The 57,671-nt window shown below is 48.5% G+C and carries 58 protein-coding genes, 1 rRNA gene and 2 riboswitches (1 of these 61 running past the window's edge); of the genes, 58 read left to right on the top strand and 1 reads right to left on the bottom strand.

Translation table 11 applies throughout. From position 1 onward, the window contains the following. From holB to rsmI, 5 genes are all read left to right on the top strand, one after another. A protein-coding gene (holB, locus tag BLS15_RS27595) for a DNA polymerase III subunit delta' (RefSeq protein WP_021255896.1) crosses the window boundary here: on the top strand, positions 1–533 show its 3' portion. It extends 448 nt beyond the left edge of the window; the window shows 533 of its 981 coding nt (coding positions 449–981); its start codon lies off the left edge, out of view; the stop codon is at positions 531–533. Next, on the top strand, positions 534–1,334 hold the full coding sequence (locus BLS15_RS27590; protein ID WP_021255897.1) for a PSP1 domain-containing protein: 801 nt from the start codon (positions 534–536) through the stop codon (positions 1,332–1,334). Positions 1,335–1,367: 33 nt separating this feature from the next. Next, positions 1,368–1,751: a DNA replication initiation control protein YabA gene (gene yabA / locus BLS15_RS27585; protein WP_021255898.1), complete on the top strand. Its 384-nt coding sequence runs from the start codon at positions 1,368–1,370 to the stop codon at positions 1,749–1,751. A gap of 164 nt (positions 1,752–1,915) precedes the next feature. Beyond that, the gene (locus BLS15_RS27580) at positions 1,916–2,689 is read left to right on the top strand and encodes a tRNA1(Val) (adenine(37)-N6)-methyltransferase (protein ID WP_028532550.1); all 774 of its coding nucleotides are present in this window, start codon (positions 1,916–1,918) and stop codon (positions 2,687–2,689) included. Between the two features lies 1 nt (position 2,690). Then, the gene (rsmI, locus tag BLS15_RS27575; protein ID WP_021255900.1) at positions 2,691–3,584 is read left to right on the top strand and encodes a 16S rRNA (cytidine(1402)-2'-O)-methyltransferase; all 894 of its coding nucleotides are present in this window, start codon (positions 2,691–2,693) and stop codon (positions 3,582–3,584) included. 175 nt (positions 3,585–3,759) lie between these two features. On the opposite strand, the gene BLS15_RS27570 is transcribed toward rsmI, so the two are convergent. Next, complete coding sequence (locus BLS15_RS27570) at positions 3,760–4,014, bottom strand: AbrB/MazE/SpoVT family DNA-binding domain-containing protein (RefSeq protein ID WP_005545514.1); 255 nt, start codon at positions 4,012–4,014, stop codon at positions 3,760–3,762. A gap of 307 nt (positions 4,015–4,321) precedes the next feature. On the opposite strand from BLS15_RS27570, the gene BLS15_RS27565 reads away from it, so the two are divergent. The 53 genes from BLS15_RS27565 to BLS15_RS27310 form a co-directional block, all read left to right on the top strand. Then, a complete protein-coding gene (locus tag BLS15_RS27565) occupies positions 4,322–5,605 on the top strand; it encodes an HD domain-containing protein (protein WP_021255901.1) in 1,284 nt (427 codons plus the stop codon). A 35-nt stretch (positions 5,606–5,640) separates the two neighbouring features. Beyond that, a complete protein-coding gene (locus tag BLS15_RS27560; protein ID WP_028532548.1) occupies positions 5,641–6,408 on the top strand; it encodes a TatD family hydrolase in 768 nt (255 codons plus the stop codon). A gap of 193 nt (positions 6,409–6,601) precedes the next feature. Next, positions 6,602–6,805: riboswitch (cyclic di-AMP (ydaO/yuaA leader) on the top strand. 318 nt (positions 6,806–7,123) lie between these two features. Then, the gene (locus BLS15_RS27555; protein ID WP_021255248.1) at positions 7,124–8,251 is read left to right on the top strand and encodes a 3D domain-containing protein; all 1,128 of its coding nucleotides are present in this window, start codon (positions 7,124–7,126) and stop codon (positions 8,249–8,251) included. Positions 8,252–8,417: 166 nt separating this feature from the next. Next, positions 8,418–8,984, top strand: coding sequence for a ribonuclease M5 (gene rnmV, locus BLS15_RS27550; protein ID WP_028532547.1), 567 nt, complete (start codon positions 8,418–8,420; stop codon positions 8,982–8,984). A gap of 5 nt (positions 8,985–8,989) precedes the next feature. Further along, positions 8,990–9,901 carry a 16S rRNA (adenine(1518)-N(6)/adenine(1519)-N(6))-dimethyltransferase RsmA gene (rsmA, locus tag BLS15_RS27545; protein WP_021255246.1) on the top strand — a complete coding sequence of 304 codons (912 nt, stop codon included), beginning with the start codon at positions 8,990–8,992 and terminating at the stop codon, positions 9,899–9,901. Positions 9,902–9,973: 72 nt separating this feature from the next. Beyond that, a complete protein-coding gene (yabG, locus tag BLS15_RS27540) occupies positions 9,974–10,879 on the top strand; it encodes a sporulation peptidase YabG (protein ID WP_021255245.1) in 906 nt (301 codons plus the stop codon). A gap of 158 nt (positions 10,880–11,037) precedes the next feature. Then, positions 11,038–11,313, top strand: coding sequence for a biofilm formation stimulator Veg (gene veg, locus BLS15_RS27535; protein ID WP_021255244.1), 276 nt, complete (start codon positions 11,038–11,040; stop codon positions 11,311–11,313). A 215-nt stretch (positions 11,314–11,528) separates the two neighbouring features. Beyond that, the gene (locus BLS15_RS27530; protein ID WP_021255243.1) at positions 11,529–11,705 is read left to right on the top strand and encodes a small acid-soluble spore protein (alpha/beta-type sasp); all 177 of its coding nucleotides are present in this window, start codon (positions 11,529–11,531) and stop codon (positions 11,703–11,705) included. A gap of 166 nt (positions 11,706–11,871) precedes the next feature. Next, the gene (ispE, locus tag BLS15_RS27525) at positions 11,872–12,726 is read left to right on the top strand and encodes a 4-(cytidine 5'-diphospho)-2-C-methyl-D-erythritol kinase (protein ID WP_021255242.1); all 855 of its coding nucleotides are present in this window, start codon (positions 11,872–11,874) and stop codon (positions 12,724–12,726) included. 149 nt (positions 12,727–12,875) lie between these two features. Further along, a complete protein-coding gene (gene purR / locus BLS15_RS27520; RefSeq protein WP_021255241.1) occupies positions 12,876–13,706 on the top strand; it encodes a pur operon repressor in 831 nt (276 codons plus the stop codon). A 37-nt stretch (positions 13,707–13,743) separates the two neighbouring features. After that, positions 13,744–14,127: a RidA family protein gene (locus BLS15_RS27515; protein WP_021255240.1), complete on the top strand. Its 384-nt coding sequence runs from the start codon at positions 13,744–13,746 to the stop codon at positions 14,125–14,127. A 137-nt stretch (positions 14,128–14,264) separates the two neighbouring features. After that, a complete protein-coding gene (spoVG, locus tag BLS15_RS27510) occupies positions 14,265–14,549 on the top strand; it encodes a septation regulator SpoVG (protein WP_005545528.1) in 285 nt (94 codons plus the stop codon). Positions 14,550–14,672: 123 nt separating this feature from the next. After that, entirely contained in the window at positions 14,673–16,067 is a 1,395-nt protein-coding gene (gene glmU / locus BLS15_RS27505) for a bifunctional UDP-N-acetylglucosamine diphosphorylase/glucosamine-1-phosphate N-acetyltransferase GlmU (protein ID WP_021255239.1), read from the top strand. Between the two features lie 151 nt (positions 16,068–16,218). Beyond that, complete coding sequence (locus tag BLS15_RS27500) at positions 16,219–17,172, top strand: ribose-phosphate diphosphokinase (protein WP_005545532.1); 954 nt, start codon at positions 16,219–16,221, stop codon at positions 17,170–17,172. 171 nt (positions 17,173–17,343) lie between these two features. Further along, on the top strand, positions 17,344–17,904 hold the full coding sequence (pth, locus tag BLS15_RS27495) for an aminoacyl-tRNA hydrolase (protein WP_021255238.1): 561 nt from the start codon (positions 17,344–17,346) through the stop codon (positions 17,902–17,904). Between the two features lie 87 nt (positions 17,905–17,991). Beyond that, positions 17,992–18,222 (top strand): anti-sigma-F factor Fin, encoded by a 231-nt coding sequence (locus tag BLS15_RS27490; protein ID WP_021255237.1) that lies wholly within the window; start codon positions 17,992–17,994, stop codon positions 18,220–18,222. Positions 18,223–18,357: 135 nt separating this feature from the next. Next, a complete protein-coding gene (mfd, locus tag BLS15_RS27485) occupies positions 18,358–21,888 on the top strand; it encodes a transcription-repair coupling factor (protein WP_028532545.1) in 3,531 nt (1,176 codons plus the stop codon). Beyond that, complete coding sequence (locus tag BLS15_RS27480; RefSeq protein WP_021255235.1) at positions 21,875–22,939, top strand: peptidylprolyl isomerase; 1,065 nt, start codon at positions 21,875–21,877, stop codon at positions 22,937–22,939. The genes mfd and BLS15_RS27480 overlap by 14 nt, the downstream gene beginning before the upstream one ends. 624 nt (positions 22,940–23,563) lie before the next feature. Beyond that, complete coding sequence (gene spoVT, locus BLS15_RS27475; protein ID WP_021255234.1) at positions 23,564–24,106, top strand: stage V sporulation protein T; 543 nt, start codon at positions 23,564–23,566, stop codon at positions 24,104–24,106. Between the two features lie 300 nt (positions 24,107–24,406). Beyond that, entirely contained in the window at positions 24,407–26,044 is a 1,638-nt protein-coding gene (locus BLS15_RS27470) for a putative polysaccharide biosynthesis protein (protein WP_028532544.1), read from the top strand. Positions 26,045–26,107: 63 nt separating this feature from the next. Next, positions 26,108–27,628 carry a bifunctional methyltransferase/pyrophosphohydrolase YabN gene (gene mazG / locus BLS15_RS27465; protein ID WP_028532543.1) on the top strand — a complete coding sequence of 507 codons (1,521 nt, stop codon included), beginning with the start codon at positions 26,108–26,110 and terminating at the stop codon, positions 27,626–27,628. A 187-nt stretch (positions 27,629–27,815) separates the two neighbouring features. Continuing rightward, positions 27,816–28,088 (top strand): HU family DNA-binding protein, encoded by a 273-nt coding sequence (locus BLS15_RS27460; protein ID WP_021255231.1) that lies wholly within the window; start codon positions 27,816–27,818, stop codon positions 28,086–28,088. Beyond that, positions 28,088–28,366 (top strand): RNA-binding S4 domain-containing protein, encoded by a 279-nt coding sequence (locus tag BLS15_RS27455; protein ID WP_005545548.1) that lies wholly within the window; start codon positions 28,088–28,090, stop codon positions 28,364–28,366. The genes BLS15_RS27460 and BLS15_RS27455 overlap by 1 nt, the downstream gene beginning before the upstream one ends. Positions 28,367–28,621: 255 nt before the next feature. Continuing rightward, positions 28,622–28,665: riboswitch (PreQ1 riboswitch) on the top strand. Between the two features lie 164 nt (positions 28,666–28,829). Beyond that, positions 28,830–29,597: a 7-cyano-7-deazaguanine synthase QueC gene (gene queC / locus BLS15_RS27450; RefSeq protein WP_036667098.1), complete on the top strand. Its 768-nt coding sequence runs from the start codon at positions 28,830–28,832 to the stop codon at positions 29,595–29,597. Beyond that, positions 29,594–30,082: a 6-carboxytetrahydropterin synthase QueD gene (queD, locus tag BLS15_RS27445; RefSeq protein WP_090514714.1), complete on the top strand. Its 489-nt coding sequence runs from the start codon at positions 29,594–29,596 to the stop codon at positions 30,080–30,082. The genes queC and queD overlap by 4 nt, the downstream gene beginning before the upstream one ends. Beyond that, entirely contained in the window at positions 30,079–30,804 is a 726-nt protein-coding gene (gene queE, locus BLS15_RS27440) for a 7-carboxy-7-deazaguanine synthase QueE (RefSeq protein ID WP_021255228.1), read from the top strand. Before queD ends, queE begins: the two co-directional genes overlap by 4 nt. Before the next feature lie 122 nt (positions 30,805–30,926). Next, entirely contained in the window at positions 30,927–31,418 is a 492-nt protein-coding gene (queF, locus tag BLS15_RS27435; protein WP_028532541.1) for a preQ(1) synthase, read from the top strand. 158 nt (positions 31,419–31,576) lie between these two features. Then, positions 31,577–31,864: a sporulation protein YabP gene (gene yabP, locus BLS15_RS27430; protein WP_021255187.1), complete on the top strand. Its 288-nt coding sequence runs from the start codon at positions 31,577–31,579 to the stop codon at positions 31,862–31,864. Continuing rightward, positions 31,861–32,505 carry a spore cortex biosynthesis protein YabQ gene (gene yabQ / locus BLS15_RS27425; RefSeq protein WP_028532540.1) on the top strand — a complete coding sequence of 215 codons (645 nt, stop codon included), beginning with the start codon at positions 31,861–31,863 and terminating at the stop codon, positions 32,503–32,505. Before yabP ends, yabQ begins: the two co-directional genes overlap by 4 nt. Before the next feature lie 44 nt (positions 32,506–32,549). After that, positions 32,550–32,882 (top strand): FtsB family cell division protein, encoded by a 333-nt coding sequence (locus BLS15_RS27420; RefSeq protein WP_021255189.1) that lies wholly within the window; start codon positions 32,550–32,552, stop codon positions 32,880–32,882. Between the two features lie 129 nt (positions 32,883–33,011). Continuing rightward, positions 33,012–33,485 carry a S1 domain-containing RNA-binding protein gene (locus tag BLS15_RS27415; RefSeq protein WP_021255190.1) on the top strand — a complete coding sequence of 158 codons (474 nt, stop codon included), beginning with the start codon at positions 33,012–33,014 and terminating at the stop codon, positions 33,483–33,485. A 447-nt stretch (positions 33,486–33,932) separates the two neighbouring features. Beyond that, entirely contained in the window at positions 33,933–36,452 is a 2,520-nt protein-coding gene (gene spoIIE, locus BLS15_RS27410; protein ID WP_028532539.1) for a stage II sporulation protein E, read from the top strand. 150 nt (positions 36,453–36,602) lie between these two features. After that, positions 36,603–37,370 (top strand): vWA domain-containing protein, encoded by a 768-nt coding sequence (locus tag BLS15_RS27405; protein ID WP_028532538.1) that lies wholly within the window; start codon positions 36,603–36,605, stop codon positions 37,368–37,370. Then, the gene (locus tag BLS15_RS27400) at positions 37,324–38,391 is read left to right on the top strand and encodes a protein kinase domain-containing protein (protein WP_081677014.1); all 1,068 of its coding nucleotides are present in this window, start codon (positions 37,324–37,326) and stop codon (positions 38,389–38,391) included. Before BLS15_RS27405 ends, BLS15_RS27400 begins: the two co-directional genes overlap by 47 nt. A 305-nt stretch (positions 38,392–38,696) precedes the next feature. After that, complete coding sequence (tilS, locus tag BLS15_RS27395; protein ID WP_254777417.1) at positions 38,697–40,289, top strand: tRNA lysidine(34) synthetase TilS; 1,593 nt, start codon at positions 38,697–38,699, stop codon at positions 40,287–40,289. Positions 40,290–40,379: 90 nt separating this feature from the next. Next, entirely contained in the window at positions 40,380–40,925 is a 546-nt protein-coding gene (hpt, locus tag BLS15_RS27390) for a hypoxanthine phosphoribosyltransferase (RefSeq protein WP_021255195.1), read from the top strand. Positions 40,926–41,016: 91 nt separating this feature from the next. Continuing rightward, positions 41,017–43,170 carry an ATP-dependent zinc metalloprotease FtsH gene (gene ftsH, locus BLS15_RS27385; protein WP_028532536.1) on the top strand — a complete coding sequence of 718 codons (2,154 nt, stop codon included), beginning with the start codon at positions 41,017–41,019 and terminating at the stop codon, positions 43,168–43,170. 508 nt (positions 43,171–43,678) lie between these two features. Then, the gene (locus BLS15_RS27380) at positions 43,679–44,449 is read left to right on the top strand and encodes a type III pantothenate kinase (RefSeq protein ID WP_021255197.1); all 771 of its coding nucleotides are present in this window, start codon (positions 43,679–43,681) and stop codon (positions 44,447–44,449) included. Positions 44,450–44,513: 64 nt separating this feature from the next. Next, the gene (hslO, locus tag BLS15_RS27375) at positions 44,514–45,446 is read left to right on the top strand and encodes an Hsp33 family molecular chaperone HslO (RefSeq protein WP_021255198.1); all 933 of its coding nucleotides are present in this window, start codon (positions 44,514–44,516) and stop codon (positions 45,444–45,446) included. 57 nt (positions 45,447–45,503) lie between these two features. After that, positions 45,504–46,445 (top strand): SurA N-terminal domain-containing protein, encoded by a 942-nt coding sequence (locus BLS15_RS27370; RefSeq protein WP_021255199.1) that lies wholly within the window; start codon positions 45,504–45,506, stop codon positions 46,443–46,445. A gap of 204 nt (positions 46,446–46,649) precedes the next feature. Continuing rightward, complete coding sequence (gene cysK, locus BLS15_RS27365) at positions 46,650–47,588, top strand: cysteine synthase A (RefSeq protein ID WP_021255200.1); 939 nt, start codon at positions 46,650–46,652, stop codon at positions 47,586–47,588. Positions 47,589–47,818: 230 nt separating this feature from the next. Further along, on the top strand, positions 47,819–49,462 hold the full coding sequence (locus BLS15_RS27360; RefSeq protein ID WP_021255201.1) for an anthranilate synthase component I family protein: 1,644 nt from the start codon (positions 47,819–47,821) through the stop codon (positions 49,460–49,462). A gap of 49 nt (positions 49,463–49,511) precedes the next feature. Next, positions 49,512–50,087, top strand: a complete 576-nt coding sequence (gene pabA, locus BLS15_RS27355; protein WP_021255202.1) for an aminodeoxychorismate/anthranilate synthase component II — start codon at positions 49,512–49,514, stop codon at positions 50,085–50,087. Then, positions 50,087–50,971, top strand: coding sequence for an aminotransferase class IV (locus tag BLS15_RS27350; RefSeq protein WP_021255203.1), 885 nt, complete (start codon positions 50,087–50,089; stop codon positions 50,969–50,971). The genes pabA and BLS15_RS27350 overlap by 1 nt, the downstream gene beginning before the upstream one ends. Before the next feature lie 124 nt (positions 50,972–51,095). Beyond that, complete coding sequence (gene folP / locus BLS15_RS27345; protein WP_021255204.1) at positions 51,096–51,962, top strand: dihydropteroate synthase; 867 nt, start codon at positions 51,096–51,098, stop codon at positions 51,960–51,962. Between the two features lie 44 nt (positions 51,963–52,006). Further along, positions 52,007–52,420 (top strand): dihydroneopterin aldolase, encoded by a 414-nt coding sequence (gene folB, locus BLS15_RS27340; RefSeq protein WP_021255205.1) that lies wholly within the window; start codon positions 52,007–52,009, stop codon positions 52,418–52,420. A 54-nt stretch (positions 52,421–52,474) separates the two neighbouring features. After that, positions 52,475–53,035: a 2-amino-4-hydroxy-6-hydroxymethyldihydropteridine diphosphokinase gene (gene folK, locus BLS15_RS27335; protein WP_090514722.1), complete on the top strand. Its 561-nt coding sequence runs from the start codon at positions 52,475–52,477 to the stop codon at positions 53,033–53,035. Continuing rightward, complete coding sequence (locus BLS15_RS27330) at positions 52,993–53,193, top strand: helix-turn-helix domain-containing protein (RefSeq protein ID WP_021255207.1); 201 nt, start codon at positions 52,993–52,995, stop codon at positions 53,191–53,193. Before folK ends, BLS15_RS27330 begins: the two co-directional genes overlap by 43 nt. Before the next feature lie 89 nt (positions 53,194–53,282). Then, positions 53,283–54,284: a tRNA dihydrouridine synthase DusB gene (gene dusB, locus BLS15_RS27325; protein WP_021255208.1), complete on the top strand. Its 1,002-nt coding sequence runs from the start codon at positions 53,283–53,285 to the stop codon at positions 54,282–54,284. A gap of 301 nt (positions 54,285–54,585) precedes the next feature. Further along, the gene (greA, locus tag BLS15_RS27320; RefSeq protein ID WP_021255209.1) at positions 54,586–55,062 is read left to right on the top strand and encodes a transcription elongation factor GreA; all 477 of its coding nucleotides are present in this window, start codon (positions 54,586–54,588) and stop codon (positions 55,060–55,062) included. 225 nt (positions 55,063–55,287) lie between these two features. Then, positions 55,288–56,793, top strand: a complete 1,506-nt coding sequence (lysS, locus tag BLS15_RS27315; protein WP_028532531.1) for a lysine--tRNA ligase — start codon at positions 55,288–55,290, stop codon at positions 56,791–56,793. A gap of 110 nt (positions 56,794–56,903) precedes the next feature. Then, complete coding sequence (locus tag BLS15_RS29900) at positions 56,904–57,026, top strand: hypothetical protein (protein ID WP_268632972.1); 123 nt, start codon at positions 56,904–56,906, stop codon at positions 57,024–57,026. A 455-nt stretch (positions 57,027–57,481) separates the two neighbouring features. Next, positions 57,482–57,671: ribosomal RNA gene (locus BLS15_RS27310) — 16S ribosomal RNA — on the top strand; the annotation flags it as partial.

Below are 57,671 nucleotides of genomic sequence, written 5' to 3'. Positions count from 1 at the left end.
TGCTGCCAACCATTCAATCCCGTTCACAGATGGTGCCATTTACACCGCAGGATCCGAACCTTATCTGTCAAACGTTAGTAGCAGAGGGTAGTCCTGCTATATTAGCTCGTGCAGCTGTCTATCTTGTAAACGGCCTAGAAGCTGGGCGTGAGCTATGTGGACAGAATTGGTTTGCAGAAGTGAGAAACGTAATGTTACAATTAGGAAAGGAGTGCGAAGCAAGACTTCCTTCCGCACTTCTAACCGCACAGCAGAAGTTGTTTAAGACCGAGCTTGCTGAACATACGGACATGTTGTTCCGTTTGTTCCATCTCTGGTTTCGAGATATGTTGAATTACCAATACAACCGGCAGGAGAGTCTCGTCTTTATCGATCAGCTTGATACAATCAGCAAGCTGGCCTGGACGAAGTCGGCTGAAGGATGGATTCGGTGCATGGATGCGGCGACGGAGGCGCAGAAGCGGGTGCGCGCCAATGTAAGCCCGCAACTTGCTTGCGAGCAGTTTCTGGTTGGAATCCAAGGAGGTACTTGATTGTATAATGTAGTCGGCGTCCGTTTTAAGAGAGCGGGCAAAATATACTATTTCGACCCGGTCGAATGGCCGGTCCAGAGGGACCAGCATGTGATCGTCGAAACGGCGCGCGGCATTGAGTACGGCAAAGTCGTGATTGGTCCGAAGACCGTCGGTGAGAACGATGTGGTGCTTCCCTTGAAGAAAGTCATTCGCATCGCTAATGAAGCTGACGCTACATTGGTGGATGCGAACCGGCAAGCTGCGAAGGATGCGTTCGCAACCTGTATGGACAAGATTAAGGCGCATCAATTGAAGATGAAGCTTGTAGATGTTGAATATACGTTTGATCGGAACAAAATCATCTTTTACTTTACGGCAGAAGGGCGCGTGGACTTCCGCGAGCTGGTGAAAGACTTGGCCAGCGTATTCCGGACACGGATTGAGCTCCGGCAGATTGGTGTACGGGACGAGGCGAAAATGCTTGGCGGCATTGGGCCTTGCGGGCGCGTGTTATGCTGTTCCTCATGGTTAGGTGATTTTGAACCGGTATCTATTAAAATGGCAAAAGACCAGAACTTATCGCTGAATCCTACGAAAATATCCGGTTTGTGCGGTCGCTTGATGTGCTGCCTGAAATACGAGCATGACAATTATGAAAGCGTGAAAGAAGAGCTTCCTACAGTCGGCAAGTGGGTTGTTACCTCGATAGGAGAGGGCAAGGTCGTCGGTATTAATGCCGGTGAACGTAAAGTGCACGTCCAATTAGCGGATATCGGCAAGGTGAAAGATTTTGCTTTCGACGACGTTGTCGTAAAATAAATAGCGGACATTTTCACGCTCTGGGGTGGGAACTTGGAGAAGAAAGACATTTTTGCGCAGATTCATGAATTGGAAACGCATATGGGAGACCTTCATCAAGAGCTTGGTGCGCTGAAACTCGTCGTCAAAGAGCTGCTGGAAGAGAATCAACGCTTGTGGATGGAGAATCAGCAGCTGCGCAAAGTACTGCACCACGAGCATCACGAGCACTTGGAAGTTGAACCTGAGGTGAAGGGAGACTCGGCACCCGCAGTAAATCCTGATCCAAATGGAGATTCCAAAGAGAACGTGGTTGGCGAAGGGTATGATAATTTGGCGCGGCTGTATCATGAAGGGTTTCACATTTGCAACGTGTATTATGGACATTTGCGGACGGAAGGTGACTGTTTGTTCTGTCTGTCCTTCCTCAATAAATAACCGCGGCCGTAGGTCAGTGGGAACCGATAAGAGGGTTCCCCACCTACGGCTTTTCATCATATTAGGGGCCATTTACAGCATAGCTGATGAGGAAGTCCCTTATGAAACGTTAAAGATATAGGTGTAAGTAGTACTTAAATGAAGATGATAAAGGCAGGGGCGTTATGGAGAATAGAAACGATGTGATCGGGCTGCATCCATCTGAGAGGCTCGACGATTTGCTCACTCATCAATTACGAATTATACAGAGCTCAGAGGTGTTCAGCTTCTCCATGGATGCTGTCCTGCTGGCTCGTTTCGCTTCCGTGCCAACGCGTGGCCGGATTATGGATCTGTGTACAGGCAATGGGGTAATCCCACTGCTGCTGTCCACACGGACTAATGCGCAAATCGATGGATTGGAAATACAGCCAAGACTTGCGGATATGGCCAGCCGCAGCGTTCGGCTAAATGGCTTGGAAGAGCGAATACGCATTATCGAAGGGGATTTGAAGGCATTTACACCAGATGCAGAGCGTCCCTTTTACGAAATGATTACAGTAAATCCTCCCTATATGCCGTTGACGGCGGGTGATGTGAAAGAGAACGAGCATTATGCACTAGCTCGCAGTGAGGTCGCCTGCACATTGGAGGATGTGATTCGCACGAGTGCTAAGCTGCTGCGAACGGGCGGGAAGCTTGCCATGGTTCACCGTCCTAGCCGATTGACGGATATCATAGCGCTTATGCGGACATATCGATTGGAGCCGAAGCGCATTCGCTTCGTTCATCCACGCGAGGAAGTAGAGGCCAATATGGTACTGATTGAGGCCGCGCGAGACGGCAAGCCGGATGTACGGCTATTGCCGCCGCTTATCGTATATAATGATGGAAATGAATATCGTGAGGAATTAATGGATATCTATTATGGGAAAGCCTCGCAGCTGAAGGATGGGTAATATGCAATTGACGGAACAATATAGCTACCAGCAACAAAACAAGGAAAATGTAGGGGCATTATATCTTGTAGGGACGCCGATTGGAAATCTGGAAGATATGACATTCCGGGCTGTACGCATACTGCGGGAAGCTGATATTATTGCGGCGGAAGATACACGTGAGACAAGGAAGCTGTTGAGTCATTTCGAAATTACAGGGAAGACGCTGTACAGCTATCATGAGCATAACAAGCAGGCAAGCGGACCTGAACTTGTGCGTATCATGGAAGAGGGCAAGCGTATCGCCCTTGTGAGCGACGCCGGGTTACCCGCGATATCAGATCCGGGTGCAGATCTTGTTCAACTGGCTGTAGAAGCGGGCATTCCTGTTATTCCGATTCCTGGACCAAATGCGGCTTTATCTGCCTTAATTGCGTCTGGGCTGCCAACGAATCGTTTCACATTCGTAGGTTTCCTTCCGCGGGAGAAGAAGCATGCAGATGCGGTGCTTACCTCACTCCGAATGGAAGCGGGAACGCTGTTATTCTATGAGTCACCACATCGTATTGCGAAGACGCTCGATCGGCTTGCTTCCGCATACGGAGACAGCCGCCGGATTACGATTGCCCGCGAACTGACGAAGCGTTACGAACACTTCATCCGGGGTACGGTTGGTGAATGCATTGCCTTTGTAAGCGAGCATCCTCCATTAGGAGAATGTTGTATCGTCGTCGAGGGCGCTGATGAGAATGGAACTTCTCAAGATGCGGGACAAGCATGGTGGCAGGAACTGACGGAAGAAGAGCATGTTGCGCATTATGAACGTGAACAGGGAGTATCACGCAAGGATGCAATGAAACTGGCAGCCAAGGATCGTGGTGTATCCAAACGGGATATCTATCAGGCATTGTTATAGAACAAGAATGGATACAATGGATCATAAGCGAAACATGCAGAATATAGAGGGAAAACCCTTGCTGTAAAACAAAAAAAGACCTCCATGGTTGGGTTCAAAACCATGGAGGCATCAAGGAAGATATAAAAAGGTTAGAATTAACATATGTGATTAGAGCTATTATAACCTATTTTTTTTATTTTGTCACAGGTTGTGGTATTTCTGATATACATTCGTGACAAACAATTTTTCCTTTAAAGTATGTAACGTTCTCTGCATTGCCGCAGAAGATGCATGCTGGCTCATATTTCTTAAGCATGATGCGCTCTCCGTCAACGTAAATTTCTAGCGCATCCTTTTCACCGATACCAAGGGTGCGGCGAAGCTCGATCGGAATGACGACACGACCTAGTTCATCTACTTTACGGACGATACCAGTGGACTTCATCATAGTTCAACGCTCTCCTCTTTGCTTTAGCATGAAATGTCATATTTCGACAAAATTCTTTTTGGCTGATTCTTATCGTACCAACCATTCCCAAATTAGTCAACCTAAAAAATGTATACTTGGCGTGCTAATTTATGGATTTTAGGTTTTTTTTAGCTTATATTAAGCAGTTTTTAACGACGTAGCGTACACTTTTACACTCGTATGGTATTTTTTATGCAAAAATAAACAGAAACAAGAATAAACCAAATCTTTTCGACAATAAGGCAGACTATGTCGAAAAGGTTCGAATCGAAAGGAGTGATTTTCAATGTTATTAGAGGAAAAAGTGTTCAAGGATCCGGTTCACAATTATGTGCATGTTCAAGATCGAACAATTTGGGATTTGATTAACACAAGGGAATTCCAGCGGCTCCGCCGCATTCGCCAATTAGGAACTTCCTATTTAACATTCCATGGGGCAGAGCATAGCCGCTTTTCTCATTCTCTGGGCGTATACGAGATTACTCGGCGGATTATTTCTCAATTTGAACGAAACCAATACGAGGACTGGCCGCAAGAAGAGAGGCTGGTTGCCTTATGTGCTGCACTGCTTCATGATGTGGGCCATGGACCATTCTCTCATTCCATTGAAGAGGCCTTCGATATGTTTCATGAAGATTGGACATACCGCATTATAATAGAAGATACCGATATCAATCGCGTGCTGAGACAAGTAGACCCCCAGCTCCCAACCAAGGTGGCATCAGTGATTCGCAGGACATATGAGCGGCCGATTGTCGTGAATTTGGTATCCGGCTCCCTTGATGCGGATCGTATGGACTATTTGCTGCGGGATGCATATTTTACCGGTGTTAATTACGGTACATTCGATATTGATCGTATTCTAAGGGTGCTGCGACCGCTTAAGGATCGGATAGTAGTCAAAGAGAGCGGCATGCACGCAGTAGAGCATTACTTGCTAGCTCGATATGAGATGTACTGGCAAGTTTACTTCCATCCGGTAACCCGAAGCTCGGAGATGTTGCTTCGCCTGATTTTCAAACGAGCCAAAGAATTATATTTGGGTGGGTACACTTTCCAATATTTCCTCTCTCCTCTAGATGCTTTATTTGAAGGAACGATTACGACGGAACAATATATCCAAATGGATGAGGCATTTGTACAGACCGCATTTATGCAGTGGACAAGGGAGAAGGATGAGCGTCTCGTTGACTTGTGCCAACGATTCATGGAGCGTAAACTATATAAATATATTGAAGTCGAACAGATGGATGAAGATTTACAGGAACGATTGCGGGCAGAGTGGTCGCAGATTGGGCTTGATCCGAACTATGAACTTATGTTCGATTCTCCCTTCGACAAGCCCTATGATGTATATCGAAAGGGGGATGCCCGTTCACAGCAACATATTATGCTATGGGGGCGGGATCAGCAAATTGTAGAGCTGTCCAAGAAATCGGATATTGTACGTTCCATTAGCGGCATTCGCCGTGGAAAACACTATATCTATTTCCCAATGGACAAGCTTCTGGAAGTCTCGAATCACCTTACGGAAGATACAAGGCGTATGTTTATACGCCGCAATCATTAGATCGATTTACAAGAAAGAAAAAGGGGCGCATAAACGTGTTATTTGATACACATACGCATTTAGACAGCAGCAATTTTGATGAGGATCGCGATCAGGTTATCGCACGGGCCGTTGAACAAGGGGTGACCCGTATGGTTAACATCGGGTTCAATCGAGAGACGATCCCGACGACGATGGCGTTGGCAGAGAAATATGATTTTATCTATGCAGCCGTGGGCTGGCATCCGGTAGATGCGATAACGATGAAGCCGGAGGATATAGACTGGATCGCCAAGCTAACGGAGCATGAAAAGGTTGTGGCGATTGGCGAGATCGGACTGGACTATCACTGGGATACGTCTCCGAAGGATGTTCAGCACCGTGTATTCCGCGAGCAAATTGGGTTGGCGCGAGAATTGAAGATGCCGATCATTATTCATAATCGTGAAGCGCACGAAGATGTAATCCGCATCTTGCGCGAGGAGAAGGCTCACGAAGTAGGGGGCATCATGCACTCCTTCTCAGGTAGCTGGGAAACAGCGAAGATGTGCCTGGATATGGGCTTCTACCTTTCATTTGGAGGACCTGTTACTTTCAAAAATGCAAAACAGCCGAAAGAAGTACTTGTTAAGGTTCCGAATGATCGACTGCTTGTGGAGACGGATTCTCCCTATTTGACTCCTCATCCGTTCCGAGGCAAGCGCAATGAGTCCGCATATGTTCGTCTTGTTGCAGAGGTTGCAGCAGAGCTGAAAGGTATGGAATTTGAAGAATTTTGCAGAATGACGACTCAAAATGCAATGACATGTTTTGACATCGCGTGAAAACGGGCCAAAAACAAGTGAAAAAAAGACATTGGCCATAAAATAAGTGGATTTCATTATGAAAAACGGATTAAGTTACATTTTTTTAACCATTTTTCGCGAAAAACGGAATTGCTACTGTCTTTACAAGAAGATTGCAAACACGATATGATTTCTCACAGATGTTATTACACAATTCAATATTGTTCCAACTAATTCAGTATCGCTTAATCTCCATGAAGTGGAGAGCGGGGGAACCAGAGTGTGAACGACATGACATGAGTACATGTTCAATCACACGGATTAATTCCTTGGGGTGAATTAGGGACGACCGAGCCATGAGCCGGTTGGTTCCGATAGGGCGACTCTCAAGCCCGAACCCGACAGCTAACCTCGTCAGCGTACCGAGAGAGGGTTCCTCGCGTCCTGCACTGTTGACGTTTGGGTTTCTATTACGGAAGCCGCGAAAGAGTCTCCTCTTACGAAGGGCTTCTTTTGTTTACTCTCAAACATTCTTTTTTTTGAATAATGAGAATAAAGACGTCATAGGGTGTAAGAAATAGGAGGTGGGAGCAGCCAATACTGAAACGTTGGTACGGAGATTTCGGCATTGTCTTGAACGATTACATGCTCGTTTATGGCAAGTGAAGTCTCTCGTAAACATTCTTGAAATAGTCGCGTCAGATGGAATCATGCAGAGCACTCGACGGCGGGACTATGTAAGGAGGACCGAGAAATGGGACAGATCGTGAACAACGAAACCCATGAACCCCGATCATCCAGCATGTCACTCGCATTGCGATGGAAGCATGAAAATGTGCGTGTTATCACCGTTATTGCAGCTGTAGCAATCGTGATCACATTAATAGCAGTCTTGACTTGGTATAATGTAACGAAGAAGACAGTGGCTGTGCTCGTTGATGGACAAGAGCGTTCAGTCGAAACTCGCCTAGATACGCTTCGCAATGTTTTGGATGAGCATGCGATAGCGCTTGGGGCATACGATGTAGTATCGAAGCCGCTTGATGCAGAAATTGCTGATGGAGATCGAGTTATTATTGAACGCGCTTTGCCTATCCAAATTACAGCGGATGGGAAGAAAGAAACACAATTTACGACGAAGAAGTCGGTGCATGATGCACTGAGTTCGCTGCAAATCCAAGTGAACCCTGAAGATAAGGTATTCCCTTCTAAGCGTGCCTCTATTTCGAAGAACATGGATATTCGTATCGTCCGTGTCAGCAAGAAGATGGAAGAGCGTAAAGTGAAGGTTCCTTATCAAGTGGTGAAGCAGGCAGATGCTACTCTCCTTAAGGGGAAGACCAAGACGGTTCAAGATGGAAAAGAAGGCTTGGTTGTCCAGAAAGTACAGAAAACGTACGAGGATGGTAAGCTCGTATATGCGCAGATGGTCGACAAATCCGTTCATACAAAACAAGTGAATCAAGTGATAGCCTATGGAACGAAGAAGGAACCGGAAGTTGCTGTTCTGTCAGTGAACGCGCAGGAAGACGATTCTGACAATGTTTCCAGTGGCGACAAAGATTTTAACTATAAAAAAGTGCTGAAGAACGTTCAACTGACGGCGTATACGGAATCTGAGGGATCGGCTGGTGCGAAGACGGCATCTGGCGCAATAGTATCAGAAGGTCGTACTATCGCGGTTGATCCGAAGGTCATTCCGCTCGGCTGGTGGGTATATATCGAAGGGATTGGATTCAGACGTGCTGAAGATACAGGTGGCGCGGTCAAGGGGAAAATTATCGATGTATACTTCGACAGCAAGAAGGCGGTCAGCAAATTCGGACGCAAGAAGGGGTACACCGTATACGTGGTTGGCCCAGTAAAGCCGGAATCGAACTAACGCACAAGGTATGCAGCCATGTGTAATTAGGATATAGTAATGAATAATGATTTATGTCATGCTAAGAAGAGGGGACACCCTCTTCTTTTGTTGTTTATTTATGAATGGAGAGCATGAGAAGGATGCGGAATTAGGAAGCAGCCTTGTGGTGAGAGGAGCAAGCATATTGATACGTGAAGTGATAGTTGTAGAAGGCAAAGATGATACCGTTGCCATTCACCGTGCCGTTGAGGCGGATACAATTGAGACAGGTGGATCGGCGATTAATGATACAACGATAAAACGCATCGCATTGGCCCAAGAGCGTCGAGGGGTTATTATTTTCACGGATCCAGATCATGCGGGAGAGAAAATTCGGAAGACGATAGCAGAACGTGTACCTGGGTGCAAGCACGCTTTCCTGCCTAGACATGAGGCGATAGCCAAAGGGGATCTTGGTGTGGAGAATGCAAAGCCAGAAGCGATTCGCCGTGCCTTAGAGCAGGTTCGCTCAGAGATGCCAAGCATGACGTCAGAGCTGACGTGGACGGATCTCGTCGAAGCGGGATTAACGACGCATGCAGGCTCTGCAGAACGCAGACGGCAGTTAGGTGAAATATTGGGCATTGGATACTGTAACGCGAAGCAGATGCTCAAGCGCTGCGGTGTGTTTCAGATCGGACGAGAGGAATTTGAGAACGCCTTGCGGAAGCTGAACCAATTCGAGCAGGAACAATGTGCAGAAGGAGAATAGATGGAATGACGCAGACGAGAATAGATATTGCAACACCGAACCGCACGAAAGACATTATACGCAAGCATGGGTTTTCATTTAAGAAAAGCTTAGGACAGAACTTCCTAATTGATATGAACATTTTGCGCCGTATTGTGGATGCTGCAGAGCTGGATGATGTGACAGGTGCCCTGGAAATTGGGCCTGGGATTGGTGCGCTTACGGAGCAGCTCGCTAAGCGCGCTCGTCGTGTAACAGCAGTCGAGATCGATCAGCGCTTGCTTCCGATATTAGGGGAAGTGCTGGAGCCCTATGAACATGTCCATGTTGTACATGGGGATGTATTGAAGGTGGATTTGCATGAATTGTTCCGCGAACAGTTCCAGGATGTCGATCGGGTAAGTGTTGTGGCTAACTTGCCGTATTATGTGACGACCCCGATTATGATGAAGCTTCTGGAGGAGCGTCTGCCGCTCAAGAACATCGTCGTCATGATTCAGAAGGAAGTTGCAGAGCGAATGGCAGCGAAGCCAGGAGGCAAGGATTACGGCAGCTTAAGTGTGGCTGTTCAATATTTTGCAGAGCCGGAGCTTGTATGCACCGTGCCGCATACGGTGTTCATCCCGCAGCCAAATGTAGAGTCTGCAGTAATCCGTCTACGTGTGAGACAGACTCCACCTGTGCAGGTGAAGGATGAGCCGCTGTTATTCGATGTTGTACAGGCTTCGTTCGCTCAGCGTCGCAAGACGATTTGGAATAACCTGAAGGCTCGCTATGCCAGCAAGTGTGGTACAGACAGGCTGACAGAAGCGCTTGCTTCAGCACATATTGAACCGAATCGCCGAGGGGAAACACTCTCGATTGAGGAGTTCGCTGCTCTGTCCGATGCGATCGGCCAAGCCATTGCACGTGCAGAAGAAGAGGATCAAGCGGAGTAACATAATTTTAAGGCTTAGGCATCACCAATTTATGCGTTTGCCCATAGGATAGTCGGAGAGGTGATTGATCCTATGAACGAACAAGTGAAGCAAGGAGATTTGGTCGTACGCAAGTCGTACGGTGGCGATATTACATTCCGTGTGGAGGAGATCTTCCGACAGACGGCGATTATTAAGGGGACGGATTACCGCTTACTGGCGGATTCCCATGTTGAAGATTTAGTTAGTGTACCGAAGGCAACGATTGCGCGCCGCACGGAACAGGCTCATATCAAGATGTTGGAGTCTGTCGAGGTGCTTGAGCAGCAGCGTAGGCAGCTGCATGAGCGCAGGCGGACGGAGCTTCCATTTGCAGAGATGCCGAATTCCATTTCAACCTTTGATATGCCGGGAACGGTACTCCATCTGGATGGGGATCCCGGGTATTTACAGAAGAGCATGGCGATATATAATCAGCTCAACGTGCCGGCAGAAGGCCATTATGTGAATGAACGCAATATGGCAGATACGTTGTATCGGCTGCTGCCGCGAGTGAAGCCGAATATAATCGTCATTACGGGACATGATGGTGTATTGAAGAACGGCAGGTACCGTGATCTGTTAAATTTGCAGAATTATAAGAACTCCCAGAACTTCGTTAATGCAGTACAGACGGCAAGGCAGTATGAGCGCCATCTTGATTTATTGACTGTAATTGCCGGGGCATGCCAATCTCACTTCGAGGCGCTTCTGCAAGCAGGAGCCAACTTTGCAAGTTCACCGGGCCGAATTATGATTCATGCCCTTGATCCAGCTTACGTAGCGGTTAAGGCCTCATATACCTCAATTCGTGATACCGTACAGATTGGGGATATTGCGCCTCATATGGTCAGTGGCATTGACGGGGTGGGAGGCATTGAGACAAAGGGAAGTTATCGCGTGGGCATGCCGAAGTTGAAGGATTTATCGACATTGAACGTTACACCAACCGTAATATAAGCGGCCTATGTATAAAATACAGAAAAAAGAACCATTTTAATAAATTTGGGCAAAAAAACACATTGACACGAAAACGGTGTTATTGTTATAATTATTCGTTTATTTGACAACACCTCTTGAATTGGTTATAATGGACAAGGAAAGAGGTGGTAGCTGTAATGGCGAAAAACGCGCTGTTTGAAATTCGTCGTTGTCTTGAAGCACATGTCGGTCAGAAGATTCTGCTCCGCGCCAATGGCGGTCGTCGGAAAACGATTGAGCGTACGGGCGTGTTGGAAGAAACCTACCCTTCTGTATTTATTGTTAAGTTGGACCAGGATCAGAACGCGTTTAAGCGGGTATCCTATAGCTATGCAGATATATTAACAGAATCGGTTCAAGTGACCGTATGCGCCGATAACGGCGAGTTGAAGATTGAATATGTTCGCGGTTAAGCGACATGACGGCAGCCTGTGAGGGCTGCCTTTTGTTTGGTTTGAAGGAATGACATGAGCACGCACGGTCATGGTTCTCCCAGATGCTCCCCCATAAATCGGAACAGGAGTGAACGTATAATGGAGGTGGCTTCTACTTACATTAACGGTAGGCCGATGATTATGTCGTGCTTGCTGATGATATGAACTTTAAGGTAAGCGTGGGAGGTGCAGTGATGAGCCGAAGAAAGCGCAGCTTCATGTCTGAAGATCTGAAGGTGGAATTGGCTAAAGATCTTGGCTTCTACGATACGGTGTCCAAATACGGATGGGGTGCTATCCGTGCGAAGGATGCTGGCGATATGGTCAAGCGGGCCATTCAACTTGCCGAAGAGGCAGCCTCGAAAAAATAACGAGTCAAGATCCTCCTATCCAGCGAGCATCGGATCTATTCCGCTCTGTTCGCTTTTTTTATTACGAAATCATGTTCATTGCCTGTATACGTACACATATGACTTGCACCATAGAGTCTGTTATAATAACGTAAGCGATCCGTAGGATAAAGAAGGGTGAACGCGAGTGAAAGTGTACGAGAAGGCGCCTGCCAAAATAAATTTGCTGTTGGATGTGCTGCGTAAGCGCGAGGATGGGTATCATGACGTCGAAATGGTCATGACGATGGTAGACTTAGCGGACCGTCTCGAGATGGAGGAACTTCCTCGAGATACGATTATCATCTCCAGCCAAGCAGGTTACATACCGTTAGATGAGAAGAACTTGGCGTTCCAAGCGGCAAAACTAATTAAAGAACGTTATGAAGTGAAGCAAGGCGTATATATTCATTTAGATAAAAAAATACCAGTAGCTGCCGGACTAGCCGGTGGAAGCAGCGATGCTGCTGCTACACTGCGAGGCTTGAATCGTTTATGGAAGTTAGGGATTCCTGATGAGGAGCTGCAGGTGCTTGGTGCGGAACTTGGTTCAGACGTCCCGTTCTGCGTGACGGGAGGGACTGCAATAGCTCGCGGCCGCGGAGAGGCACTTGAGATGATTGAGCAGCCACCTCAATGCTGGGTTGTGCTTGCCAAGCCGCCGATTAATGTATCGACGGCTGATGTCTATGGGCGCCTTAGAGCGAGTCAGATTACGGAGCATCCATCGCTGGATCAAATGCGCAGAGCGATACAGGCCCAAAGCTTCCAAGGGGTGTGTGAATCGCTTGGCAATGTGCTGGAGGATGTCACGCTGCCGCTCCATCCGGAGGTGCAGCAGTTGAAGGATGCTATGCTTCGGCTCGGTGCTGAAGGAGTGCTGATGTCGGGCAGCGGTCCGACGGTATTCGGCCTCGTGTCTAAAGAATCTAAGATCGCAAGGATCTATAATGGACTGCGCGGTTTTTGCAAGGAAGTGTACGCGGTACGCTTGTTGGGATAACAGGCTTAAATAGATTAACATGTATCAAGAAGGCGAAATGGTTACAATTCAAGGATTGTTTGACTTGACAAGTGGCCATCATCTTGCTAACTAGCGTACATTCATGTAATATCTACAATATAATATTCGGTTTTGAGCGAGGAGTAATCATGAAAAAATTGAAGCGAAGCGCCCGTCTGGTTGAGATGACCCAATATCTGATGTCTAAGCCGCATACGCTCATACCGCTCACGACATTTGCAGAACGTTACGGTGCAGCCAAGTCTTCCATTAGCGAGGATTTGGCTATTATTAAAGAGGTGTTCGAGAGCGAAGGGACGGGAGATTTACTGACGCTGGCTGGTGCTGCAGGCGGAGTGAAGTTTATTCCGAAATGCACGCCTGATATCGCACTTCCTGTCATTGAGTCTTTATGTGCATCAATGGGGCATCCAGACCGGGTGCTTCCTGGGGGATATTTCTATATTACTGATATTTTAGGCCAACCAGCCTTGATGAACGATGTAGGTCGAATGTTCGCATCTGCCTTTGCAGGCTGCAATATTGACGTCGTGATGACGGTAGAGACGAAGGGGATTCCAATTGCCTATGCGACTGCTGCTCATCTGAACCTGCCAGTGGTGCTAGTACGTCGCGACCATGTTGTGACAGAGGGATCGGCCGTTAGCATTAACTATGTATCAGGATCGCAGAAGAGCATCCATACGATGACACTCGCACGGCGTGCCTTGAAGGAGCGCTCACGTGTATTAATCGTGGACGACTTCATGCGTGCCGGTGGAACGATTCACGGCATGATGGATCTGCTGAAGGAATTCGATGCCACAGTAGCGGGTGTTGGTGTATTGGTAGAATCGGAGGATGTATCGAACGAAGAACGGCTGCTGACAGACTATGTGTCCCTCATTCGCGTTGGGACTGTAGATGCGCGGACTCGTCATATTGTGGTGAAGCCGGGGAACTACTTCGATAAGGAATAAGCGATAGAGAACAACATTGATTCGGGAGGGTATTCAAATGTCTCATGAATTAGAAGCAATTGCAACGAATCAAGCGCCTGCGGCCATTGGCCCATACTCACAAGCAATGAAGCTGGGCAACCTCTTGTTCACTTCGGGTCAAATTCCGTTGACTGCACAAGGTGTGCTCGTGGAAGGCGGAATTGAGGAGCAGACACACCAAGTGTTCTCCAACTTGAGGGCTGTGCTTGCAGAAGCAGGTACTTCTTTCGATAAGGTAATTAAGGCTACTGTTTTTATCAAGGACATGAATCAATTTGCTCAAATCAATGCTATCTATGAATCGTACTTCGGTAATCACAAGCCTGCACGCTCCTGTGTAGAGGTAGCGAGACTCCCGAAGGACGTACTTGTCGAAATTGAACTGATCGCAGCGATATAAATCGAAGCTTGTCGAATCCGTTAAAGACAGGCATAAATTTTTAAAAAAAGTTAAATTATTGGCAAATTTAAGAAGGATTTTTCATGCGCGTGTGGAATTATACACCAAGTCTCGATGGAAAAAGGTGGTGAACACACGTGCAAATTACTGATGTAAGACTCCGCCGCGTCAACACAGAGGGGAGAATGAAGGCAATCGCATCGATTACGATCGATAACGAGTTTGTCGTTCATGACATTCGTGTAATCGACGGCAACAATGGCATGTTTGTAGCGATGCCGAGCAAGCGGACTCCAGATGGCGAATTCCGCGATATTGCTCATCCGATTTCTTCGGCGACTCGCGAGAAGATTCAAGCTGCTGTATTGGCTGAATACGAACGCGCTGCTACGGAAGAGGAAGTTATCGAAGAGGGCGCGTAGTTTTATGATTTTATAATTGGGGTTGCAAAGAAAGAGAGCCAATCATAGGGGCTCTCTTTTCTTTTTCTCCATAATGAGATATATTCTTCTATGGAGTAAAGGTAGAGCAGGAGGTCGGACGCTTTGAAAAGAATGGCCATTGTGCTTGCTGCCGGACAAGGCAAACGCATGAAGTCAAAATTGTACAAAGTGCTTCATCCCGTATGCGGGAAACCAATGGTAGGGCATGTTCTTGATGCTGTCGAAAGTGTGGATTGTGAGCGCACCGTCGTCATTGTAGGACATGGAGCAGAAGCAGTACAGCAATTCCTGGGGAACCGTGCCGAGTACGCCTTGCAAGCGGAACAGCTTGGTACAGGACATGCGGTTAAGCAAGCGAAGGCGCTTCTTGATGGTGAGGAAGGAACGACACTTGTCATTTGCGGCGATACACCGCTAGTGACACCAGAAACGTTGGCTCAGTTGATGGAACTGCATAACCGCGCTCAGGCGTCAGCGACGATTTTGACGGCTGAACTGAATGATCCGACAGGTTACGGTCGCGTCATTCGCGCAGAAGACGGTTCGGTCTTGAAAATTGTCGAACAAAAGGATTGTACGACCGAAGAACAGCTCGTGAAGGAGATCAATACGGGCACGTATTGCTTCGACAATGTGAAGTTGTTCGCGGCGCTGGAGCAGATCAGAAATGATAATGCCCAGCAAGAGTATTATTTGACTGACGTAATCGGCATCATGAAGGCACAAGGAGATACGGTGCAAGCATATTGTACGCCGGATAACAGTGAGGCAATCGGCGTTAATGATCGCTTGGTGTTGTCTGAAGCGGAACGCTTCATGCGTGAGCGTATCAACAAGCGCCATATGCTGAATGGTGTAACGATTATTGATCCTGCCAATACGTATATTGAGTCTGGTGTTGTCATCGGAGCGGATACGATCATTGAACCAGGGACAAGCCTGCGTGGCAGCACGACGGTTGGCGGCGAATGCGTTATTGGGCCGAACAGCGAGATTGTTGATTCAACAATCGGCGATCAAGTGCATATTAAGCAATCTGTACTCTGTGAAGCGATTGTAGGCGACGAGAGTTCAGTTGGTCCATTCGCTTATTTGCGTCCAGGCGCACGTCTTGGCAAGCAGGTGAAAGTCGGCGACTTCGTGGAAATTAAAAATGCGTCGCTTGATGATCAAACGAAAGTATCGCACCTCAGTTATATTGGCGATGCCGAAGTAGGGAAGAATGTAAATATTGGATGTGGCGCGATTACGGTCAACTATGACGGCTTCAATAAGTCGCTCACTCAAATTGGCGATGACGCGTTCATTGGCAGCAATGTCAACTTGATTGCACCTATCCAAGTGGGCACTGGCGCTTACGTCGTTGCCGGATCAACGATTACACATCCTGTACCAGATAATGACTTGGCCATCGCTCGTGAGCGTCAAGTAAACAAGCCAGGGTATGCGGAGAAGATTCGTGCCCGTGCAAAAGCAAAAAAAGAACGAGAAAAGTGATCGATAAGGTTGCACTTTTCATTCAATATCGTTTAGCATGGTATTGAGAGCCTTTTTAGTTGAGACCATGTAGGGATAGACTAAGCAGCACCATTAACGGACAGTATAAAACAACGATGAACAAGAACCGGCACGGAGGGTTTTTAATATCATGACGTATTGTGATTCCAAGTTGAAAATTTTCACTTGCAACTCCAATCCTAATTTGGCGAACAAGATTGCAGAATACATCGGAATTCCGATGGGAGATGCAGAAACGAAGAGCTTTAGTGATGGAGAAATCCAAGTTAAGTTGTCTGAAAGTGTACGCGGTTGTGACGTTTACGTCGTTCAATCGACATGCGACCCGGTCAATGACAATTTGATGGAGTTGCTTGTAATGGTGGACGCATTGAAGCGTGCATCGGCAAAGAGCATTAACGTAGTTATCCCTTACTATGGCTACGCTCGCCAAGACCGTAAAGCGCGTTCGCGCGATCCGATTACGGCGAAGCTTGTAGCGAATTTGATCGAGACAGCAGGAGCTCATCGTGTTATTACGATGGACTTGCATGCCACACAAATTCAAGGATTCTTTGATATTCCTGTGGATCATATGCTGGGTGTTCCAATTTTGGCACAATATTTCCGCTCGAAGCAACTCGAAAACGTTGTTGTCGTATCGCCTGACCATGGTGGTGTGGTACGTGCGCGCAAATTGGCTGACTTCCTGAATGCACCGCTTGCCATTATCGACAAGCGTCGTCCAGAGCCGAACGTTAGTGAAGTTATGAATATTATCGGGGATATTAAAGGCAAGACAGCGATCATTATCGATGATATTATCGACACGGCTGGTACGATTGTGCTTGGTGCGAACGCATTGGTTGAAGCAGGGGTGAAGGAAGTCTACGCTTGCTGCACGCATCCAGTATTGTCCGGACCTGCGATGGATCGTTTGGAGAAATCGCCATTTAAAGAGGTTGTTGTAACGGATACAATTCCGATTACACATGAAAACCCATCTAGCAAGTTACACGTACTGTCGGTTGCACCGTTAATGGGTGAAGCGATTATTCGTGTTCACGAAGAATTGTCTATCAGTAAATTGTTTGAGATTGAATAAAGCATGGGTCGAGTGACCTGAGCTGCACATTACGGAAGGGTTACGTCTTCGGTCTTCGCCGGAGAAGTAACCCTTATCGGCATTTGAATGTGTCTGCGAATCAGGTGCGGATGCATGCCAAAAGCAGTTCAATCATCATATCGATGATCAATAAGGAAGGATGTAGCGCTCTTGAAGTGGATTGTAGGATTAGGTAACCCGGGAACCGAATATGCCGCAACCCGCCACAATATCGGCTTTATGGCAATTGACTCTCTTGCGGATCGCTTCGGCATTCAGGTACGTGAGAGCAAATGCAAGGCGTTAATCGGAGAGGGACGCGTTGGAACAGAGAAGGTTGTTCTTATCAAACCCATGACGTATATGAATCTGTCTGGAGAGGCTGTTCGCGCATATATGGATTACTATAAGGCGGATATTGAGGATTTTATCGTTCTATATGATGATATGGATACAGAGCTTGGGAAGATTCGCTTGCGCTATCAAGGGAGTGCGGGTGGTCACAACGGGATTAAATCGCTCATCCAGCATCTGGGGACGCAATCCTTCAATCGAGTTCGGATGGGGATATCTCGTCCGGAGCCTGGTCGGTCTATTGTAGATTATGTGCTGTCTACGTTCCCTAAAGCGGGTATGGAAGACTTGAAGCAGACAGTTGAGCGCACTTGCGACGCTGTCGAATTCTCGCTTAAGAATTCGTTCGAGCAGACGATGGCGAAATTCAATGGATAATATGATCTGATCAAAACTGATGTTGGGCTAATGTGCCTTTCTTTTGGACATACTGAACGGTATAATCCAAGAATGGGAGGCATATACATGTCTGTGAATTACGTGTGCAAACATTGTCATACAATGATTGGGCGCATCGACGGGAACGGGATTGATGAGGAACGCCTCGGCTTCCACCGTCTTACCCCAGACGAGCGCCAACAATATATTGTCGTTCATTCCAATGGAGATGTAACCGTGCGGATGACATGTGAATATTGTACAGAAGCGATTCAGATGCATCCCGAGTTGTCTTTGCTTTCCTCCCCCTTGCAATGAGGGTGGATGGGCAATGGGAGTTAGCGTCAGCCTTGGCTTGTCAGCCGAGGCTTATTTTGGATGAGGGTAACGTATATAACCTTACTAGTTATACCTTGTAGTATTTATTGTGGGTGAGAAAGAGGTGCCTATCTTTTGTTGAATGCACTCATGCAAGCTTTATCAGAAGAACGTGATATTGAATCGATTGCTGCGGGTGTCCGTGCAGGAATGAAGGAGCAATTGGTATCCGGCTTGTCCGGTTCGGCTCGTCAGGTGATGATGGCAGCACTTCAGATGCAGTTGGATCGTCCAGTACTCGTCGTCACACACAACATGTTTTCTGCACAAAAAGTAGCTGATGACCTGCAGGAATGTTTGTCGGCGGATCAAGTGCTCTTATACCCAGCCAATGAGTTGGTAGCTGCGGAAGCAGCGATATCAAGTCCAGAAGTGATTGCACAGCGCATTGAGGTGCTTACCCGGTGTGCACGTGGATTCCGTGGGATAATCGTGACGCCGTATGCGGGATTGCGGCGCTTTTTGCCTGCCCGTGAGATGATGGCTGAGGCTGGCATATCTCTATCGTTAGGCGATGAGCTTCCACTGGAAACCTTCCTGGCAGAGATGGTTGCGTGCGGCTATGAGCGTACAGAACGGGTCGAGGCCAAGGGAGAGATGAGCGTCCGTGGTGGGATAGTAGATATTTATCCAATCACAGCTCCTTATCCATATCGAATTGAATGGTTCGATGATGAAATTGACTCCATTCGTTCATTCGACACACAGGATCAACGTTCTATCGATAAGTTGAAGCAATTGACGATACTGCCTTGCAAAGACTTAATTGCAGACGAGACACGCTTCGCCGCTGCGGCTGAGGCGACTTTTGCACGTCTCGAAGAACAACTGGGCAAGATGTCCGATCGCCAAGTAAAGGAGAAGCTTGAGCGGGAAATTGGGCATGATATCGAACGAATGAGAGGTTCCGTTTATTTTACAGAGCTCTATAAATATGTGGCGCTGCTCTATCCAGAGAAGCACACATTATATGACTATATGCCGAAGGACACGCTGCTTGTCGTAGATGAGCCTGCTAGAGTCATGGAGACAGCCAAACAGCTTGAACGAGATGAACTGGAGTGGAGCACACACTTGTTGTCGAATGGCAAGACATTGCCAGCGCTTCCTCTAGGAGTGACATCTGACGTCGCAATGGGCAAGCGCCCATTCCAGACCGTATTTATGGCGCTGTTCCTCAGACAGGTTCCTCATACGCAGCCGCAAAATATCGTGAACGTCATGTGCCGCTCCATGCAGAACTTCCATGGACAAATGAATGTCTTGAAAGCAGAAATGGAACGGTGGAAGAAGTCGGGCGCCAACGTCATTATGCTGGCGAACGGTGATGAACGAATTGAACGGATGCGTCGTGTGCTTCAGGATTACGCAATACCTGAGCCTACGATTTTAAAGGGCAACCTACAGACAGGCTTTGAGCTCCCGTCCATTCACCTTGTAGTTATTACTGAGGGTGAGATGTTCTCCGGCAAGCAGCGGAAGACACGCCGCACGGAACTGAACGCGAAGGTGGACAATGCGGAACGGATTCGCAGCTATACGGAACTGAAGGTCGGCGATTATGTCGTCCATCAGAATCATGGCATTGGTAAGTATATCGGAATTGGGACGCTGGAGATTAACGGTATCCATAAGGACTATCTGCATATTTTGTATGCGGGTGGGGATAAACTATCTGTCCCAGTGGATCAGCTTCATCTCATTCAGCGTTATGTGAGCTCGGAAGAGAAGGAGCCGAAGATCTATAAGCTGGGTGGCACCGAGTGGACGAAGGTTAAGAGTAAAGTTCGTTCCTCCGTGAAGGACATTGCTGACGACTTGATCAAGTTGTACGCAGCAAGACAAGCATCTAGCGGTTATGCCTTCGAGAAGGACACACCAGAGCAGCGGGAATTCGAGGATATGTTCCCCTATGATGAGACGCGAGATCAACTGCGTGCCATCGAAGAAATTAAGCAGGATATGGAGAAGGCGAGTCCGATGGATCGTCTATTGTGCGGTGACGTAGGGTATGGCAAGACGGAAGTTGCGGTTCGAGCTGCCTTCAAGGCTGCAATCGAAGGCAAGCAGGTGGCGATACTCGTACCAACAACCATCTTGGCACAGCAGCACTATGAGACGTTCCGTGAGCGATTTGCCGACTATCCATTTAATATTCAGGTTCTTAGCCGATTCCGTTCCCGCAAGGAACAGAACGAATCCATGAAAGGGCTAAAGTCGGGTGTTGTCGACGTCATTATCGGCACTCACCGCCTGCTCTCTCAGGATGTTGTTTTCAAAGATTTAGGATTGCTGATTGTCGATGAAGAGCAACGTTTTGGCGTAACGCACAAGGAGAAGTTGAAAAAGCTGAAGATGAATGTCGACGTGCTGACACTGACGGCAACACCTATTCCGCGTACCCTGCATATGTCCATGCTCGGCGTCCGGGATTTGTCGGTTATCGAGACACCGCCAGAAAATCGATTCCCTGTTCAGACCTACGTGCTTGAATACAGCGATAATTTAGTTCGCGAGGCAATAGAACGAGAGCTGGCAAGAGGCGGGCAGGTCTACTTCCTGTTCAACCGAGTGCAGGGGATTCATCAGATGGCCGACCATATTAAAATGCTCGTGCCGGATGCCCGTGTGACGGTAAGCCATGGGCAAATGTCTGAGACAGAGCTGGAGAAGACAATTCTCGACTTCTTGGATGGGGAATACGATGTGCTCGTCAGCACCAGTATTATCGAGACAGGCGTAGACATTCCGAACGTGAACACGCTCATCGTTCATGATGCGGACAAGATGGGTCTGTCGCAGCTGTATCAGTTGCGTGGGCGAGTCGGCCGCTCGAACCGGATTGCTTATGCTTACTTCACTTATCAGCGCGACAAGGTACTGAACGAGGTGGCAGAGAAGCGGCTTCAGGCGATTAAGGAGTTCACCGAGCTTGGTTCCGGATTCAAAATTGCGATGCGCGACTTATCCATCCGAGGGGCGGGTAATCTGCTAGGTGCGGAGCAGCATGGATTTATTGCATCTGTTGGATTTGATCTATACTCGCAGATGCTTGCAGATGAGGTGAGCAAGCGCAAGGCGGAGATTGATGGTGTCGCTATTGAGGACCAGCAGGAGCTTACAACCCTCATCGACCTGAACGTAGATGCGTATTTGCCGCCGAATTATATTTATGATAGTATTCAGAAGATTGAGATTTATAAAAAGGTAGCGGGACTTGCTACATTGGATGAAGTCGAAGAACTGCGGGATGAACTCATCGACCGCTTTGGTGAACCACCTCTTGCTGTCCTTCAATTACTCGCTGTCGCTAGGCTGAAGCTTCATGCGAAGCAGTATGGATGGGAGTCAATTGTACAGCGTGGAGATGTGGTCACGATCAAGGTCCATTCTTCGGCGGATCCGTGGTTAGACCGCAAGAAGATGGCTGCTGTTGCATCTAAACTCGACAGACGGATTAATGTCGATCAAGAGGCTTGCGGTGCTGTGAAGTTCAATGCACGAGGCGTTGATGCGCTGCAGCTGTTAATGATACTAGAGCAATTCATGCAGGAAGCTAAGGGTGCCATCAAATCGAAGGGAGAATTGCAGAATGTTGCAAAATAACAAGACGCGTTCCAAGAAGTGGTTGTTGCTGGCATTGTCTGCGGTACTCGCAATATCCGTATTAGCCGGATGCGGCAACAAAGACGAGAAGTCAGCGGGCAAGGCAACCGACAACAGTAAAGTCGTTGCTACGTATGAGGGAGGACAGATTACACAGAATGATTTCGACAAAGAAATCTCGAACATGCTGTTCTTCTATCCGGAATACGAGCAGATTATTAGCATGGATCAATTCCGCGACTACTTCGTGAAGCAGCAAATCGCGTATCGCTATTTGGATGGCAAAGCACCGGAGAAAGCAAAGCAAACCGGTAAAGATAAAGCCAAAGAACAAATTGGCTTGATGAAGAAGCAAGTCGGAGACAAGCAGTTCAAAGAAATGCTGGACAAGCGCAAACTCACGGAAGAGGAAATTACGGAGTATATGGCGCGCATCTTGACAGTTGTACAGGATTACAACGGCAAGGTAACGGAAGATCAGCTCAAGGCTGAGTTCGAGAAGAATAAGAAGGATATGACAACTGCTTCCGTTCGTCATATCCTCATTGGATTCAAGGACAAAGAAGGCAAAGAGCGCAAAAAAGAAGATGCTCTGAAGATGGCTAAGGATGTACAAGCTCGTCTGAAGAAGGGTGAAGACTTCGCGAAGTTGGCTGAGACAACGTCTGACGACCCAGGTTCCGCTAAGACTGGTGGTCTGTACAAGGACGCTGCTGTAAGTCAATGGGTACCGCAATTCAAGGAAGCTGCCTTGACATTGCCGCTTAACCAAGTGAGCGATCCAGTTGAGACAGACTACGGCTACCACGTTATGCGCGTGGAAGATCGTAAAGAGAAGGAATACAGCAAGTTGACAGAAGAAGAGAAGGAAGCATTGCGTACGCGTGCAGCTTCTGAGCTGATGAACAACTTCATGCAAAAGGATCTGGATAAGCTGATCAAGAAAATCGACCTTCCTAAGACGGAGACAAAGCCGGAAGAGAAGAAGGACGAGAAAAAAGATCAGAATACAGAAGCTCCTAAAGATACAAAAGCAGAATCAGGCAAGTAAAGGCATGCCGCGAGATGATATGTCATCATCTCGTGCCGTAGCCCTTTCCCCTCAAGGGGAAGGGGCTATTTTTCGCGGAAGGTATGGAAACGGAATGAAATATTCATAAAAACAATAAAAAGTTTTCATTTCCGGTTTCATCCTCTAAAAATACGTTTATTTACATTTGTCATGGCTTGGGGAAAATTAGACATACTATGTTAGCGGCTATTCAAATTACTACCGGTCGTAATTTGGATAGTGTGATCTTTTCACTGTGTACACAGAAGTAAAATCCAAAAGTACGATAATGAAGTTTGATACTAAAGCAAATCCAACATTTCGCATTGATGTCGAAAAAGATAAGCTTTGTTTCGACAAAATCAGAGGAAAAAACTAAAAAATTCCGGTATATTGATGTAAAATGTGAAAATTTTAAGAATTCGTTCTAAAAAAATGTCGGTTAGTGTCGAAAAATGTGATTTTTTTTGCAACTTGGATGGCATTACCTACGTATGATGTGTATGTATAAGAACTTGGGAGCAGATGAATACTATGGTCAGTATTACAAACCATTCCGCATCCCTCCTAATTAACAATAATACAGTAAATCGAAAATACTTACTGAAAGCGGGGCAACTCATAATGAAAGCTACTGGAATTGTACGTCGTATCGATGACCTCGGACGTGTTGTAATCCCTAAAGAAATTCGTCGCACTTTGCGCATTCGCGAGGGAGATCCTCTTGAAATTTTCGTTGATCGTGATGGAGAGGTTATCCTTAAGAAATATTCCCCAATTGGTGAATTGGGCGACTTCGCTAAGGAATATGCGGAATCCTTGTATGAGAGCACAGGACATATCACAATGATCTCTGACCGTGATACTGTAATCGCAGTTGCTGGCGGATCGAAGAAAGAATACATGGACAAGCAAATCGGGATGTTGCTTGAAAACTGTATGGAAAACCGCAAGACAATGATCGAAACGAACGCAGGCAATTATGAAATCGTAAAAGACAGCCAAGAAGCTTTCTCTTCTTTCGTTGTTGCTCCAATCGTTGCTGGTGGAGATCCTATCGGTACAGTTGTTATGCTTAACAAAGACGACAGCGTGAAAATGAGCCAAATGGAAGTGAAAATGTCGGAAACGGCTGCTGGCTTCCTTGGTAAGCAAATGGAGCAGTAATCCGAAATTTGCTAACGAAAGTCCCTGCTCATACAGGATGCGTGTATACGCAGCTTGAGCGATGCAGGGGCTTTTTTTGTGCTCTGAGCTCTAATATCCAGTTATCCCTACGCCGTTGCAGAGGCATATTGTTAGCCGCATTTTTTTCTTGTTGGGCAGGAGCGCTGAAAATACGAAATTGCAGTAATCATAGACGGTGCTGCAGCTTCTATGCATGGAGCTTGCCCAGGCAAGGAGGAATTGGCCTGTCTTGATATGCTATAATACGTTACGAATGTTAGAGATGGGCGGGGATGACGGTTGAATAAACGAACCCCCCGAGTTGCGGGGCAAGTTATGTCCGGCGCTTTATTGCTAGGCATGGCGACGATAGTGTCGAAGGTAATCGGAACACTGCAGAAAATCCCGCTGCAAAATATCGGGGGAGACGGTGTATTCGGCATATATAACGCGGTATACCCATTCTATGTGCTGCTAGTAGCGATAGCTAGTGCGGGTATTCCAGTTGCGGTAGCACGGCTCGTGGCAGAATGCGAGGCAGCTGGGGATGAGGTAGGCTCTGAACAGGTGCTTCTAGCATCCAGCCTGCTCATGACGGTTACTGGGATTGCCGGGTTCTTCGCTATGCTGGCTGGCGCAGAACAGATCGCCAGTTGGATTGGCAATCAACATACGGTGGCCGCTATCCAGAGTGCTGCCTATGCGCTGCTTGTAATGCCGCTTGCCGCTGCTCTCAGAGGCTACGATCAGGGCAGTGGACGGATGACGTCAACAGCTGTATCGCAGGTTATCGAGCAGACAGGACGCGTAGCGGTCATGATTGGGCTTCTGCTGTACTATAGTCGTCTGGGCGCAGCGGATGAGACAATCGCTGCAGGAGCTACGTTTGGATCATTTGCGGGTGGTCTATGCGGGTTGCTAACTATGATGATCTTCCGCTGGAGGGAGAAGCGTAGAAGCCACAGTCGACTACGGAATAAACCGCAATTAGGGATGAGGCAGCAGGCAGGCGCCATCTGGAGATGGATTCGGAAGCTGACATGGACTGCCCTGCCAATTTGTTTAGGTGCAATTGTGCTGCCAGCGGTAAATGTAGTGGATGTATTTACGGTGCCTCGGTTTCTGCTGCAGCAAGGGTGGAGTGAGGCAGAGGCTCTCGCACAGTTCGGCGTGTACAGCCGGGCGTATCCTCTTGTGCAACTTGTCACAATGGTGGCGAGCTCACTTGCTGTGGGGGTCGTCCCGATGGTGGCGTCGCTCATGCGCAGAGAGGGTACTGTCGGTCTTGCGCCGACTATTAAGATAGCTCTTCGCTGGTCGTGGATGCTTGGTCTTGCTGCTACCGTCGGGCTCGTCGCCTTGGCGGAGCCGCTCAATGTGGCGTTATACACGGACAGCGCGGGAACGCTGACGTTCGTGCTGGTGGCATCCACGGCTGTAAGCGGCATATTTCACGCCGTGTCAGCCGCGCTGCTGCAGGGCATGGGCGCGGTGCGTGCGCCAGCCGTGCATCTTGTATGCGCCGCAATCGTGAAGGCGGCGCTGAATGTATGGCTGATCCCGGCCTACGGCATTGCCGGGGCAGCCATCTCTGCTGCGGCCTCGCTTGGTCTGGCTGCAGCATTGAATGCGCATGCGCTCGCCGTCGCAAGCGGCGTGCACTTCGCCGCCTGGGGCGCTCGCAGCGCGCGCCTTGCGCTGGCGCTTGGCGGCATGGCTGCAGGCGTCAGCCTGGCCGCGGCCGTTCCGGTATGGCTTGGCGCTTCTGGCCGCTTAGCGGCCGTGCTCGCCGTAGCCGTAGGCGTGCCGCTTGGCGCGGCTATATTCGCCCTGCTAGCCATCGCACTCGGTGCAGTTCGGCCGCAGGAACTGGCCGAGCTGCCGCGCATCGGGCCGAAGCTTGCTTCATTCGCTGCGCGATTCTCGCCCCGCATGTGATTCTGTGAGCAGAAGTGTGGGGAATAATACACAGTGATGCAACAATCGAAGGGAGATTCATTCATGCCTGGAACCATTACTATCGTCGGGCTCGGCTCCGGCGATGAAAGCCAATTGACGTTAGCCGTATGGAACTTGCTGCGCGAGGCGAAGCAATTGTACGTACGCACGGCTGACCATCCGGTAATCGCATATTTACAACAGAATGATGTCGCATTTCGCTCGTTCGATTCCGTATATGAAATGCAAGACGATTTCCCATCGGTGTACAAAGAAATTGTTCGCCAATTGATAGCAGCTGCTGCTGTCAGTCCCGAGAATCCGATTGTGTACGCGGTTCCTGGGCATCCGATGGTCGCAGAGTCAACGGTTCGCTTGCTGCGGGATCAATGCTCGGAACAGGGCATTGAGCTGCGAATTATCGGGGGAGAGAGCTTCCTGGATCAGGCGTTCCTACGTTTCGGATTCGATCCGATTGAAGGGTTCCAACTGCTTGATGCCGCTGGGCTGCAGGCTGATGGCTTGAACCCAAGGTTGCACACCGTGATTGGACAAGTGTATGATACGTTTACAGCATCTGATGTGAAGCTGGGACTGATGGAAGTATATCCGGAAGACTATGAAGTCGTAGTAGGCCATGCGCTTGGCGTAGAAGGCATGGAGCATATGCAGCGTATTCCGCTGTATGAGCTGGATCGCATTGAAGGATACGGCAATCTATCCCTAATTTGGGTTCCACGCACCGACAGTGATGAAGTGCGCAAGCGCACATTCGGTCGCCTGCATGAGATTGTATCGATCTTGCGAAGCCCTGGAGGATGTCCATGGGATCAAGAGCAGACACATGAATCGATTCGCAAAAATCTGATCGAGGAGACGTATGAAGTACTCGAAACGATTGATGACGATGATCCAACTGCGATGCAGGAGGAGCTCGGCGATTTGCTGTTGCAAATTATGCTGCACTCCCAAATGGAGGAAGAAGTGGGTACATTCAGTGTATACGATGTCATCCAATCATTGAATGAGAAGCTTATTTTCCGCCACCCGCATGTATTTGGTAATCAGCATGCAGAAGATGTCGAATCCGCGCTTGGAACATGGGAACAGATGAAGGCAGAGGAGCAGCAGATCAAGGGAATTGCGGACGCGAGACCTTCCGTACTGGACGGTGTGCCGCGTGACTTGCCTGCGCTCATGAAGGCCTATAAGCTGCAGAAAAAGGCGGCTAAAGTCGGATTTGACTGGGACAATGCCAAGGATGTACTTGACAAAGTGGCCGAAGAATTGCAAGAATTGCGAGAGGCGATACGAGATGCGGGATCGGATCAAGACGATGCCGTGAAGGATGAAGAGCTGGATCATGCGCGCGAGGAACTCGGCGATCTATTATTCGCTGTCGTGAATGTATCTCGGTTCATTGACGCCGATCCGGAAGAGTCGTTAACATATACGAACCGTAAATTTGTACGCCGATTTCAATACATCGAAGAACAACTTCGTATAAAGGGTAAATCTTTTGACCAAACTGATTTACTAGAAATGGAGCAATGGTGGCAGGAAGCGAAGCGCTTAGAGCCATAATGCTTGGGGTGCAGCGGACTACTGCTCTCTATTTTTCGTCAAAATATGAAAAAATGCCGCACCCGGGAAGGAATTTGGTGATGAAGCAAGAATACATACAAGCATCAACATTCCAAGGCTCGGGCAAGCGCCTGTAGACCATTATTCATTTCAACTATGAAAAAGAGGAATTGGGAGGACAATACACATGAACAAAACAGATTTGATCAACAACATTTCCACAAAAAGCGGTTTGACTAAGAAGGACGTTGAATCCGTACTGAACGGCTTCTTTGGTGAAGTAACAGACGCTTTGGCTAGTGGCGACAAAGTTCAATTGATCGGCTTCGGCACATTCGAAACACGCAAGCGCGCTGGCCGCACAGGTCGCAACCCGCAAACAGGTAACACAATCGAGATTCCTGAATCTACAGTTCCTGCATTCAAAGCGGGCAACAAGCTTAAAGAAGCTGTAAAATAATGCGTCTAGACAAGTTCCTGAAAGTATCGCGGCTCATCAAGCGGCGTACTGTCGCGAAGGATGTGTCCGAGCAGGGGCGTGTTGAACTGAATGGCCGTGAAGCGAAGCCGAGCACGACAGTGAAGGTCGGCGACGAGATTACGGTACAATTCGGGCAGAAGCTCGTCACCGTCCGAGTAGAGCGTCTCCAAGAGACGACGAAGAAGGAAGAGGCGGCGGGCATGTATACGCTGCTGAAGGAAGAAGCAATTCCAAGAGACAACGGATTGAACTGGTAACAGCCAGTCCATTGCGATAGAAATGCATATTCCAACGAGCAAGGAAGCGGTTATCCGTCTGAGAAGACGGAACCGCTTCTTTTGATTTGCGAGGAAACATTCAGTGGTGTGTAGCAGTTTTATATAGGTCTCTCCTTGATATAGAGCATTATGGGTATTCGGTCATGGGCTATCATGCGGAGGACATACGCGCTATAATGGAATAAGCAATCCCACTGAGGTGGGATTCAACATCATAACATTCCGTGCTTCAGCACGGGAGAGGTTCGCAATCTCCCTCTATAAAAAACTAAGGCTGACAGCATCCTACAGGGCTATCTTTCCTTAGTGCTGTCTTTTTTTGTGCTTACAGGGGCTGTATATCGGCTATAGCCAACGAACAGCCAACCTGAGCAAGCACAGGCCTTCTGTCTTAGGAGACCCTTTATAGGGTTGTGAGGGGACAGGAAAGGATGAAGAATACATGAAGCAAGTAAATGAACAAGTATGCAACAACCACGTTTCCTCAGCCGGCGAAGCAGCTTGGAATGCAGATTCCCATAGCCAAGCGCATGCAGGACGGAAGCAAGGCAAGGCTGTCGTCGTCTTTAGTGGCGGGCAAGACAGCACAACCTGTCTGTTTTGGGCACTGCAGCGATTTGAGGAAGTCGAGACGATCACCTTTGACTATGGACAACGCCATAAGTCAGAGCTGGAGCATGCGAAGGCGATTGCCGGTAAGTTGGGTGTACCGCACCGGATCCTCGATATGTCCTTGCTCAATCAACTGGCTCCCAATGCGTTGACGCGAGACGACATCGCGATTGAACAGGAAGAAGGCGAACTTCCGAGCACCTTTGTGGAAGGACGGAACTTATTGTTCTTCTCCTTCGCTGCTGTCTATGCGAAGCAGATTGGAGCACGCCATATCGTTACAGGAGTATGTGAGACGGACTTCAGTGGTTATCCAGACTGCCGCGACGTATTTGTCAAATCGCTCAATGTTACGCTGAATCTGGCAATGGATTATGGATTCGTACTGCATACCCCGCTGATGTGGCTGGATAAGGCAGATACGTGGCGTCTTGCTGACGAACTTGGTGCCTTCGACTTCGTTCGTACCGAAACGGTAACTTGCTACAACGGACTTCCGGGAGATGGATGCGGAGAATGCCCGTCCTGCAAGCTGCGCAAGGCAGGACTTGAACGTTACCTGATGGAACGTAAGCAAGAGGAGGGGACAAGCCGATGAGTACTCCTGGGCCATTCCGTATCGTCGATAAGCTGCAAGTGCTGGGAGCCGACATTTCACAGGATTCGCTGCGTTATCACCGTCATCGGGTACTTGTGAGCAAAGAGTTTACCTTCGATGCTGCCCACCATTTACATGCTTATGAAGGCAAATGTAAAAACCTTCATGGGCATACGTACAAGGTTGTTTTTGGGTTAAGCGGATTTGTAAATGAAATCGGGCTGGCGCTCGATTTTGGAGATATAAAGGAGATTTGGAAGGATAGAATCGAGCCTTATCTCGATCATCGTTACTTGAATGAAACACTCCCACCGATGAATACAACGGCAGAGAACATGGTCGTGTGGTTGTATGAACAAATGCAAGTTGCATTGCAAACTGAACCTTACACAGAGCGATGCGAAGGGGGAAGGGTAGAATTTGTTCGGCTCTATGAGACTCCGACCAGCTATGCGGAAGCACGACGGGAGTGGATGGAGCAATGACGATTCCTGTTCTCGAAATATTTGGCCCTACTGTGCAGGGAGAAGGGCTTCTAGTTGGCCAGAAGACGATGTTCGTCCGTACAGCAGGCTGTGATTACCGCTGCTCTTGGTGCGATTCTGCCTTTACATGGGATGGTTCTGCCAAAGACGATATCCGTCAGTTGACGGCAGATGACGTTATTGCAGAGCTAGATCGTCTGGCTGAGGGACGCTATGGGCATGTTACGATATCTGGCGGCAACCCAGCCTTGCTGGAATGTATGGGCGAGTTGGTCCAACGTCTCGGCGAACGCGGGGTTCGCACGGCTGTAGAGACACAGGGATCACGCTGGCAGAACTGGCTCTTGGATATTAATGATGTCACGCTGTCTCCGAAGCCACCAAGCTCTGGGATGGGTACAAACTTCACACGCTTGGATGAGATCGTAGGCAAGCTATGGAATCGGTCTGCACGCAAGGGACTATGCCTGAAGGTCGTTGTGTTCAATGAAGATGACATGCAGTATGCGATAGAAGTCCATGAACGCTACCCTGAGATTCCATTCATCATGCAGACGGGGAATGAGGATGTCCATAGCGGAGATGACCAGGAGTTGGTACAGAAGCTGCTTCGGCAATATGAATGGTTGATCGATAAGGTTGCCTTAGAACCGCGCTTGAACCAGATACGTGTGCTGCCCCAGCTGCACACATTGGTGTGGGGCAACAAGCGTGGCGTATAGCGCGATGTCTATCTTCTGCCTACACAGGTGGAATGGAGTTCTAGATACAAGTATGGCTCGTACAACTCATGCAGGATTACAGGTTATCCTACGAAAATGATACAGAGGGAGATTCAATGACGATGGCAGGAAGAAATGAAGCAGAATTGCATTTGAAGCAGCTTGGATTGAAGACGGAGTACCCGTCAGACTATGCACCAGACATTTTGGAGTCATTCGACAACAAACATCCTAACCGGGATTATTTCGTCAAATTCAATTGTCCGGAATTTACAAGTCTATGTCCGATTACGGGACAGCCAGACTTTGCGACCATTTACATCAGCTATATCCCGGGTGTGAAATGTGTGGAGAGCAAGTCGCTCAAGCTGTATTTGTTCAGTTTTCGCAACCATGGCGACTTCCATGAGGATTGCGTGAACATCATAATGAATGATCTGATTAAGCTGCTTGATCCGAGATATATCGAGGTATGGGGCAAATTTACCCCGCGTGGCGGCATCTCGATTGACCCGTACTGCAACTATGGCCAGCCGGGTACGAAATATGAAGAGATGGCTGCTCATCGACTGATGAACCATGATATGTATCCAGAGAAGGTAGACAACCGCTAAGGTATAAGATGCTGGCAACGACTGAGCAATCACAATAAATAGAGCAAGCGAAGAGAGAGAGTATACGTTCATAGTATAATCCTCTCTCCTTGCTATAGTTGCAGTTCTAATCTTCAATCTCCTTCATAAGCTAGTGTTGAGAAGGAGGGGTACATGCCATGGTTGATTTCAATAAGCCAGCGGCCAAGCGCCAAGAAGTGAAGATGATGAACCGCAAGCTCCTCGAGATTAGCGGAGTGAGCAAGGTAGAGAGCTTCGACAGTGAGGAGTTCCTGCTTGATACAGAATGCGGCTTCTTGACGATACGCGGCCACAATTTGCATATTAAAAATTTGAGCCTGGAACAAGGCTTGGTTGCCATCGAAGGTACGGTCAACTCCCTGACCTATTTGGATGCGAATGCGCAGGACAAGTCGAAGGGCTTTTTCGGTAAGTTATTCAAGTGAACCTCCACACTCAATGGATGACCGTGATGCTCATGATGATGAGCGGACTTGCGCTTGGTCTGGTGTTCGACAGCTACCGTGTCGTCGCAGGCCAATTCAAGTTTCCACGGTGGACGCTGCCTGTATTCGATCTACTCTATTGGCTGGCAGCGACGCTATTCGTGTTCCAAATGCTCGTGAAGGGCAATCAGGGAGAATTAAGATTTTATGTGCTGCTTGGTCTAGCAGCAGGCGCATGGCTGTATGCTGTCTTTCTTAGCAGAATAACCGTTATGATTGTGAAATGGGTAGTTGCCGCCATAAAGGCCATATGGCACTTCGCAATGCGGTGTGTGTATGTGCTTATTGTACTGCCGTTCAAAGGGATATGGGCAGGAATAAAAGCACTTACATTATTTTTCATATCGTCTGCTATGTTCCTCCTCAAAATTGTGCTACAATGTTTACGACCGCTCTGGCTGCTCATCGCATGGTTGTTCAAGCCGCTTGTCATGCCGCTATGGAACCGATTCAGAATGACGGAACGGTGCAAGGGCATATGGCAAGGGGTGATATCAGCCGGCAAGCGCATTTCCGCGTGGCTCATTGGTGTACGTTGCCAGATGAGGCGGTTCCTTGACCTGTTTAGACGCAAGCGTTAGCGGGTAAGGTGTATCGTGAGCTACTGATACAAGGGGGTGCACGTATGTCGGTGTCTAAATCCCGAAGACATACTCCAAGCCGCAACCAAGATAACAAAATAGCGGGAGCCAAGCGCAGATTGCGCATGTGGCTGATCTTCATGGCGTTGTTTATAGGGTGGGGCACGTATACGTACTTCAGTCAATTGAACACGATGGAAGAGCTTCGCTCAGATTTGAAGGCGCGTGAGAAGGAGAAGGGCGAAGTCGAACAGGTTCGCAACGATCTGCGTCAAGAGGTCGATCGGCTCAATACAACGGAATACATACTGCAATTGGCGCGAAGCCGAGGTATGGTGCTTCCGGACGAACTCCTCATCCGCAAACACGACGAATAGAGCGTAAAATCAGGACAACCGTCGGTTGACCAATGTTGCGCCATTACAGTATAATCACGACATAAGCATTGCTTTTTTGCTTTTGAGCAATGTTCCGTTTAACATTTTAAGGGAGGAACATTTTATTCTATGACAATTGAAGTGGGCACCAAGTTAGAAGGCAAGGTGACAGGGATTACGCATTTTGGAGCGTTCGTTGATCTGTCGGGAGGTGTCACGGGACTGGTTCACATCTCTGAAATTGCCGATAACTATGTCAAGGACGTGAATGACCATTTGAAGATTGACGATACAGTCACGGTCAAAGTTATTAACGTCGACAAGGACGGCAAGATCGGCTTGTCTATTAAGCAAGCAGTCGATAAACCTGTAACGGAACAGAGACCTCCAAGAGGACCTCGTCCGGACCGTCCTCCAGGAAGAGACGGGGGCAATAGCAGGTATGGACACGGGAACCGGGATCGAGGGGGACGCAAGTCGCCTAGTTTCGCTTCTTTTGAGGATAAGATGTCGCGCTTCCTTAAGGATAGTGAAGAACGCATTTCTTCTTTGAAGAAGAATACGGAATCCAAGCGTGGAGGCCGTGGAGCACGCCGCATGTAATCGTCCATGACGACAACGTAATTAAAGCCGCAAGCCGGGCAACCGGTTTTTGCGGTTTTTTTGCGTGTGCAGATAAGCAAAACATGTAGACATCCGGACGCCATGATCTGACGGGATCGTCGTTTCCTTGCCGCACAATTGCTGGAAAAACTTTTTTTGTCGTGTCGGCCTGCCTGTACGACAGGTTCTTACGCCTTTCCGTATGCTTTATTGTCAAATGACCGTCGACCCTAGCGGATGGACGACAAAAATATGACATCTTCTCTTCAAAGCTGCTTAAATGGAAATCGGCCAAACCCCTGATACGCGCACATATTCCGCACTGGAAAGCGCTCGCGACGCTTGTCGGAAAGTTTTTTTGACCCCTTTCCTTTTTATGACAAACTATTTCTATCACCTTTTCTATAATGAGAGGCACACAATTCATAGAATAGGTGGTGCCAAATGATGAGTAAGACAAAGATCATTCCATTTCCAAAAAGAGGCTGGCAGGATATCAAGGAAGAAGGAACCGGATGGATGAATGTGCCTAGCAAATGGCGTCTGGACGGATTCCAACGTATGCTAGGTACGCGCAAATGGACGATTATGTTCGTCCTGATCGGCTTCCTTCTTGGTCGTGCCATGATCTTGAATGAATTATTCCCGTTTGCGGCTGCCTTTTTTGCGGTTGTATATTTCTCGCGCCGGGAGCTGGCTACGTGGGTGGGAACTGCATTGTTAGCCGGAAGCTTGTTCGCTCCAGAGCAAATTACAATAATGATGGGGATGCAGCTGCTGCTCATTGTCCTCATGTATCGTGGATGGAAGGCTTATGATAGACGTTCAGATATGAACATCGCACCATTGATGGTGTTTGCGGCTAGTCTTATTGTGAAGCTGCTCGTCACTTTTCTATCACACTCTTTTACTTGGTATGCCCTAGCAATGGATGTTACAGATGCGGCGCTTGGCTTCGTCTTAACGCTCGTATTTGTTCAAGCCCTACCCGTACTAACGATGAGTAAACGCAATTATACGCTTCGTGTGGATGAAATGATTTGCCTAATGATTCTGCTTGCTTCTATGATGACAGGTGCTGTCGGCTGGAGTGTACAGGGCATGCAGCTGGATCATATTTTATCACGCTATTTCGTTCTTCTGTTTGCCCTAGTTGGCGGAGCGCCGTTAGGCGCATCAGTAGGCGTTGTGCTAGGACTAATCCTTGGTCTTGCAGAGCCGAGCTCACTATCGCAAATGAGCGTACTAGCCTTCTCTGGTCTGCTTGCAGGACTGCTGCGGGAAGGGAAGCGCTGGGCAGTTGCCTTCGGTATGCTGCTAGGTACGGCAATCTTATCGGTCTATATTGGTCCTCCTGAGCAGGTCATGGTATCGACATGGGAGACGATAGCCGCAGCCGCCCTATTTCTGCTTACTCCCAAATCCATATGCCGCACATTGGCTAAGTATGTCCCAGGGACGAGTGAGCATACGAATTCACAGCATGAATATGCGAAGCGCATGCGCGACATGACGGCAGAGCGCGTCCAGCAGTTCTCCAAGGTATTCGATCAGCTGTCACACAGCTTCAAGCAGGCTGCACCTACGACGACTGGTGATGCACCTGCGCAGGCAGGTGAGGAAGAGATATCGGATGGAGTTATTGAGGCTGCATCCGTGGTTACATGCGGGGCATGTCCGCGAAGGCAGGCATGTTGGGGCCGCAAGTCGATCCAGACGATGACGATGATGAAGCAAATGCTCGTGAAGGTGGAGGGGAACCCGGAGTTCGCATGGAAGGACAAGCCGCTCCCTCACTCTTGGAAGACACATTGCCTGCGGGCGCATCAGATGCTTACGGTGCTGCGAGATCAGCATATTCGGAACATACATGAGGAACATTGGCGCAGGCAGCTGCAGGACAGTCGCCAGTTTGTAGCTGAGCAATTATCAGGGGTTTCGCAGGTCATGGACGACTTAGCGAAGGAAATTCAGCGCGAGGGCAGAGAACTGTTCATGCAGGAGGAGCAGATCCGTCAGGCCGTAGAAGATCTAGGATTGTCGGTTCACCGTGTAGATATCATGTCACTGGATCCTGGGCGTGTGGAGATTGAAATGGTGCATTCCTTCACGGAAGGATATGATGAATGCCGCAAGCTGATTGCCCCGCTGCTGTCAGATATATTGGGCGAGCATATTGCCGTACGGGACGAATCCATTACCAGATCGGAAGGGCAGGGGGTTGTCTCCTTCGTAACCGCGAAGGCCTTCGAGGTTGATACAGGGATGGCGGGTACTGCCAAGGGAGGTGGAATGCTGTCGGGAGATAGCTTTAGTGCGCTCGAGCTGGGCAGCGGCAAGTTCGCTGTTGCTTTAAGTGACGGAATGGGGAATGGAGAGAGGGCGCGTTTGGAGAGCAGCACGGCACTTCACTTGCTTGCTCAGCTGCTTCAGGCAGGAATTGAGGAGCAGTTGGCGATCAAGTCCGTCAATTCGGTGCTGACCCTTCGATCTCCTGATGAAGTGTACGCTACACTAGATTTAGCAATTATTGATTTATTCTCTGCCAAGACGATGTTGATTAAGAGTGGTTCAACGCCAAGCTTCATTAAGCGAGGCGAAGAAGTTCATTTAGTTTCCTCGAACAATTTGCCGATAGGTATATTACAGGATATTGAAATTGAACTGGTTGACGCCTCTCTATCACCGGGTGATATCGTGGTAATGATGACAGACGGGGTATTTGATGCGCCTGGGTCGGCCGTTAATAAGGAATTATGGATGAAGCGGCTCATCCAGGAGCTCGAGACCGACGACCCGCAGGAAATTGCTGATCTCCTGCTAGAGACTGTCATCCGGCATTCGGGCGGACGTATTGATGATGATATGACCATTGTTGTCACGCGTGTAACGAGACATCGACCACAATGGGCGACTTTGCACTGGAGTGGGGGTGATCGAATCGAACGGCCGATGCCTGTCAGTTGATTATCCATGAACAGACAATGAACGATTATTCCTCATTTGCTTCTCAGACTTCTCCCGAGAGGGGAGGACTCACACTATGGTTAAACTCTCCTATTATGGGGCACACTAGAACTATATTCATAGTGACCATAGGGAGATGAATGAAGGATGATGAAGCAAATTCTTCTCATTACGGATGGATGCTCCAATGTAGGCATTCAGCCAGCCATTGCCGCCGCGGAGGCAAGGGAGAACGGAATAACGGTCAATGTAGTCGGCATTGTTGATTATGGTACAATTGGACAATTGGGTGCTTGCGAGATTGAGGAGATTGCTAGTGCAGGCGGTGGTGTAAGCCGCATCGTGCAATCGCATGAGCTGTCACAGACGATTCAGATGATGACACGTAAGACGGTAGTGCAGACGATACAGCAGGCTGTGAATAAGGAATTGAAGCTAATTCTGGGTGATGCTGCAACTGATGGCGTGCAAGCACTTCCACTGGAGAAGCGTTCTGAAGTGGTTCGTGTCATGGACGAAATGACGGAACAGTCAGCGCTTAAGGTGGCGCTGCTCATTGATGCTAGTGCAAGCATGAAGCCGAAGCTGGCCGCAGTCGAGGAAGCGATACGAGATTTAATGCTTAGCCTGCAAGCTCGAAGCGGCAAGAGTGAGCTGTGTGTATTTCATTTTCCTGGCCCATATGGGGGAGAGGAAGCAGTACAGGACTTGGAGTGGACGGATGAAATCACGCGTGCGAAGAAGTTGTTCCAGCGACTGAATATGCGTGGGACAACACCGACTGGCCCGGCTTTGCTGCAAGTCATAGATTATTATCGTGCGGCACCTCGTACTGTGAACAAGGAAGCAGAAGTGGTGCCTATTAATCATCATGAAAGAATGGAAATGGACGGGGTATGGAGTGACTACATCGTTTAAGGAAAGGCGACAACTCAATAGATCATCCCAAAAATCCCAAAAGGGAGACTCCCATCACCAGTTGCGGGCAGGCATGGTGCTGGATGGGGTATGGAATCACCGTGCCTATCGGATTGAGCGTCTTCTTGGAAGTGGCGCCAATGGGGTAGTCTATCTGGTGACGATGCTGTCGGCCCCTAATGATGGACGTGGGGGAACGATAGGCACCTTTGCGTTGAAAATAAGCGCCAACGCCGTTGATCTCCAATCGGAAGTGAATGCCCTTGGCAGTCTGGAGAAGCAGCGGCGAACATCCTCCCGATCATCAGCTCACCAAGACAATCGCCCCTTCCTTGTTGATGTAGATGATGCAGATATGAATGGGGAGCGTATATCCTTTTATGTAATGCGCTATGTTCCAGGTGAAAGTATTAAAGCTTACATCCGGAAGAAGGGCCCCAGGTGGTACGGTATAGTGGGGAGCAAACTGCTGGCGAAGCTGCATAATGTACATCGGCATGGATGGGTATTCGGCGATCTTAAGGCGGAAAATGTCATTGTAGGTAATGGCGGAGAGGTTGAGCTTGTTGATTATGGAGGATTAACGAGCAGAGGGAAGAGCGTAAAGCAATTCACTGAAATGTATGATCGGGGGTATTGGCATGCAGGCTCGCGTACAGCAGATGATGGATATGATCTGTTCTCATTTGCCATATTGACGATTCAAGTGCTCGGGGGAAAGGAGTTCCGTGAGCGCATGAAGCGAGCATTGCCCCAAACGCGGGAAGTAAAGGAAGTACTGGAGCTTGTTCATACTCATCCTGTCCTGCGGCATTATGAGTCATGGCTTGTCCATGCGTTAAAGGGGACATTTGCAAATTCGGAAGAAGCATGCCGGATGTGGGATGAATTAAGTCGCCGCTTGCATCGATCGGGGATGCGGCCATACCGGCCAACTCCGCTATGGATGAAGTGGTTTTTTGCTGTATCTGTTATTTTGTTTGCAATTAGTATCGTATGGTGGACAGGAAGCTTCTATTAATTTTATAGCCTAAATTGTGGTATATTGGTAACAATCATATGCATCTTATCCGTAGGAACAACGTAGTTATACATACATACTTATTAAGAAGATGTTCGAAATGGAGGCAGTTGAGCTCAATCGACTTCCGATGGATGCAGTGCAGGCTTCACGGGCTCGATTGGTAGCACGCTGATTTTGAACGTGCTTCATCGATTTGGTATGCTTCATACATAGCAAGACGGGACATGAACCTGCACGTGAGTGGAGCTTTACTGCGGAAGCATGCAGGTGCTTGAATGAATGCCGGGAATCGGGGATGAATAATGACAGCAGGACAATCATCGGACGGTGAGCAATTCAATACTTGGGACAAATGGATAGAGCGATTGGAAGCCGATTGGTGTAAGAGAGGTCTCTGGGGTGCAGGTGCTGTAATGGTAGTAGCTGTATCAGGCGGTCCGGATTCGATGCTGCTTCTACATGCATTGGCTGCATTGAACGAACGAAGTGACTGCAAGCCGGGCAGGCTCATTGTTGCCCATGTTCATCATGGATTTCGCGGGCAAGAATCAGATGAAGAGGCCAGATTCGTCGAGCAGGAAGCGGCAAGATTGGGGCTTCCATTTGAGATGATCCGGGTCGATGCTCCTGGTTTAGCGAAGCGGGAAGGACTTAATCCTCAGGCGGCAGCAAGGCAGCTTCGATATGAGTTCCTCATCCGTACTGCCAGTCATTATGGAGCTACTCATGTTGCGCTTGCTCATCATGCGGATGACCAAGCCGAGACCGTACTTATGCGCTTAATAAGAGGATCAGGCAGCACGGGGTTAGCTGGAATGGCGTGGAGCCGCGAAGAAGAAGGGCTGCTCTTTGTTCGGCCATTGCTAATGCTGCGTAAGATGGAAGTGCTCCATTGGTGCTCAGTGCGGGACATTCCATATGTGAACGACAGCAGCAACACCAAGCGCAGTTATTTTCGCAATCGGATGCGACTGGATATTATCCCTCAGCTTGAGGAGGAGAATCCGAGACTTGTTGAAGCGCTCTGCAGGATGGCGGACTCACTGCGTGATGAAGATGATTATATGGAAGCGGAGACCCGCAGGTTGTTTCAACGTCACGTAAAGGCGGTAAACGATGGTAGGTCCGGTGACAGCAATGCCGCATTATTTATTCCGCATGTGCAGGCGGGATATATTCTTGATCGGAACACCTTTCTAGGATTACATGTTGCTTTACAACGCAGGTTGATTAAACTAATATTAAATTATCTTACACGAGGTTCGGATCAGATTGATTTTGAAGCCGTTGACTCAGCAAGAGTGAGGGCAGCAGGCGAGTGTTCGACTACGTGGAGGGTGGATGTTGCTCAAGACATTGTATTTGCGCGTGAATATGAGCGTTTGCTATGGCTTCGGATACACCATGATTCTACAGAAGGTGCAGACTGCAAGACTGGCTTTACGATACATAGAACCGATGCAATGGGGCAATTGTCATTACCGAATAACAATAGCACACTGCGGTGGACGACTGTGGCAGAAGTGAAGGCTGGCAGCGATGCCGGAAGGAGCGAGAGCTTTTCAGCGGGTCAACATCATCACGGACAGGCTTGGGAAGCTTCATTTGATGCTGAAGAGCTGTGTTGGCCGCTTGTTGTTCGTACTCGGCAGCCAGGAGATCGGATGCGGGTGCAAGGACTAAATGGCAGCAAAAAAGTGCAAGATATGTTCGTTGACTTGAAAATCGCGCCGTCATTGCGTGACACGATTCCTCTTGTTGCGGACGCGAACGAACACATTGTGTGGATACCTGGAGTGCGGCGTTCTAATGCGGCATATGTGCAGCCTTCGACACAAGCGGTCGTTCATTTTGCACTGGAGGGCGGAGCCCATGAGCGATCTGTCCATCCATGAGGTAACGAACACATAGCCGGTCATTGGGTTGCCGCATGGAACGATTAACGTTCACATAAGATTGAGTATTCACAATAGGAGGGCCCATCATTGCATAACGACATTGAGAAGGTAGTATTTAGCGAGGAACAGCTTCAAGCAAAAGTACAGGAATTGGGTGAACAGATTAGCCGCGATTACGCTGGTAAATGTCCGCTCGTTATTTGCGTGCTCAAGGGCGCGTTCATTTTTATGGCCGATTTGGTCAAGAATGTTACAGTACCGTTGGAATTGGACTTCATGGCGGTATCCAGCTATGGCGCATCGACGAAGTCTTCGGGCGTTGTGCGCATTATGAAAGATTTGGATGTATCGGTTGAAGGCCGCGACGTTCTCATTGTGGAGGACATTATTGATACAGGGCTGACCCTCAGTTACTTAATTGAGGTGCTTCAGGGCCGCAAGGCGAACTCGATCCGTGTAGTTACTCTGTTCGATAAGCCAGCGCGTCGCACCACTAATATGGAAGCAGACTACAAAGGCTTCGTTCTGCCGGATGAGTTCATCGTTGGGTACGGACTTGATTTTGCTGAGAAGTATCGCAACCTTCCATACATTGGCGTATTGAAGCGTGAGATTTATTCCGACGAGGTGTAGAATCATTCATTCTCATCGCTTAGATGGTCAAGTTGTGATGGCAATACGTGCTATGATACAATAATTTCGTGTCTTTGAGAGGAGGTTGGGGATGAATCGCTTTTTTAAGAACTCTGGTTTTTATCTGATTCTTTTTCTAGTCGTGGTCGGCATTGTCCAATTCATTGGCAACGGCGGAGAAGCCACGGAAACCCCGAGATATGACCAGTTTCGCAAAGAGTTAGCGGCCAACAATATAGACGAAATGACGATTCAATATGAAGGTCGGGCATATTTGGTCATCGGTAAATATAAGAAAATTCCAGATGGACAGAAATCTCAGCAGTTCGTAACGTATATTCCAGATAGCTCACCAGCTATTGAGGAGATTATGAAGGCCGATACGGCACAGCAATCCCTCAAGCTTACGTGGAAGAAGATGGAGGAGCAAAGCCTATGGCTGACGGTTCTGACTTCCTTCATTCCATTTGTGATCATGTTCATCCTGTTCTTCGTCTTCTTTAATCAAGCTCAGGGTGGCGGCGGCAAGGTCATGAATTTCGGTAAGAGCCGTGCTCGCTTGTATAATGAAGAGAAGAAGCGTGTTACCTTCGAGGATGTTGCAGGGGCGGATGAAGAGAAGCAGGAATTGGTCGAGGTCGTCGAATTCCTTAAGGATCCGCGCAAGTTCGCAGCACTCGGCGCACGCATACCGAAGGGCGTTCTTCTGAACGGTCCTCCAGGTACAGGTAAGACATTGCTTGCACGTGCTGTTGCAGGCGAAGCAGGAGTTCCTTTCTTCAGCATTTCTGGTTCTGACTTCGTTGAAATGTTCGTCGGTGTCGGTGCATCCCGTGTGCGAGACCTGTTCGAAAATGCGAAGAAAAATGCTCCTTGTATTATCTTTATTGATGAAATCGATGCTGTTGGTCGTCAGCGCGGCGCCGGTCTTGGCGGCGGTCATGACGAGCGGGAGCAGACGCTTAACCAATTGCTCGTCGAGATGGACGGTTTCGGCGCCAATGAAGGAATCATCATTGTCGCAGCAACGAACCGACCGGATATTCTCGATCCAGCATTGCTCCGTCCAGGTCGTTTCGACCGTCAAATCACAGTGGATCGCCCTGACTTGAAGGGCCGGGAAGCTGTATTGAAGGTTCACGCGCGCAACAAGCCGCTGAACAAGGACGTGAAGCTGAATACAATTGCCAAGCGTACAACTGGATTTACTGGTGCCGACTTGGAGAACTTGCTGAACGAAGCAGCATTGCTTGCAGCGCGCAAAAACCATAAAGACATTACGATGACAGATGTGGACGAAGCAATCGACCGCGTTATCGTAGGTACAGAGAAGCGCAGCCGCATGATCAGCGATCGAGAAAAACGTATTGTCGCGTTCCATGAAGCCGGTCATACCATTATCGGATACTTCTTGGAACATGCAGATATGGTGCACAAGGTTACGATTATTCCTCGCGGACGTGCTGGCGGATACGTCATCATGCTGCCGAAGGAAGATCGTATGCTTACAACAAAGCAAGAGCTTCTGGACAGAGTTACAGGTTTGCTTGGTGGTCGGGTTGCTGAGGAATTGTTCATCGGCGAAATTGGCACAGGCGCTTATAGTGACTTCCAGCAAGCAACACGAATTGTGCGCAGCATGATTATGGAGTACGGCATGAGCGAGAAGCTCGGCCCAATGCAGTTCGGCAACCGTCAAGGAGAAGTATTCCTCGGTCGTGACCTTGGTCATGAACAGAACTACTCTGATGCGATTGCTTACGAAATCGATCAGGAGATGCAGCGTATCATGAACGAGTGCTACGAGCGTGCGAAGACATTGCTGACGAAGCATACTCGCGAAATGAACCTCATCGCCAATACATTGCTTGAGTTGGAGACACTCGAACTTGATCAAATCAAGCAATTGATCGAGAATGGCCACATCTCCGATAAGAAGTCGGATGGAGATGAGTCTGCCGGCACACCGGTGACAGGCGGCACATCCTCCAGTACGCCAATTATTGAAACTACTGGCGATGTGAAGGTGAACCTTGTTGGCAAGCCAGAGAAGCTTGGCCCTACGCAGTGGGATTCCCCAGCTGATGCTAAGCCGGAAGGCGACATTCCGAACGGAGCCTCACCAGAGGACTTCCGCAGCAATGAGCCACAGGCAGTTGAACGTCCAGATGCTCCTTCCGAGCAGTCAGAGACGAATACAGATGCCACAGGCAATCCGGATGACAACAAGAACAAGAACCAATAGAATAGCCCTCATTCGCCGATTTGGCGATTGTAAAGAGTGCACCATAGCGTGCACTCTTTTTTTATGGCTATTGAAATATTGGCGCAGTCTCGATTGTGAATTGACACAGCCATAGGCGTTGTGTAAATTAAGTGTTAATGACTACAACAAGCGGGAGACCATACGTGCAGATCATTATCACGGTTTTCGTGCCGTACTGCATGATAGATTTTTCACTTGGGTGTGGGAGCTCGTGACTGATGGAATGATGGAATTTCTGTTGGTACGAGCGATACTATAACCTGTCATCGTACAACGTTGCCACCGTTGATGATGCGTCATGCAGGTGTTCTTCTGACCTGCTAGGAGCGTAAAGAATACATCAAGATTGAAGCAACGGGCGAGTTCACACTCTACCGTTCGCGGCAAAGCGTTGATCGGTGTCGATGTCAATTCCGTATAAGCGTTTCCATGGTTATAACGGTCGACATCAATCTTGACTTGAATGCGAAGAAAGAGGGATAGAACTGTGATTCTCGTTATCGATGTAGGAAATACAAATATTGTTCTAGGTGTATATCAACAGGAGACGCTGCAGCATTTTTGGAGGCTGTCCACGAATCGTCAAGCGACAGCGGATGAATATGGTGTCATGATCCACAACTTATTCTCACTGGCAGGGCTTTCGGTTAAGGATATCGATGGAGTTATTATCTCGTCTGTCGTTCCACCGATTATGTCTACGATGGAACTCTTGTGTGAGACATACTTGTACAAGACGCCGCTTATCGTAGGGCCAGGCGTAAAGACAGGTTTGAATATCCGATATGAAAACCCGCGTGAGGTTGGTGCAGACCGCATCGTGAACGCGGTTGCTGCCATCGACCAATACGGTGGTGAGATGCCACTTGTAGTTGTCGATTTCGGTACAGCGACAACTTTTGATGTGATTGATGTGCAAGGCAATTACTTGGGCGGGGCAATCGTTCCGGGGATTGGCATCTCTACTGAGGCGCTCTATCAGCGTGCAGCGAAGCTCCCTCGTATTGAACTGACGAAGCCGAAGTCCGTTATTGGCCGCAATACGGTTCATTCCATGCAGGCAGGCATCATATTCGGATACGCTGGACAAGTTGATGGGATCGTGGATCGCATAAGCCAAGAACTAGGCGCACAACCTAAGGTCGTTGCAACCGGTGGCTTGGCGGAGCTCATTGCAAGCGAATCGCGTACAATTGATACGACGAATCCACTGCTGACCCTTGAGGGGCTGCGTCTCATTTACAATCGTAACCAATAATATAGAGAAAATCGTTGTAAACTGTCATTCGTTTTTAAAATATGTAAGGCAACAGGAGGCACTCATGGAAGAGAGCAAGCAACAACAGAACATCACTCAAGATACCGTGCAGGATTTGCTTATCCGTGGGACTGGATTAGGTGGAAAGGTACGGATTTTTGCTGCGCGCACGACTAACTTGGTTAATGAGCTGCAACGTCGCCACGGTACATACCCAACAGCAACAGCTGCATTAGGGCGTACAGTAACGGCTGCTGCAATGATGGGTGCGATGCTGAAGGGCGAAGAGAAGCTTACGGTGCAAGTGAAGGGTGATGGCCCTATTGGTCAGGTCGTTGCGGATGCCAACGCACGTGGAGAGATTCGCGGCTATGTGACACATCCCCAAGTTCATTTGGCGAGCAACGCCGAGGGCAAGCTGGATGTTGCGGGAGCAGTAGGCCGCAGCGGCTTCATTCACATTACGAAGGATCTAGGCTTAAAGGAACCTTACCGCGGAAGCTCTCCGATTATTTCGGGAGAACTGGGTGAGGACTTTACGTATTACTTTGCAACGTCGGAGCAGACGCCATCCGCAGTTGGGCTTGGCGTACTCGTAGACACTGACAATTCTGTACTACATGCAGGTGGATTCATTATTCAATTGCTGCCAGGCTTGTCTGATGAGGAAATAACGGAGATTGAACAATCGTTAAGCACATTGCCTCCGGTAACAGCCTTGCTTGATCAAGGCATGGAGCTTGAAGAGCTGGTAACATGGATCGTGAAGGATGTTCACATTATGGATCAGATGCCGCTTGTGTTCCAATGCCAATGCTCAAGAGAACGCGTGGAAAGCACGCTTATTAGCTTGGGACAGGAAGAGCTGCGAGCGATTATAAATGAGGATCATAAAGCTGAAGTTGTATGTCATTTCTGCAACGAGGCGTATGCCTTCAATCGTGATGATCTTGAGAAGCTGGCAGCTGCGGCAGTGACGAAGAAGACGCAATCGTAAAGTAAGTGTAAGCACAGGCGTGCTACAAGGAAATATGAGGTAAGGGAAGCAAGCGATATGACGAGAGAAGTCAAGAGCTTATGGGGCTGTATTATTGTATTGTTTGCCTGTGTGATCGTGCTTGCAGGCATACTTATTTCACGGCTCGATGTTCCGGTCGGGCCCCCCGAGCCTGCTTCATCCGATTCCTCATCAGTCGTTGCGTCAGTTGGGTCGCATAAGATTACGCGTGCAGAGTGGAACAGAGAATTGGAGCAGCAGTACGGTGGGTTAGTACTGGAGCAGATGCTGACGAACCGAGCTGCTGAGCAGGAAGCGAAGTCGCTCGGGGTTGAGGTGACTTCTGAAGAAGTCACCCGAGAGATTAAGCGTCAAATGAAGGGTTATGAAAGTGAAGAGGCTTATTACCAAGCGATGAAAGAACAACTAGGAATGAGTCCGGAACAATTAAGCCAAGACATGCGCAATCAACTTCTATTGGAAAAAATCGCAACGTACGGCATTGATATCGGTGATGCTGATATTGACGAGTACATGCGTGAACATAAGGGTGAATACGAGCCAATCAACTCCTATCAAATGGCACATATCACAGTATCGAACATCGCTGACGCGGAAGCAATTATTGGCCGCATTAAGCAAGGCGAATCTTTCGGTTTCCTTGCAGGCGAGCTCTCTCTTGACTCCTTCTCTTCACAGCAGGGTGGGAGAATAGGGTGGATTGATGAGGATGATCCATTCATCGATCACGCGGAACTGAACCAAGTGTCCCTGATGGAAGTAGGCGATACCTCGAATCCAGTTAAGATTAAGGATGGATATGCGATTATCCAGCTTACTGGCAAGAAGGAAGTAAGGCCTGAACACCACGATGAAATGCGTGAGCGTATTCGTAAAGAAATCGCGCTGGAGAAGTCTCCTCCATTAGTACAATGGAGAAAAGCGCTCCGAGAGAAATACGGCGCGGCAATTGCAGATGCAGCCTTTTCATCACAGTAAGTGGTGACATGAATAGCAGTCCGTCCGAATAAGATGATTTATTCGGGCGGGCTTTTTGTTGTTTTTCAGACAGAGAACGAGAAAACTTGGAATATTTTTGAGTAGGTCTATTGACATTCGACTATCGGCTTGCTAATATAAATTAAAACCTAGTGAATTAGTCGGAAATATTTCAATTCCTATTAACCTGTGGGAGGGCTCTCTATGCCAAGAATCGTCAATAGCGTGACCGAACTAATCGGGGATACTCCACTTGTACGCCTGAATCGAATTGTACCGGAAGATAGCGCCGAAATTTATGTGAAGCTGGAATATCAGAATCCGGGCTCCAGTGTCAAAGACCGGATCGCAATAAGTATGATCGAGGTAGCTGAACAGGAAGGCATATTGAAGCCGGGAGATACCATTGTAGAGCCTACGAGCGGCAATACGGGCATTGGACTTGCAATGGTAGCTGCTGCGAAGGGATATAAGGCAATATTGGTTATGCCTGAGACGATGAGCATTGAGCGCCGCAATCTCCTGCGCGCATATGGAGCTGAGCTTGTGCTTACTCCAGGGGCAGAAGGAATGAATGGTGCGGTTCGCAAGGCTGAAGAGCTGGCACAAGAGAACCCTACTTATTTTATTCCGCAACAATTCAAGAACCAAGCGAACGTCAAGATTCATCGGGAGACGACAGGTCCAGAAATTGTCGAAGCAATTCAATCGCTCGATGGCAAGCTGGATGCGTTTATTGCTGGCATTGGCACAGGGGGAACAATCTCTGGCGCTGGTGAAGTGCTGAAGGAGAACTTCCCCGGCATTCAAATTGCAGCAGTAGAGCCAGCCTCATCTCCATTATTGTCTGGAGGCAAGCCGGGCCCGCACAAAATCCAAGGGATCGGGGCAAACTTCGTACCTGATATATTGAACCGTGAGATTTATGATCGAATCATTACGGTTGAGAATGAAGACGCATTTGAGATAGCGCGTCGTGTTGCGAAGGAAGAAGGCATCTTAGTCGGCATCTCCTCGGGGGCAGCGATCTATGCTGCATTGCAGCTTGCGAAGGAATTGGGAGCCGGCAAGCGTATTGTTGCAGTCGTACCAAGCAATGGCGAACGTTATTTAAGCACACCGTTATTTAATTTTGAAGATTAAGGAATGAATACATCCCCTCATCCAACTGTGTACTTGGAAGCATAATGCTTCTGACGATAGCTGAGATGGGGGGATTTTTATATGAAGGAAAATGCAGAAAATGTAAGTGGTTCATCTTTTCATCCGTAGTCTCATTGTTTATACTAATCAGTAATCCGATAATGATTATCATCCAAGGAGAGTTAGGATCGATAAGCAGGGATGATGGACTAGGGTGAAGAGGTGGTCATATGGTTCAATCAACAGTAGCAAGTGGACAGGTGCTTATCGCACAAGAGCAATGGCGCTGTTATATCGATAATCAATACACGATCCTTCCGTACGTGGTTAAGTATGAGTTGAGAGAAGAAAGTACGCACATTCCTTCTTGGGAATCGGCATGGGCAGATGCAGGGCAGAGCACCTTCGTACTGGAGAGCGGGAAGGGTGGACGCTATACGATTGTGGGGTTAGACCCCGTATCGATGATTAGAGGGAAGGGGTATTCTGCACACATCGTCCTGTCAGACGGAAATGAACAGGTACGCAAGGGAGCTCCGTTAGATATGGTGAAGGAATGGATGTCACCTTACCGTGGGCCGCGCATAGAGGGGCTTCCGAAGTTCACTGGGGGATGTGTCGGCTATATAAGCTATGACATTGCTAGATCCATTGAGCGGCTCCCCGAATTGGCGGCGGATGATTTGGATCTTCCCGATTATGTGTTTATGCAAATGAATGAGCTATGGATTGTCGATCATGAGGAACAAGCGCTATACTGTGCGGTCATGACGGAGGTTGATCCATGCGCATCACCGGCGTACAAGCGCCAAATGAAGGAGGATGAGTCCTCCAGTCAGACCGCTGAATCCATATATGAGGAATGGGTATCTAACCACTATGAGCTTGCTCACCAGCGTGCAGATAAGTTGAAGAAGCGCTGGGATGTCTGGTGGGAATCTTGCCGTAGAGATGAGGCGAAGCAGGCCGCTGAGCTTCGTCGCCGCTGTCTGGAGGAAGGCAATCTTCTCGATGTGGATGTGCTGGAAGGTGTACAGACGGCATTTCCGAAGGAGGATTTTGAGGAGGCTGTACGGCAGATTCAGCAATATATTGGTCAAGGTGATGTCTTTCAAGTAAACCTGTCCATGAGACAGATGCGTGCGCTGCGTGAAACTCCGGAACGGCTCTATGAATGGCTGAGGGTGCTTAACCCATCTCCATACATGGGACTGCTTCGTTTCCCTGACTTCCAGCTTGTTTCTTGTTCCCCCGAGCTTCTGGTTGGCCTGAAGGATGGGGAAGTGAGCACTCGTCCGATTGCAGGCACGAGACGGAGAGGGCATACCCCGGAAGAGGATGCCCGCATGGCAGAAGAGCTGCGTACGAATGAGAAGGAGCGGGCCGAGCATATTATGCTCGTTGATCTGGAGCGCAATGATGTTGGACGCATATCGGAATACGGCTCCGTACGGGTGGATGAGTTAATGACAATTGAATATTACTCGCATGTTATGCATTTGGTTTCTGAGGTGAAAGGGAAGCTGGCGGCCGGCAAGGACGCCTTCGACGTGCTGCGAGCGACATTCCCTGGAGGGACGATTACAGGAGCGCCGAAAGTGAGAACGATGGAAATCATCGAGGAATTGGAGCCAGTACGAAGAGGGCCATATACGGGATCATTCGGCTGGATTGACTATAATGGCGACATGGAATTTAATATAATTATCCGCACCATGACCGTGAAGGATGGTGTGGGTCATATTCAGGCGGGAGCGGGCATTGTTATTGATTCTGATCCAGCGCGTGAATATAAGGAGAGCTGGAACAAGGCGAAGGCTTTGTGGAAGGCAGTACAGTTGAGCGAACGCGACATGGTGGAGCGGGGAGACTAGATTAGGTAAGGCATGCCGCCAGGCATGGCCGAGAGAGGATGAGCTTAGCATGATACTTGTTATCGACAATTATGATTCTTTTACGTATAACTTGGTTCAATATTTAGGGGAGCTTGGGGAGCAGGTGGAAGTATACCGCAATGACGAAATCGACATTGAAGGTATTGAGAAGCTGCAACCGAATCATCTGCTGCTGTCGCCTGGACCGTGCACCCCGAACGAAGCAGGAATAACACTTGATGTCATTGCACATTTCAAGGGCAAGATCCCTATCTTCGGTGTATGCTTAGGTCATCAGGCAATTGGACAGGCATTCGGCGGGAAGGTTGTCCGTGCACAGCGATTGATGCATGGGAAGACATCCCCAATCTATCATGAGGGACAGTCGGTGTTTGAAGATCTGCCAAGCCCGTTTACAGCAACTCGCTATCATTCCTTATTGGTGGAGCGGGAGTCGCTGCCAGAATGTCTCGAGATTACGGCTTCTACGGAAGAAGGCGAAATTATGGGGCTTCGGCATAGAGAATATCCGATTGAAGGTGTCCAATTCCACCCTGAGTCGATCATTACGGATCACGGGCATCAGATGCTGCGCAACTTTTTAAAGTCGAAGGCGAGCGTATAATGGATGTTATCGGTTGGAATGGGAAGGTAGTACCTGTTGATCAAGCCGCGGTTTCTGTCATGGACCACGGCTTTTTATACGGCATAACCTTGTTTGAAACGATGCGCACCTACGATGGGAAGCCCTTCTTGTTGGAGCGGCATATGGAGCGGTTGACATCGGCTTGCAGATTGCTTGGTATCGACTATGTAGTGGATATGGGGCAGGTTGAACGTCATATTCGAGAAGTGATGGATGCGAACGGCCTGATGGAGGCGTATATTCGTTACACCGTAAGTGCGGGCGAGAATGGATTCGGCCTGCCACAGGAAGCGTATACACATCCGAATGTGCTAGTGCTTGTGAAGTCGCTGCCTACCTTGCAGGAAGAGCTGTATGAATGCGGCAAGCCATTGCAGCTGCTTCGTACACGGCGGAGTGGGCCCGAGGCAGACGTGCGCTTTAAGTCGGGACAATACATGAATAATATCGTCGCTAAGCGGGAGTTATCACAAATGGATTCATCCGCATTAGGAGCTGAGGGGCTCATGTTGGATTGCAATGGACATGTATCCGAAGGCATCGTGAGCAATGTGTTTTTTGTTCAGGATGGTCGTCTGTACACACCAGATGTATCGACCGGCATTCTGCTTGGTATTACAAGGCAGTGGGTCATGGAACTGGCCGACCAGGCAGGTATGCATGTGGAGGAAGGTAAGTATGGTTGGGGACAGCTATGGAAGGCAGATGAAGTATTCCTGACAACCTCCATCCAGGAACTTGTACCGGTGACGACTCTTGTCGATGCAGAAGGTGAGAAGAGACAGGTGGGCGACGGACGGATAGGTGCTTGTACGCGCGAGCTGCTGAATCTGTATCGCACCTCTACAGTTCACAGGATGTAGGTTAACGAGATTGATTTAGAGAGTGCATGAAACTTGCGAATAGTAAGTTCCGTTATGCCAGGTGATGACGGTATAAGGAATTTTAAGTTGGATCGGCTACGATGGCAGGGAGGGGGATGCGTATATGTTGCAGCCAACATTTTGGAAGCACACGTATAAATGGAATCAAGCAGAATTAATACTGGGCAACCGTACCTTGGTGCAAGGGATATTGAATGTTACGCCGGACTCCTTCTCCGACGGAGGATGTTATGATCGGATTGATCGTGCAATCGAGCATGCCAAGGAAATGGTCGCGCAAGGAGTAGACATTATCGATATAGGCGGAGAGTCAACGCGCCCTGGCCATGAACCGGTCGGAGAAGCAGAGGAGCTGCGCCGCGTTATTCCCGTTATAGAGGCGCTTCATGAGGCAATGCCTCATATCCCATTGTCCATCGATACGTACAAGGCGGAAGTCGGTAGACAAGCGTTAGAAGCGGGAGCTCATATTTTGAATGATATTTGGGGCTGCAAGCGGGAGCCGGAGATGGCACGTGTCGCAGCTTCCTATGACTGTCCCATCATTCTAATGCATAACCGTCCTGAACGGAATTATGAGCAGTATGTGGATGATGTGAAGCGGGATTTGCTGGAGAGTGTGGCGATTGCCAAGGCAGCGGGTGTCGAAGAACGAAATATTTGGCTGGATCCGGGGATTGGTTTTGCCAAGGACTACGAGGATAACTTGGAACTCATGCATCATTTGGATGAGCTTGTTGAGCTTGGGTACCCAGTATTGCTGGGAACTTCACGCAAGCGGTTCATCCGTGAGACACTGCAGCTTCCAGTGGATGCTCTTATTCAAGGGACGGCAGCTACGGTTGTGTTGGGAGTAGCCCAAGGCTGCCAAATTGTGCGGGTACACGATGTATTGGAAATCGTTCAGACCGTTCGGATGTGTGATGCTATGCTGTATCCAAGAGAACGGAATGGAGCCGTAGAGAAGTAATGGTGTGACATTACCCTATTTTGGCATAGAAGGGGAGTATATTCATGGTGAATACGAAAGTATCGAAACCTGACCGTATGCAGTTGCATCGGATTGAATTGTTCGGGCGGCATGGTGTATTCGAAGAGGAACAGAGATTGGGGCAGCGCTGGATTGTCGATCTTGACTTGCAAATAGATCTGCGCACGGCAGGCGAATCTGATCAGCTTGAGCATTCGATCAATTATGCCGAAATCTATAATACAGTGAAGCAGATTGTTGAAGAAGAGTCCTATCAGCTTGTCGAAGCATTGACAGAACGCATTGCAGCAGTCCTATTGGAGCAATATGCATTGATTTCAGAAGCAACAGTACGCGTAACGAAGCCGAACCCGCCGTTCGATATACATTTCCAAGGCGTAACGATTGAGATGACGAGAGTACGGGCGGGATCGAGTTCAAGCGGGGGCGGGGCATAGAAGATGGATGGAATGAAGACGGATTTCTCCGGTAGCGAGCTTGAGAAAGCAGGAATGGATTACAATCCAGTGACACATACTGGAGAGCAGACTGCTTATATTGCACTAGGTGCAAATATTGGTGAGCGGGAGCGGGCCTTGTATGATGCGTTGACACATCTTCAAGCTCAGGAGAAGATTCAAGTTGTGCGATGTTCTGCGATTTACGAGACAGATCCGGTTGGATATGAGGATCAGCCTGCCTTTCTAAACATGACAGCTTGTGTTCGGACAACGTTGCAGCCTGATGAACTGCTGATGGCGATGCTTGCGATTGAGAAGCAAATGGGGCGAGTGCGGGATATCCGCTGGGGCCCGCGCGTCATTGATTTGGATTTACTATGGATGGGCGATACTTCATGGAATACAGACCTGCTTACATTGCCGCATCCTCGTATGGGAGAGCGGCTGTTCGTACTCGTGCCGCTTGCTGATATTGCTCCGGAGTCGGCTGTCGAATTGCACGCATTCGTTCATCATGCCTTGGGAACACTGGATGGGAAGGAAGGTATTCGGAAGTGGAGTCCTTGCAAGTGGCCAAGCGAATCCGGGCTTTCCGCAAGCTTCGAGGATTGACGCAGCAGCAGCTGTCTGAACGCGTGCGCATCTCAGTATCCGTGCTTGGTGAAATCGAGCGGGGAAATCGGCAGATTGATGAGCAGATAATGAAAGAAATATGCAAGCAATTAAATATTTCACATGATGAACTGGCATCACCGGGTTCCTTTCGGTAAAATGGAACATTGGTAATCCTGTTTTGTATAGATAACCGTGTGGCATATCAGCCATATGGATAGGGATAGAGTTGAAAGGAGTGCGAGCAATGCTGAAAATTGCAAATATAGAAATGAAAAACCAAGTCGTGCTTGCGCCCATGGCTGGGGTGTGCAACCCTGCCTTCCGCCTCATTGCGAAGGAATTCGGATGCGGACTCGTATGCGCAGAAATGGTTAGTGACAAGGCGCTTGTTCACGGCAATGAGCGTACTCGTGAGATGCTGTATGTAGACGATCGGGAGAAGCCGCTTAGTCTGCAGATTTTTGGCGGGGATCGCAAATCACTCGTCGAAGCTGCCAAAATTGTCGATAAAGATTCAAATGCCGATATTATTGATATCAATATGGGTTGCCCTGTACCGAAGGTAACAAAATGCGATGCAGGCGCTCGCTGGCTCCTTAACCCGGAGAAGATCTATGAGATGGTGTCGGCCGTTGTTGATGCTGTAGATAAACCGGTTACGGTGAAGATGCGAATCGGCTGGGATCACGATCACATTTATGTAGTGGAGAATGCCAAAGCTGTTGAGCGTGCTGGTGGTCAAGCGGTCAGTGTACATGGGCGCACACGCGAGCAGCTGTATACGGGTCAAGCGGACTGGAGCTATATTCGCCAGGTTAAGGAAAATGTCTCGATTCCGGTTATCGGCAACGGGGATGTGTTCACTCCGGAAGACGCGAAGCGTATGCTGGAAGAGACGGGATGCGACGGCGTCATGATTGGACGCGGTGCACTCGGCAATCCGTGGATGCTGTATCGCACGATTGAATATTTGACGACAGGAGAGCTGCTCCCAGATCCGTCGGCAGAAGAGAAAGTTCGTATTGCGCTTGTTCATATGGATCGCCTCATTGCACTTAAGGGGGAGCAGGTTGCGGTGAAGGAGATGCGTAAGCATCTGGCATGGTACTTGAAGGGATTGCCTTCTGCCGCGCGTGTGAAGGATGCCATTATGGAAGAGACACGCCGTGATGAGGTTGCCCGCATGCTGGAGGAGTATGTACGTCAAGTGAATGAGAAGCAAGAGGCTGAATCAACGGTTCAGTAATTGCTGCAATAGAAGCTGTTACGGGCGCATGTTCAGGGGATCGAAGCGTTTTCAAGGGCATGTGCGGTCTCATTGACTTTTGCAAATCCATCCCATATAATTCAACAATAGAAAATTGGCCTCGGGCTTGGTGTATATTACACGACTATGTATGACAAAGAACGACCAAGTTGTGGAGTCATGATGTGGCAATCAAGCCATATGATGAACTATAGCATTCGCATCGGCTGCATTCGCATCGATCGTTGTTAGCAGCCCTGAGGCTGGATGCGAAATATATCATGACAGGAGAATCGGTAAGATGAGCGATAAAGAAGTCATTCTGACCCAGGACGGTCTGAAGAAGCTGGAGGATGAGCTTGAAAACCTCAAATCCGTTAAACGTCGTGAAGTGGCAGAGCGGATTAAAGTAGCGATCGGCTACGGCGACATCAGCGAGAACTCCGAATATGAAGATGCGAAGAATGAACAAGCATTCATTGAAGGTCGTATCATTACATTGGAAAAAATGCTTCGCAACGCACGGATCATTAACAACGATGACATTGACACAGATCTTGTAAGCATTGGTTCGACGGTAATCGTTGAGGATTTGGAATTCGGCGACAAGATGGAATATACAATTGTCGGTACTGCTGAATCCGATCCATTGAAGAACCGGATTTCGAATGAAAGCCCGGTAGGCAAGGCAATTTTGGGCAAGCAAAAGGGCACAACTGTGGACGTGAACGTTCCTGCAGGCGTGATTCAATACAAAATTCTCGAGATTAAGCGCTAATTGGGCTGCGGCTAAGCAGCGTGTGGCGTCAAGCATGAGAAGTTGGGATGAAAGCTTCCATACATGGAAGCTTTTTTCACCAATCGGCGGTGTGAGGAAGTGAGGACATTGTCCCCTCTTTTTCATGAAAAGAAATGAAAGAACGTGAAAGCATAAGTGCCGTTCCCAAGCATTTATCATACATCATGGAATAATGCGATTTAATTATACAAGGAGTGGAGTGTAATGACGGACGTCGTCAATCAAGAAACGGAATTAAGTGAATTGCTGCAAATTCGCCGCAACAAATTGGACGAGCTTCGCAAGCTGGGCGTAGATCCGTTCGGAACAAAATATGAGCGTACAGCAACTGCCAAAGAAGTGCTCGATAAGTATGACGGGATGGAGAAGGATGAGCTCCAAGAAGCAGGTGTAGAGGTTAGCCTTGCAGGACGTATCATGGCTAAGCGCGGCATGGGTAAAGCTAGCTTCGCGCACATCCAGGACTTGTCCGGCCGTATTCAAATTTATGTTCGTCAAGATACAATCGATGAGAAAAAATTTGAAGCTTACAGCCTGCTTGACCTAGGTGACATCATTGGTGTTCGTGGTACGGTATTCAAGACGAAGACAGGTGAATTGTCCATTAAAGTGCTGGAGCTTGAGATTTTGTCGAAGTCGCTCTTGCCGCTTCCAGAGAAATACCATGGCCTGAAGGACGTAGAAATGCGTTACCGTCAGCGCTATGTTGACTTGATTATGAACCCGGACGTTCAGCAGACGTTCGTCACTCGCTCGCGTATTATTCAATCGATGCGTCGCTATTTGGATTCCCATGGATACTTGGAAGTGGAGACACCAACACTCCATGCAATCGCTGGTGGTGCGGCAGCACGTCCGTTCATCACGCATCATAATGCACTCGACATGACACTCTACATGCGTATTGCAATTGAGCTCCACTTGAAGCGCTTGATCGTGGGCGGATTGGAGAAAGTGTATGAAATCGGCCGTGTATATCGGAACGAAGGGATTTCAACACGTCACAACCCGGAATTCACAATGATCGAATTGTATGAGGCATATGCAGATTTCAACGACATCATGAACCTGACGGAAAATCTGGTTGCGCATATCGCGCAAGAAGTGTTGGGTACAACGAAGATCCAGTATCAGAACCACGAAGTTGATCTGACGCCGCAATGGCGCCGTGTATCGATGGTGGATGCAGTTAAAGAAGTAAAAGGCGTTGATTTCTCTGCACAGATGACAGATGAAGAAGCGCATCGCATTGCGAAGGAACATAATGTGAAGGTGGAGCCGCACTACACATTCGGTCATATTCTGAATGCATTCTTCGAAGAATTCGTAGAAGAAACGTTGATTCAGCCAACATTTGTTACGGGCCATCCGGTTGAAATTTCTCCGCTTGCGAAGAAGAACGACAAGGATCCGCGCTTCACAGATCGCTTCGAGTTGTTCATCGTTGCGCGTGAACATGCGAATGCATTCTCAGAGCTTAATGATCCAATCGATCAGCGTCAACGCTTTGAGGCGCAATTGGAAGAGCGTGAGCATGGTAACGATGAAGCACATGAAATGGACGATGACTTCATTCGTGCATTGGAATACGGCATGCCGCCAACAGGTGGACTTGGCATCGGTGTAGATCGCCTCGTTATGCTGCTTACGAATGCGCCGTCTATTCGTGACGTACTGTTGTTCCCTCACATGCGTGAGCGCAGCAACTAAGATAAATGTACAATAGTAAGGATCGCTCCTAGGTTTAGGCCTAGGTTCGATCCTTTTTTAATTCGTTCAGTGGTCACTGATATCTCCATTAGAAAGAAAGTGAAGAGGTTATGGATCATTGGCTTCACTTCTATTACGGAGACTCATATGCGGATGAATCATCATCAGGTGTAGCGATGATAGGTGTAGATATGTCAGGGGATACTGCTGAGGAGTTCGGGTGCCTGGCCTGAATGTAGAAAATGAAAGAAGCATGTATGCTCAATCGAATGAAGATGATAATATGGAAGTTGCTTGTGGTTTAGTGGGGATTGCAGATAGCTGCTATTATTGTGTACAATCATGAATATTGCCTTTAGCTGTGTAAAACAGGGGCGAATAGGGTAGTTATAAGTAAGGCCAATTGAAATATGAATCACGAAAAAGCCTTTTGTAGAGCGGTTTTATGCACAGTTCAATAGGGGAGATTGTATAAAATTGAAATAGTAATTTTTTACCTGTTGCATACTATTGGTGGTCGTGATATATTATATGAGTCGCCGCTGAGAGACGCGGTGAACGAAAGCAAAAGAGGCAATAAGCCGAAGCGCTGGATTGAAGATTGTTCTTTGAAAACTGAACAACGAGCAACGTTTGTGAATGAGGTAGCAATACCTCGTCAAAAGATATGAGCAGTTCAAACTTAACTTTAACGGAGAGTTTGATCCTGGCTCAGGACGAACGCTGGCGGCGTGCCTAATACATGCAAGTCGAGCGGACTTGATGGAGTGCTTGCACTCCTGATAGTTAGCGGCGGACGGGTGAGTAACACGTAGGTAACCTGCCCATAAGACTGGGATAACCCACGGAAACGTGAGCTAATACCAGATAGGCATTTT

The sequence above is a fragment of the Paenibacillus sp. cl6col genome (assembly GCF_900102125.1).
Taxonomy (GTDB): Bacteria; Bacillota; Bacilli; order Paenibacillales; family Paenibacillaceae; genus Paenibacillus_B; species Paenibacillus_B suaedae.
Note: the sequence above shows the minus strand (reverse complement) of the source record. Positions and strands in the feature narration are given on the sequence as shown.

Excerpts from the sequence above, each read along its gene's own strand:
- BLS15_RS27460 (WP_021255231.1), top strand. The coding sequence starts at position 27,816 with ATGAACAAAACAGATTTGATCAACAACATTTCCACAAAAAGCGGTTTG.
- queF (WP_028532541.1), top strand. The coding sequence starts at position 30,927 with ATGGCAGGAAGAAATGAAGCAGAATTGCATTTGAAGCAGCTTGGATTG.
- BLS15_RS27405 (WP_028532538.1), top strand. The coding sequence starts at position 36,603 with ATGAAGCAAATTCTTCTCATTACGGATGGATGCTCCAATGTAGGCATT.
- spoVT (WP_021255234.1), top strand. The coding sequence starts at position 23,564 with ATGAAAGCTACTGGAATTGTACGTCGTATCGATGACCTCGGACGTGTT.
- mazG (WP_028532543.1), top strand. The coding sequence starts at position 26,108 with ATGCCTGGAACCATTACTATCGTCGGGCTCGGCTCCGGCGATGAAAGC.
- BLS15_RS27480 (WP_021255235.1), top strand. The coding sequence starts at position 21,875 with ATGTTGCAAAATAACAAGACGCGTTCCAAGAAGTGGTTGTTGCTGGCA.
- queC (WP_036667098.1), top strand. The coding sequence starts at position 28,830 with ATGAAGCAAGTAAATGAACAAGTATGCAACAACCACGTTTCCTCAGCC.
- veg (WP_021255244.1), top strand. The coding sequence starts at position 11,038 with ATGGCGAAAAACGCGCTGTTTGAAATTCGTCGTTGTCTTGAAGCACAT.
- yabG (WP_021255245.1), top strand. The coding sequence starts at position 9,974 with ATGAACGAACAAGTGAAGCAAGGAGATTTGGTCGTACGCAAGTCGTAC.
- folB (WP_021255205.1), top strand. The coding sequence starts at position 52,007 with ATGGTGAATACGAAAGTATCGAAACCTGACCGTATGCAGTTGCATCGG.
- cysK (WP_021255200.1), top strand. The coding sequence starts at position 46,650 with ATGCCAAGAATCGTCAATAGCGTGACCGAACTAATCGGGGATACTCCA.
- BLS15_RS27580 (WP_028532550.1), top strand. The coding sequence starts at position 1,916 with ATGGAGAATAGAAACGATGTGATCGGGCTGCATCCATCTGAGAGGCTC.
- tilS (WP_254777417.1), top strand. The coding sequence starts at position 38,697 with ATGACAGCAGGACAATCATCGGACGGTGAGCAATTCAATACTTGGGAC.
- BLS15_RS27555 (WP_021255248.1), top strand. The coding sequence starts at position 7,124 with ATGGGACAGATCGTGAACAACGAAACCCATGAACCCCGATCATCCAGC.
- BLS15_RS27360 (WP_021255201.1), top strand. The coding sequence starts at position 47,819 with ATGGTTCAATCAACAGTAGCAAGTGGACAGGTGCTTATCGCACAAGAG.
- BLS15_RS27500 (WP_005545532.1), top strand. The coding sequence starts at position 16,219 with ATGACGTATTGTGATTCCAAGTTGAAAATTTTCACTTGCAACTCCAAT.
- hslO (WP_021255198.1), top strand. The coding sequence starts at position 44,514 with ATGGAAGAGAGCAAGCAACAACAGAACATCACTCAAGATACCGTGCAG.
- queD (WP_090514714.1), top strand. The coding sequence starts at position 29,594 with ATGAGTACTCCTGGGCCATTCCGTATCGTCGATAAGCTGCAAGTGCTG.
- BLS15_RS27400 (WP_081677014.1), top strand. The coding sequence starts at position 37,324 with ATGAAAGAATGGAAATGGACGGGGTATGGAGTGACTACATCGTTTAAG.
- folP (WP_021255204.1), top strand. The coding sequence starts at position 51,096 with ATGTTGCAGCCAACATTTTGGAAGCACACGTATAAATGGAATCAAGCA.
- BLS15_RS27370 (WP_021255199.1), top strand. The coding sequence starts at position 45,504 with ATGACGAGAGAAGTCAAGAGCTTATGGGGCTGTATTATTGTATTGTTT.
- dusB (WP_021255208.1), top strand. The coding sequence starts at position 53,283 with ATGCTGAAAATTGCAAATATAGAAATGAAAAACCAAGTCGTGCTTGCG.
- BLS15_RS29900 (WP_268632972.1), top strand. The coding sequence starts at position 56,904 with ATGGATCATTGGCTTCACTTCTATTACGGAGACTCATATGCGGATGAA.
- BLS15_RS27530 (WP_021255243.1), top strand. The coding sequence starts at position 11,529 with ATGAGCCGAAGAAAGCGCAGCTTCATGTCTGAAGATCTGAAGGTGGAA.
- BLS15_RS27515 (WP_021255240.1), top strand. The coding sequence starts at position 13,744 with ATGTCTCATGAATTAGAAGCAATTGCAACGAATCAAGCGCCTGCGGCC.
- ftsH (WP_028532536.1), top strand. The coding sequence starts at position 41,017 with ATGAATCGCTTTTTTAAGAACTCTGGTTTTTATCTGATTCTTTTTCTA.
- BLS15_RS27570 (WP_005545514.1), bottom strand. The coding sequence starts at position 4,014 with ATGATGAAGTCCACTGGTATCGTCCGTAAAGTAGATGAACTAGGTCGT.
- folK (WP_090514722.1), top strand. The coding sequence starts at position 52,475 with ATGGATTACAATCCAGTGACACATACTGGAGAGCAGACTGCTTATATT.
- BLS15_RS27455 (WP_005545548.1), top strand. The coding sequence starts at position 28,088 with ATGCGTCTAGACAAGTTCCTGAAAGTATCGCGGCTCATCAAGCGGCGT.
- rsmI (WP_021255900.1), top strand. The coding sequence starts at position 2,691 with ATGCAATTGACGGAACAATATAGCTACCAGCAACAAAACAAGGAAAAT.
- BLS15_RS27420 (WP_021255189.1), top strand. The coding sequence starts at position 32,550 with ATGTCGGTGTCTAAATCCCGAAGACATACTCCAAGCCGCAACCAAGAT.
- lysS (WP_028532531.1), top strand. The coding sequence starts at position 55,288 with ATGACGGACGTCGTCAATCAAGAAACGGAATTAAGTGAATTGCTGCAA.
- queE (WP_021255228.1), top strand. The coding sequence starts at position 30,079 with ATGACGATTCCTGTTCTCGAAATATTTGGCCCTACTGTGCAGGGAGAA.
- purR (WP_021255241.1), top strand. The coding sequence starts at position 12,876 with ATGAAAAAATTGAAGCGAAGCGCCCGTCTGGTTGAGATGACCCAATAT.
- pabA (WP_021255202.1), top strand. The coding sequence starts at position 49,512 with ATGATACTTGTTATCGACAATTATGATTCTTTTACGTATAACTTGGTT.
- BLS15_RS27565 (WP_021255901.1), top strand. The coding sequence starts at position 4,322 with ATGTTATTAGAGGAAAAAGTGTTCAAGGATCCGGTTCACAATTATGTG.
- BLS15_RS27350 (WP_021255203.1), top strand. The coding sequence starts at position 50,087 with ATGGATGTTATCGGTTGGAATGGGAAGGTAGTACCTGTTGATCAAGCC.
- yabP (WP_021255187.1), top strand. The coding sequence starts at position 31,577 with ATGGTTGATTTCAATAAGCCAGCGGCCAAGCGCCAAGAAGTGAAGATG.
- BLS15_RS27415 (WP_021255190.1), top strand. The coding sequence starts at position 33,012 with ATGACAATTGAAGTGGGCACCAAGTTAGAAGGCAAGGTGACAGGGATT.
- rsmA (WP_021255246.1), top strand. The coding sequence starts at position 8,990 with ATGACGCAGACGAGAATAGATATTGCAACACCGAACCGCACGAAAGAC.
- spoIIE (WP_028532539.1), top strand. The coding sequence starts at position 33,933 with ATGAGTAAGACAAAGATCATTCCATTTCCAAAAAGAGGCTGGCAGGAT.
- BLS15_RS27490 (WP_021255237.1), top strand. The coding sequence starts at position 17,992 with ATGTCTGTGAATTACGTGTGCAAACATTGTCATACAATGATTGGGCGC.
- greA (WP_021255209.1), top strand. The coding sequence starts at position 54,586 with ATGAGCGATAAAGAAGTCATTCTGACCCAGGACGGTCTGAAGAAGCTG.